This is a genomic window from Roseococcus pinisoli (assembly GCF_018413645.1).
GTDB classification, from domain to species: domain Bacteria; phylum Pseudomonadota; class Alphaproteobacteria; order Acetobacterales; family Acetobacteraceae; genus Roseococcus; species Roseococcus pinisoli.
In genome coordinates this window covers 1,661,558-1,716,669 of record NZ_JAHCDA010000001.1, presented here as the reverse complement: position 1 = coordinate 1,716,669, position 55,112 = coordinate 1,661,558, and the positions used below count along the sequence as shown (strand labels likewise).

The 55,112-nt window shown below is 70.5% G+C and carries 56 protein-coding genes and 1 pseudogene (2 of these 57 running past the window's edge); 21 read left to right on the top strand and 36 right to left on the bottom strand.

The annotated features are described in order from the left end of the window. The 5 genes in view from KHU32_RS08405 to KHU32_RS08385 are tightly spaced (at most 46 nt apart) and all read right to left on the bottom strand, a layout consistent with a single transcriptional unit that may run on beyond the window. Positions 1–74: the 5' portion of a heterodisulfide reductase-related iron-sulfur binding cluster gene (locus KHU32_RS08405; RefSeq protein ID WP_213669538.1), read on the bottom strand. Its footprint begins 757 nt before the window's first position; 74 of the gene's 831 nt are visible here — the first part of the coding sequence; the start codon lies at positions 72–74; the stop codon falls past the left edge of the window. After that, positions 71–484 (bottom strand): 4Fe-4S dicluster domain-containing protein, encoded by a 414-nt coding sequence (locus KHU32_RS08400; protein WP_213669537.1) that lies wholly within the window; start codon positions 482–484, stop codon positions 71–73. The genes KHU32_RS08405 and KHU32_RS08400 overlap by 4 nt, the downstream gene beginning before the upstream one ends. Beyond that, entirely contained in the window at positions 481–1,572 is a 1,092-nt protein-coding gene (locus KHU32_RS08395) for an alanine racemase (protein ID WP_213669536.1), read from the bottom strand. The genes KHU32_RS08400 and KHU32_RS08395 overlap by 4 nt, the downstream gene beginning before the upstream one ends. After that, positions 1,569–3,068 (bottom strand): M81 family metallopeptidase, encoded by a 1,500-nt coding sequence (locus tag KHU32_RS08390; RefSeq protein WP_249680628.1) that lies wholly within the window; start codon positions 3,066–3,068, stop codon positions 1,569–1,571. The genes KHU32_RS08395 and KHU32_RS08390 overlap by 4 nt, the downstream gene beginning before the upstream one ends. Positions 3,069–3,114: 46 nt before the next feature. Continuing rightward, positions 3,115–4,269: a threonine synthase gene (locus tag KHU32_RS08385; protein WP_249680619.1), complete on the bottom strand. Its 1,155-nt coding sequence runs from the start codon at positions 4,267–4,269 to the stop codon at positions 3,115–3,117. Positions 4,270–4,281: 12 nt separating this feature from the next. On the opposite strand from KHU32_RS08385, the gene KHU32_RS08380 reads away from it, so the two are divergent. The 3 genes from KHU32_RS08380 to KHU32_RS08370 all read left to right on the top strand — a co-directional run bounded on the left by KHU32_RS08380 (position 4,282) and on the right by KHU32_RS08370 (position 8,383). Next, positions 4,282–5,361, top strand: coding sequence for a M20/M25/M40 family metallo-hydrolase (locus KHU32_RS08380; protein ID WP_213669534.1), 1,080 nt, complete (start codon positions 4,282–4,284; stop codon positions 5,359–5,361). Positions 5,362–5,438: 77 nt separating this feature from the next. Further along, positions 5,439–7,532, top strand: coding sequence for an acetate--CoA ligase family protein (locus KHU32_RS08375; RefSeq protein WP_213669533.1), 2,094 nt, complete (start codon positions 5,439–5,441; stop codon positions 7,530–7,532). Next, on the top strand, positions 7,529–8,383 hold the full coding sequence (locus KHU32_RS08370) for a MaoC family dehydratase (protein ID WP_213669532.1): 855 nt from the start codon (positions 7,529–7,531) through the stop codon (positions 8,381–8,383). Before KHU32_RS08375 ends, KHU32_RS08370 begins: the two co-directional genes overlap by 4 nt. A gap of 189 nt (positions 8,384–8,572) precedes the next feature. On the opposite strand, the gene KHU32_RS08365 is transcribed toward KHU32_RS08370, so the two are convergent. Together KHU32_RS08365 and KHU32_RS08360 are read right to left on the bottom strand one after the other, a co-directional pair. Continuing rightward, complete coding sequence (locus KHU32_RS08365; RefSeq protein ID WP_213669531.1) at positions 8,573–9,922, bottom strand: amidohydrolase family protein; 1,350 nt, start codon at positions 9,920–9,922, stop codon at positions 8,573–8,575. Continuing rightward, the gene (locus tag KHU32_RS08360; protein ID WP_213669530.1) at positions 9,919–11,496 is read right to left on the bottom strand and encodes an ABC transporter substrate-binding protein; all 1,578 of its coding nucleotides are present in this window, start codon (positions 11,494–11,496) and stop codon (positions 9,919–9,921) included. The genes KHU32_RS08365 and KHU32_RS08360 overlap by 4 nt, the downstream gene beginning before the upstream one ends. A gap of 235 nt (positions 11,497–11,731) precedes the next feature. On the opposite strand from KHU32_RS08360, the gene KHU32_RS08355 reads away from it, so the two are divergent. After that, the gene (locus KHU32_RS08355) at positions 11,732–12,430 is read left to right on the top strand and encodes an IclR family transcriptional regulator (protein ID WP_213669529.1); all 699 of its coding nucleotides are present in this window, start codon (positions 11,732–11,734) and stop codon (positions 12,428–12,430) included. A gap of 30 nt (positions 12,431–12,460) precedes the next feature. Further along, positions 12,461–12,597 (top strand): annotated as a pseudogene (locus KHU32_RS23045) (IS5/IS1182 family transposase); the annotation flags it as partial. A gap of 49 nt (positions 12,598–12,646) precedes the next feature. Here the strand turns inward: KHU32_RS23045 and KHU32_RS08350 are convergent. The 3 genes from KHU32_RS08350 to KHU32_RS08340 are packed head-to-tail and all read right to left on the bottom strand — an operon-like array spanning position 12,647 to position 14,948. Then, a complete protein-coding gene (locus tag KHU32_RS08350; protein ID WP_213669528.1) occupies positions 12,647–13,318 on the bottom strand; it encodes an amino acid ABC transporter permease in 672 nt (223 codons plus the stop codon). A gap of 39 nt (positions 13,319–13,357) precedes the next feature. Next, complete coding sequence (locus tag KHU32_RS08345; protein ID WP_213669527.1) at positions 13,358–14,038, bottom strand: amino acid ABC transporter permease; 681 nt, start codon at positions 14,036–14,038, stop codon at positions 13,358–13,360. 55 nt (positions 14,039–14,093) lie between these two features. Further along, entirely contained in the window at positions 14,094–14,948 is an 855-nt protein-coding gene (locus KHU32_RS08340) for a transporter substrate-binding domain-containing protein (protein ID WP_213669526.1), read from the bottom strand. Positions 14,949–15,109: 161 nt separating this feature from the next. Here KHU32_RS08340 and KHU32_RS08335 point away from each other — a divergent pair, with 161 nt between their 5' ends. Continuing rightward, a complete protein-coding gene (locus KHU32_RS08335) occupies positions 15,110–15,328 on the top strand; it encodes a hypothetical protein (protein ID WP_213669525.1) in 219 nt (72 codons plus the stop codon). A gap of 55 nt (positions 15,329–15,383) precedes the next feature. Here the strand turns inward: KHU32_RS08335 and mtnA are convergent, their stop codons facing one another. The 3 genes from mtnA to KHU32_RS08320 form a co-directional block, all read right to left on the bottom strand. After that, the gene (mtnA, locus tag KHU32_RS08330) at positions 15,384–16,463 is read right to left on the bottom strand and encodes an S-methyl-5-thioribose-1-phosphate isomerase (protein WP_213669524.1); all 1,080 of its coding nucleotides are present in this window, start codon (positions 16,461–16,463) and stop codon (positions 15,384–15,386) included. 301 nt (positions 16,464–16,764) lie between these two features. Then, positions 16,765–17,235 (bottom strand): UPF0262 family protein, encoded by a 471-nt coding sequence (locus tag KHU32_RS08325; protein WP_213669523.1) that lies wholly within the window; start codon positions 17,233–17,235, stop codon positions 16,765–16,767. 4 nt (positions 17,236–17,239) lie between these two features. Then, positions 17,240–17,659 (bottom strand): DUF983 domain-containing protein, encoded by a 420-nt coding sequence (locus KHU32_RS08320; protein WP_213669522.1) that lies wholly within the window; start codon positions 17,657–17,659, stop codon positions 17,240–17,242. Between the two features lie 69 nt (positions 17,660–17,728). On the opposite strand from KHU32_RS08320, the gene KHU32_RS08315 reads away from it, so the two are divergent. Further along, positions 17,729–18,397 (top strand): aspartate/glutamate racemase family protein, encoded by a 669-nt coding sequence (locus tag KHU32_RS08315; RefSeq protein ID WP_213669521.1) that lies wholly within the window; start codon positions 17,729–17,731, stop codon positions 18,395–18,397. Next, positions 18,394–18,804, top strand: coding sequence for a ketosteroid isomerase-related protein (locus KHU32_RS08310; protein ID WP_213669520.1), 411 nt, complete (start codon positions 18,394–18,396; stop codon positions 18,802–18,804). Before KHU32_RS08315 ends, KHU32_RS08310 begins: the two co-directional genes overlap by 4 nt. Positions 18,805–18,816: 12 nt before the next feature. Here the strand turns inward: KHU32_RS08310 and KHU32_RS08305 are convergent, their stop codons facing one another. Beyond that, a complete protein-coding gene (locus KHU32_RS08305) occupies positions 18,817–19,632 on the bottom strand; it encodes a S49 family peptidase (RefSeq protein ID WP_213669519.1) in 816 nt (271 codons plus the stop codon). Positions 19,633–19,694: 62 nt separating this feature from the next. Between KHU32_RS08305 and KHU32_RS08300 the strand changes: the two genes are divergently transcribed. The 3 genes from KHU32_RS08300 to KHU32_RS08290 all read left to right on the top strand — a co-directional run bounded on the left by KHU32_RS08300 (position 19,695) and on the right by KHU32_RS08290 (position 21,918). Beyond that, a complete protein-coding gene (locus KHU32_RS08300) occupies positions 19,695–20,105 on the top strand; it encodes a CoA-binding protein (protein ID WP_213669518.1) in 411 nt (136 codons plus the stop codon). A 107-nt stretch (positions 20,106–20,212) separates the two neighbouring features. Then, entirely contained in the window at positions 20,213–20,953 is a 741-nt protein-coding gene (locus tag KHU32_RS08295) for a DUF2076 domain-containing protein (RefSeq protein WP_213669517.1), read from the top strand. A gap of 122 nt (positions 20,954–21,075) precedes the next feature. Beyond that, positions 21,076–21,918, top strand: coding sequence for a LysR family transcriptional regulator (locus tag KHU32_RS08290; protein WP_213669516.1), 843 nt, complete (start codon positions 21,076–21,078; stop codon positions 21,916–21,918). A 1-nt stretch (position 21,919) separates the two neighbouring features. On the opposite strand, the gene KHU32_RS08285 is transcribed toward KHU32_RS08290, so the two are convergent. The 5 genes from KHU32_RS08285 to KHU32_RS08265 form a co-directional block, all read right to left on the bottom strand. Then, positions 21,920–22,756, bottom strand: coding sequence for a CheR family methyltransferase (locus KHU32_RS08285; RefSeq protein ID WP_213669515.1), 837 nt, complete (start codon positions 22,754–22,756; stop codon positions 21,920–21,922). Continuing rightward, on the bottom strand, positions 22,753–23,853 hold the full coding sequence (cheB, locus tag KHU32_RS08280; RefSeq protein WP_249680613.1) for a chemotaxis-specific protein-glutamate methyltransferase CheB: 1,101 nt from the start codon (positions 23,851–23,853) through the stop codon (positions 22,753–22,755). Before cheB ends, KHU32_RS08285 begins: the two co-directional genes overlap by 4 nt. Before the next feature lie 28 nt (positions 23,854–23,881). Beyond that, positions 23,882–24,358: a chemotaxis protein CheW gene (locus KHU32_RS08275; protein ID WP_213669514.1), complete on the bottom strand. Its 477-nt coding sequence runs from the start codon at positions 24,356–24,358 to the stop codon at positions 23,882–23,884. A gap of 15 nt (positions 24,359–24,373) precedes the next feature. Further along, positions 24,374–26,893: a hybrid sensor histidine kinase/response regulator gene (locus tag KHU32_RS08270; RefSeq protein WP_213669513.1), complete on the bottom strand. Its 2,520-nt coding sequence runs from the start codon at positions 26,891–26,893 to the stop codon at positions 24,374–24,376. Positions 26,894–27,001: 108 nt separating this feature from the next. Beyond that, on the bottom strand, positions 27,002–27,598 hold the full coding sequence (locus tag KHU32_RS08265) for a histidine phosphotransferase family protein (RefSeq protein ID WP_213669512.1): 597 nt from the start codon (positions 27,596–27,598) through the stop codon (positions 27,002–27,004). A gap of 174 nt (positions 27,599–27,772) precedes the next feature. Between KHU32_RS08265 and KHU32_RS08260 the strand changes: the two genes are divergently transcribed. From KHU32_RS08260 to modC, 4 genes are read left to right on the top strand one after another with little or no spacing between them, the layout of a single operon-like run. Next, positions 27,773–27,940 carry a DUF3553 domain-containing protein gene (locus KHU32_RS08260; protein WP_456315935.1) on the top strand — a complete coding sequence of 56 codons (168 nt, stop codon included), beginning with the start codon at positions 27,773–27,775 and terminating at the stop codon, positions 27,938–27,940. Beyond that, a complete protein-coding gene (locus tag KHU32_RS08255; protein WP_249680611.1) occupies positions 27,937–28,692 on the top strand; it encodes a sulfite exporter TauE/SafE family protein in 756 nt (251 codons plus the stop codon). The genes KHU32_RS08260 and KHU32_RS08255 overlap by 4 nt, the downstream gene beginning before the upstream one ends. Before the next feature lie 43 nt (positions 28,693–28,735). Next, complete coding sequence (modB, locus tag KHU32_RS08250; RefSeq protein WP_213669511.1) at positions 28,736–29,431, top strand: molybdate ABC transporter permease subunit; 696 nt, start codon at positions 28,736–28,738, stop codon at positions 29,429–29,431. After that, complete coding sequence (modC, locus tag KHU32_RS08245) at positions 29,431–30,516, top strand: molybdenum ABC transporter ATP-binding protein (protein ID WP_213669510.1); 1,086 nt, start codon at positions 29,431–29,433, stop codon at positions 30,514–30,516. Before modB ends, modC begins: the two co-directional genes overlap by 1 nt. 124 nt (positions 30,517–30,640) lie before the next feature. Here modC and KHU32_RS08240 read toward each other — a convergent pair whose 3' ends face one another. Then, the gene (locus tag KHU32_RS08240) at positions 30,641–31,978 is read right to left on the bottom strand and encodes an MmgE/PrpD family protein (protein WP_213669509.1); all 1,338 of its coding nucleotides are present in this window, start codon (positions 31,976–31,978) and stop codon (positions 30,641–30,643) included. 169 nt (positions 31,979–32,147) lie between these two features. Here KHU32_RS08240 and KHU32_RS08235 point away from each other — a divergent pair, with 169 nt between their 5' ends. From KHU32_RS08235 to KHU32_RS08220, 4 genes are all read left to right on the top strand, one after another. After that, positions 32,148–33,107 (top strand): Bug family tripartite tricarboxylate transporter substrate binding protein, encoded by a 960-nt coding sequence (locus tag KHU32_RS08235; RefSeq protein WP_213669508.1) that lies wholly within the window; start codon positions 32,148–32,150, stop codon positions 33,105–33,107. A 4-nt stretch (positions 33,108–33,111) separates the two neighbouring features. Further along, positions 33,112–33,876 (top strand): SDR family oxidoreductase, encoded by a 765-nt coding sequence (locus KHU32_RS08230; RefSeq protein ID WP_213669507.1) that lies wholly within the window; start codon positions 33,112–33,114, stop codon positions 33,874–33,876. Positions 33,877–33,955: 79 nt separating this feature from the next. Beyond that, a complete protein-coding gene (locus KHU32_RS08225) occupies positions 33,956–35,194 on the top strand; it encodes an Hsp70 family protein (RefSeq protein ID WP_213669506.1) in 1,239 nt (412 codons plus the stop codon). A 106-nt stretch (positions 35,195–35,300) separates the two neighbouring features. Continuing rightward, positions 35,301–36,014: a response regulator gene (locus KHU32_RS08220; protein ID WP_213669505.1), complete on the top strand. Its 714-nt coding sequence runs from the start codon at positions 35,301–35,303 to the stop codon at positions 36,012–36,014. 3 nt (positions 36,015–36,017) lie between these two features. Here KHU32_RS08220 and KHU32_RS08215 read toward each other — a convergent pair whose 3' ends face one another. After that, the gene (locus KHU32_RS08215) at positions 36,018–39,422 is read right to left on the bottom strand and encodes a PAS-domain containing protein (protein WP_213669504.1); all 3,405 of its coding nucleotides are present in this window, start codon (positions 39,420–39,422) and stop codon (positions 36,018–36,020) included. A gap of 163 nt (positions 39,423–39,585) precedes the next feature. Here KHU32_RS08215 and KHU32_RS08210 point away from each other — a divergent pair, with 163 nt between their 5' ends. Next, positions 39,586–40,818: a CaiB/BaiF CoA transferase family protein gene (locus KHU32_RS08210; protein ID WP_213669713.1), complete on the top strand. Its 1,233-nt coding sequence runs from the start codon at positions 39,586–39,588 to the stop codon at positions 40,816–40,818. A 37-nt stretch (positions 40,819–40,855) separates the two neighbouring features. Here KHU32_RS08210 and folP read toward each other — a convergent pair whose 3' ends face one another. The 14 genes from folP to KHU32_RS08140 all read right to left on the bottom strand — a co-directional run bounded on the left by folP (position 40,856) and on the right by KHU32_RS08140 (position 53,989). Next, on the bottom strand, positions 40,856–41,887 hold the full coding sequence (folP, locus tag KHU32_RS08205) for a dihydropteroate synthase (protein ID WP_213669503.1): 1,032 nt from the start codon (positions 41,885–41,887) through the stop codon (positions 40,856–40,858). Beyond that, entirely contained in the window at positions 41,884–43,806 is a 1,923-nt protein-coding gene (gene ftsH, locus KHU32_RS08200) for an ATP-dependent zinc metalloprotease FtsH (RefSeq protein WP_314075299.1), read from the bottom strand. The genes folP and ftsH overlap by 4 nt, the downstream gene beginning before the upstream one ends. Before the next feature lie 91 nt (positions 43,807–43,897). Then, positions 43,898–45,085 (bottom strand): tRNA lysidine(34) synthetase TilS, encoded by a 1,188-nt coding sequence (gene tilS / locus KHU32_RS08195; RefSeq protein ID WP_213669501.1) that lies wholly within the window; start codon positions 45,083–45,085, stop codon positions 43,898–43,900. Between the two features lie 15 nt (positions 45,086–45,100). Further along, on the bottom strand, positions 45,101–45,889 hold the full coding sequence (locus KHU32_RS08190) for a tetratricopeptide repeat protein (RefSeq protein WP_249680609.1): 789 nt from the start codon (positions 45,887–45,889) through the stop codon (positions 45,101–45,103). 72 nt (positions 45,890–45,961) lie between these two features. Next, positions 45,962–46,447: a peptidoglycan-associated lipoprotein Pal gene (gene pal, locus KHU32_RS08185; RefSeq protein WP_213669499.1), complete on the bottom strand. Its 486-nt coding sequence runs from the start codon at positions 46,445–46,447 to the stop codon at positions 45,962–45,964. A 227-nt stretch (positions 46,448–46,674) separates the two neighbouring features. Further along, positions 46,675–47,976 carry a Tol-Pal system beta propeller repeat protein TolB gene (gene tolB / locus KHU32_RS08180; protein ID WP_213669712.1) on the bottom strand — a complete coding sequence of 434 codons (1,302 nt, stop codon included), beginning with the start codon at positions 47,974–47,976 and terminating at the stop codon, positions 46,675–46,677. A gap of 130 nt (positions 47,977–48,106) precedes the next feature. Beyond that, positions 48,107–49,117: a hypothetical protein gene (locus KHU32_RS08175; RefSeq protein WP_213669498.1), complete on the bottom strand. Its 1,011-nt coding sequence runs from the start codon at positions 49,115–49,117 to the stop codon at positions 48,107–48,109. 3 nt (positions 49,118–49,120) lie between these two features. Beyond that, positions 49,121–49,651: a protein TolR gene (gene tolR / locus KHU32_RS08170; RefSeq protein WP_213669497.1), complete on the bottom strand. Its 531-nt coding sequence runs from the start codon at positions 49,649–49,651 to the stop codon at positions 49,121–49,123. A gap of 4 nt (positions 49,652–49,655) precedes the next feature. Then, positions 49,656–50,408: a protein TolQ gene (tolQ, locus tag KHU32_RS08165; RefSeq protein ID WP_408887831.1), complete on the bottom strand. Its 753-nt coding sequence runs from the start codon at positions 50,406–50,408 to the stop codon at positions 49,656–49,658. Continuing rightward, positions 50,405–50,848, bottom strand: a complete 444-nt coding sequence (locus KHU32_RS08160; protein WP_213669496.1) for a YbgC/FadM family acyl-CoA thioesterase — start codon at positions 50,846–50,848, stop codon at positions 50,405–50,407. The genes tolQ and KHU32_RS08160 overlap by 4 nt, the downstream gene beginning before the upstream one ends. Before the next feature lie 20 nt (positions 50,849–50,868). Next, complete coding sequence (gene ruvB, locus KHU32_RS08155; RefSeq protein WP_213669495.1) at positions 50,869–51,918, bottom strand: Holliday junction branch migration DNA helicase RuvB; 1,050 nt, start codon at positions 51,916–51,918, stop codon at positions 50,869–50,871. Beyond that, positions 51,915–52,532, bottom strand: a complete 618-nt coding sequence (gene ruvA / locus KHU32_RS08150; RefSeq protein WP_213669494.1) for a Holliday junction branch migration protein RuvA — start codon at positions 52,530–52,532, stop codon at positions 51,915–51,917. Before ruvA ends, ruvB begins: the two co-directional genes overlap by 4 nt. Further along, the gene (gene ruvC, locus KHU32_RS08145) at positions 52,529–53,056 is read right to left on the bottom strand and encodes a crossover junction endodeoxyribonuclease RuvC (RefSeq protein WP_314074398.1); all 528 of its coding nucleotides are present in this window, start codon (positions 53,054–53,056) and stop codon (positions 52,529–52,531) included. The genes ruvA and ruvC overlap by 4 nt, the downstream gene beginning before the upstream one ends. A 189-nt stretch (positions 53,057–53,245) precedes the next feature. Beyond that, positions 53,246–53,989: a YebC/PmpR family DNA-binding transcriptional regulator gene (locus KHU32_RS08140; RefSeq protein ID WP_213669493.1), complete on the bottom strand. Its 744-nt coding sequence runs from the start codon at positions 53,987–53,989 to the stop codon at positions 53,246–53,248. A 40-nt stretch (positions 53,990–54,029) separates the two neighbouring features. Here KHU32_RS08140 and KHU32_RS08135 point away from each other — a divergent pair, with 40 nt between their 5' ends. Further along, entirely contained in the window at positions 54,030–54,692 is a 663-nt protein-coding gene (locus KHU32_RS08135) for an MSMEG_1061 family FMN-dependent PPOX-type flavoprotein (protein ID WP_249680608.1), read from the top strand. 25 nt (positions 54,693–54,717) lie between these two features. Here KHU32_RS08135 and KHU32_RS08130 read toward each other — a convergent pair whose 3' ends face one another. Continuing rightward, positions 54,718–55,112 carry the 3' end of an MFS transporter gene (locus tag KHU32_RS08130; protein WP_213669492.1) on the bottom strand. Its footprint extends 781 nt past the window's final position, so the window shows 395 of its 1,176 coding nt (coding positions 782–1,176); the start codon falls outside the window, past its right edge; it ends in the stop codon at positions 54,718–54,720.

Genomic DNA, 55,112 nt, shown 5'->3' with positions numbered 1-55,112 from the left:
ATGCGCTCGCTCAGGCGGATGATCTCGCTGTGGCGCGTCATGTTGCAGCCGTACCAGAAGACGCTCTTGGTCATAGCCAGTCCCTCTGCTCGTCTTCGGAGAAGAGCAGCCGCGCGAAGACCTTCACGCGCGACATCGCCTCCATCGCATCCCGCTTGGGCAGCATGCCGGTCTCGTTGGCCCGGTACTTGGCCAGGCGCAGCATGAACATGGGATCGACGGCCTCGGGGCAGGCGTCGTTGCAGCTGCCGCTGCGGGTGCAGGCGGCGATCCAGCCGCGGGCCGCGGCATCGCCCTCCCCGCCCGTCAGCACGTCCAGCACGCCGCGGACGGTCTGCGCCGGGTCGGCGCCCTTGGCGTCGGGCGCGTAGGGGATCATCGGGCAGGCGTCGAAGCAGGCACCGCATTGCGTGCAGGCGGCGAGCATGCGCGCCGTCTCGCTTGCCCGCAGCGCGGCCAGGTCGGCGTGAGGCGCCGTTTTCACCAGTGGTTCACGCGGTCCCACACCCCGATCACCTCCTTGCTGCCGTCCACGACGTGGTACTGCGTATGCGCGGCGACGGTCATGCAGGTGTGGTTCGGCGCGACCCGCACCTTGTCGCCGATCCGGAAGGTCTCGCCGCCCGGCACCACCACCTCGCCGTGCTCCTGATAGGCACGGCGCATGATGGCATCGCCGAAGCTCGGTTGGCCATCGATATCCAGCATCAGGCCGAAGCCGTAATCCTTGGGCGCGGCCTCCGTGCTGCGATCCTTGCTCATGGCCATTGCGCCGGCATCGAGCAGCACCGTGCCGCGATCGGGCCGCTTGCCGATGACGCTGGCCAGCACGGTCACGGCGATGTCCTGCAGCGGATGCGTGCCGATCTGGCCCTGGAACAGGTCCCCGAACATGTAGACGCCCGCGCGCACCTCGGTGACGCCTTCCAGGCTCTTCGCGTAGAGCGCGGTGGGCGAGGAGCCCATGGAGACGATCTTCACCTTCAGCCCCGCGTCGCGCATGGCCTGGGCGGTATCGGCCACGGCCTTGCGCTCGGCCTCGGCGACCTCGGCCATCTGGGCCTCGCTGCGGCCGGCATAGGAATGCCCGCCATGGGTGAAGGTGCCGAGCATCTTCTTGCCCAGCGCCTGCGCCACAGCCATCGCCCCCTCCGGCACGATGCCGCCGCGATGCTCGCCGCTATCCACCTCGACCAGCGCCGCCAGCTGGCCGGGATGGGCGGCGATCTTCTCCGCCATCTCCACGTCGTCGGTGATGATCTTGATGCGGGCGCCCGCCGCGTTCATCGCGGCCACGCGCTCCAGTTTCTGGGGCGTGATGCCGACGGCGTAGATCTGGTCGATCCAGCCAGCCTTGGCGAAATATTCGGCCTCCGCCAGCGTCGAGACGGTGATCGGGCCGAAATCCGGCGCGGCCAGCTTCGCGACCTCGACGGACTTCGCCGTCTTCATGTGCGGCCGCAGCACCACGCCGGGATGGCGCGCCAGCGCATCCGTCATGAGCTTGAGGTTGCGCCGGAGCGCGCCGAGGTCGAGCACCAGGGCCGGGGTTTGGATGTCGTCGAGGTTCATCGGTCAGTGTCCTGGTCGATCGGCAAAACGGGCCGCGGAAGCTTCTTCCAGTCGAAGCGGGTGAGGATGGGAGAGGTCAGGCCGGGGGCATCGACCTCCACGACCTGCTCATGCCTGAAGAATTCATCGAAGCCGCCGCGGAAATGCCCGCGGGACTTCACCACCACGGCGCGGGCCTTGCCGACATCGATGCCCAGATGCTCGAGGAAGGCCGGGTCCGCGCATTGCGTGCGCTGGCTGATGACGACGACGGAGATGCCATCGATCTGGATCCAGGCCGTCTCGCCAAGCTGCATGGCCGTGCCGGCGAAGATGCCGCGGCGGCCTGTCACATGCCCGTCCGACAACGCCATTACCTTGGCCTCGGCCGCGAAGGGCCGGCGGAAGGGATCCTGCGCGGCGGAACGGTTGAAGCGCGCCTCGAAGGTCTTCCCGACACCCAGGCCATGCGCCTCGGCCGCGAGCTCCGGATCATGGATCACACCGAAGACCGCGCCCTGCACGCCGGCGCGGTGGAAGGCTTCGAGCAGCCACATGGTATTGCCGCTTCCGCCGCCGCCGGGATTGTCGGCGACATCGGCGAAGGCGAGCGGCGTGTCGCTGGTCCGCGCGCTCTCGGTCGCCTCCTCCAGGCTCGTGAGTCTGGCCACGAAACGGTCCCGCCGCGCCCAGGCGGCCTCCGCCAACTCGTCGGCCAGCCGGTCCACCGCGCCCTGATGCGTGCCGGTGACGACGGCCGTCATGCCGTTGAAGGGCGTGTCGCCATAGGCGAAGCCGGCCATGACGGAGACATTGGCGATGCGCGGATCGGCGGCCCGGCGCTCCTGGCCGAGGTTGATGACCTCGGCATAGGGGCCCTGAGCGGTGAGCAGGGACACCGTGGGCGCGACGATGGGCAGGCGGCGATGCGCGCGCACGAAGCGCTCGCCGGCGAGCAGGCGGCGCAACAGCTGCGCGCTCTCCGCGCCGCGCTCGCGCATGTCCATGTGCGGGTTGGTGAGGTAGCCGACATAGGCGTCGTTCAGCGCCACATTGGCGTCCGAGACATTGGCGTGCAGGTCGTAGCTGCAGACGAAGGGCAGCTCGCCCAGCTCGGCGCGGACCAGCGCCTGCACGGCGCCCTCCGGGTCGTCGAGCACGGTGGTGAGGCCCGCGCCGTGCATCACGCAGAAGACGCCATCCACCTGGCCGCGCAGGGCGCGCAGGCCGGCCTGCCATTCGGCCATCAGCGCCTCGAAGAAGGCGTGGTCCACCGGGCCGTTGGGCTCGGCCATGGCGAGCAGGACGGGGCGCGGCTGCCAGGGGCCGGCGGCGTCCATGTCGGTGACGAAGCCCGGCGTCTCGCCCAGCGCCTGGGGCGACGGGCTGCGGGAATCGGTCACGATCGCGTCACCGCGCAGCAGGCAGCGATAGGCAAAGTCGGCTTCCGTCGCGACGGGCGCGAAGCGGTTGCATTCGATGGAGAAGCCCAGCAGGGCGATACGCGGGTTCTTCATTTTCATACCCTCATCGCGTCGCCGGCGCGCTCGCTCATGCCCAAACTCAAATCTTCACCCCCACCATCTCGGCGTAGCGCTGCGTCGCCTTGATGCCCGTGCCGGTCAGCACCGCCACCGTCGTCTCCCGCGCCGCGATCTTGCCCGCCGCGATGAGCTTCGGCACGGCCGCCGCCGCCTGGGCCGAGGTCGGCTCCACATAGACGCCGCGCCTGGCCAGGCTCAGCGCCGCGGCCGCGATCTCCGCCTCGCTCAGCATCACCGCGCCGCCGCCGCTTTCCCGCATGGCCTGGAGGCATTCGGCGGTGCGCAGCGGCTTGGAAATGGCCGTGCCCTCCGCGATGGTCGGCTTCGCCTCGACCGGATCGAGCCCCAGCGCCGCGCGCGCGATGGGCGCGCAATTCTCGGGCTGGGCGGCGAAGATGCGCGGCAGCTTCCGGATCTGGCCCGCCCGCAGCAGCTCCGAAAAACCGATATAGGCCCCCAGCACGTTGGAGCCCGCGCCGCAGGGCACGATCACATTGTCCGGCGCCTTGAAGCCCAGGTCTTCCCAGAGCTCATAGGCCAGCGTCTTGGTGCCCTGCAGGAAGAAGGCCTGCCAGTTGTGGCTGGCATAGAAGATCTCCTTCGCCTTGGCCTCCGCGGCGTCCGCGCAGTCCTGCCGCGATCCCGGGACCAGGGTGATGGCAGCGCCCACCGCCCGGCTCTGCACCGTCTTGGCCGGGCTGGTGCTGGCCGGCACGAAGATGGTCGCCGCCATCCCGCCCGCCGCGGCATAGGCCGAGATCGCCGCGCCGCCATTGCCGGAGCTGTCCTCCAGCACGGCGTCGATGCCCTGCTCGCGCAGGAGGGAGAGCATGACCGAGGCGCCGCGATCCTTGAAGCTGCCCGTCGGCATGAACCATTCGCACTTCAGCAGCACCGTCGACCCGCCGACCTCGTGCTCCACCAGCGGCGTGCAACCTTCCCCCATGGTGATGGGTTGCGCGGGCAGGAAGGGCAGCGCGGCGGCGTAGCGCCAGATGCTGCGGATGCCGCCGGCGATCTCATCCCGCCCGATGCCGGGCAGGTCGCTCACCAGCAAGGGGGCGCCGTCATCCCCGCACCAGCGGGGGGTCTCGAGGGGGTAGGTGCGGCCGGAGCGCGGATCGATATAGGAAGGCATGGGCCGCAGGGTTGCGCGCGCGCCCGCTTCGGGCAAGCCTGCGCCTCCATGGAAAATGACCTCGTTCGTCTCGCTGTCGATCTGGTGCGGATCGACAGCCGCAGTCCCCTCTCGAACATCGCCGTCGCCGACCGGATCGAAGCCGAGCTCTCCGGTTTCGAGGTCGAGCGGCTGGACTACACCGACGCCGCCGGCGTCCAGAAGCGTTGCCTGGTGGCCCATCGCGGCGGCCCCGGCGGCTTCGCCCTCTCCGGCCACATGGACACGGTTCCCAATACGGGCTGGACGGACGATCCCTGGAGCGGCCGCGTCGCCGACGGCATCCTGCACGGCCTCGGCTCTGTGGACATGAAGGCCAATGTCGCCGCCGCGATCATGGCGGCCAAGGCCAGCCCGCGCGCCACGCTGCTCATCACGACGGACGAGGAGACGACCAAGCAGGGCGCCCGCACCATCGCCGAGCATTCCGTGCTCGCGAAGCGCGCCGAGCTGCGCGGCACCATCGTCGCCGAGCCGACCGGGCTGATCCCCGTCCGCGGCCATCGCGCGCATATCGCCTTCACGGCGACGGCCGAGGGGGTGCAGGCGCATTCCTCCACCGGCAAGGGCACGAACGCCAACTGGGCGCTGATCCCCTTCCTGGTGGAGGTGAAGGCCATGTTCGAGCGCCTGCGCAACGACGCCTCCCTGCAGGACCCGGCCTACGACCCGCCGTTCAGCGACTTCAACCTGGTCATCGACAACCATGGCACGGCCGTGAACGTGACGGCGGCCAAGGCCACGGCGCGGATCAAGTTCCGCTACAGCCATCGCATCGACCCGACGCCGGTCGTCACGGCCATGCGGGACTCGGCCCAGGCCAATGGCCTGACCCTCGAGGAGATGCGCGAGGGCCGCCCGCCCGAGCTGCCGGTGGACCATCCGCTGATCCAGCTCGCCAGCCGGATCACCGGGCAGGCGCCGCGCACCGCCCCCTACGGCACCGATGCCTCCGAGCTCCAGGCCGTCGCGCCCTGCGTGATCATGGGCCCGGGCAGCATCGAATTCGCCCATACCCCGCACGAGCAGGTGCCGGTGGCGGAGCTTGCGCGGGCCGTCACGATCTTCCAAAGCATGTTGCAAAGCTAAGACATTGGGGCGCGCCGCCCGGCGGCGATGCCCCTCCCCGGCCCGGTGGCCGGAGTTCCCGGAGGAAACGGAACAAGATGGATTTCTCTTCGCTCGATCCGCTGATCAGCCCGCGGTCCTTCGCGCTCATCGGCGCGTCCGACGACGCCACGCGCATCGGCGGCCGTCCCATCGCCTACATGAAGGAGCGCGGCTTCAAGGGCGCCATCTACCCGGTCAACCCGAAGCGCGCGACCGTGCAGGGCCTTCCGGCCTATCCGGACGTGGCGAGCCTGCCGGCCGTGCCGGACGTGGCCGTCGTCGCGGTGCCGGGCGAAGCCGCCATCGAGGCCATCGACGCACTCGGCCAGAAGGGCTGCAAGGCGGCCATCGTCTTCACCGCCGGCTTTGCCGAGGTCGATGAGGCCGGCGCCGCCGCGCAGGACCGCCTGGTGGCCACGGCGAAGAAGCACGGCATGCGCCTGCTCGGGCCGAACTGCCTCGGCCTCTTCAACGATTCCATCGGCTTCTACCCGACCTTCACCGCCTCCTTCGACAGCGGCTGGCCCGTGCCCGGCGGGCGCATCGGCATCGCCAGCCAGTCGGGCGCCTATGGCACGCACCTCTTCTCGCTGGCGCGTGACCGCGGGATCGGCGCGAACATCGTCGTCACCACCGGCAACGAAGGCGAGGTCGCGCTCGGCGACGTGCTGGGCTGGATGGCTCAGTCCCCGGACATCGACGTGATCTGCGCCTATGCCGAGGGCATCCGCGAGAGCGAGAAGTTCCTGGCCGCGCTGCGGCTGGCCCGCGCCAACCGCAAGCCGATCGTGATGATGAAGGTGGGCCGCAGCGAGCTCGGCGGCGCGGCCGCGCAGTCACACACCGCCTCCATCGCCGGCGACGACGCCATCACCGACGCCGTGCTGCAGGAATTCGGCGTCGTCCGCGCCCGCAACACGGAGGAGCTGCTGGACATCGCCTATGCGGCGACCAAGTGCATCTACCCGGCCGAGAACACGCTGGGCGTCATGACCGTCTCGGGCGGCGCCGGCGTGCTGATCTCCGACGCGGCCGATGCGGTGGGCTTCCCCATGCCGGCCATGCCCCAGGCAGCGCAGGACAAGCTACGCAGCCTCATCTCCTTCTGCGCGCCGCGGAACCCCGTGGACTGCACCGCCCAGGCCATCAACCAGATCGAGATGGTCGGCGAGTTCACGCGCAGCATGGCGGTGGATGGCGGCTATTCCTCCTGCCTCATCTTCTTCTCGCAGGTCGGCGGCTCGCGCAGCGTGGCGCCGAAGATCCGCGGGCAGCTCAAGGCCGTGATGGAGGAGCATCCCGACCGGCTCTGGGCGCTGTCCATCATCGCGCCGCCGGACATGGTGCGCGAATACGAGGCCGACGGCTTCCTGGTCTTCGAGGACCCGACCCGCGCGGTGACGGCGCTGCACGCGCTCGGCCGCTTCGGCCAGTCCTTCGCCAAGGCCGAGGCGGTCGCCGGGCTGCTGCCGAAGGTGACGCTGCCCGCCCAGACGCCCACCGAGGCCGAGGGCAAGCGCCTCCTCGCCGCGGCCGGCGTCCCCGCCGTGCCGGAGCGCGGCTGCGCCGAGGTCGAGGCCGCGGTGGCTGCCGCGAAGGAATTCGGCTTCCCGGTCGTGCTGAAGATCCTGAGCCCGGACATCCTGCACAAGAGCGAGATCGGCGGCGTCCTGCTGGACATCGACAGCGAGGCCGCCGTGCGCGAGGGCTTCGCCACCCTGCTGGCCCGCGCCGCTGAGCGTGCGCCTGGCGCGCGGATCGAGGGCGTGCTGGTCGCCAAGCAGATCAAGGGCGCGGTCGAGATGGCGCTCGGCATGGTGCGCGATCCAGTTTTCGGGCCGGTCGCCATGGTGGGGCTGGGCGGCATCTTCATCGAAGTGCTGAAGGACGTGACTTTCCGCCGCTGCCCCTTCGACGCCGCCGCGGCCGAGGAGATGATCCGCAGCCTCAAGGGCTTTCCTCTGCTGGACGGCGTGCGTGGGCGCAAGAAGGCCGACGTGAAGGCGCTGGCTGAGGCGCTGGCCAACCTCTCCACCTTCGCGGCGGCGGCGGGCCCGCAGCTCGTCTCCATCGACATCAACCCGCTGCTGGTGCTGCCCGAGGGCGAGGGCGCCTATGCGGCGGATGCCGTGCTGGAGATCGGCGCGTGATCGTCGAGGAAAAGCTCCTCGCCTATCCGGTCCCGGAGATCCGGACGGAAGTCCGCTGGCAGGATGTGGCGCTCTACAACCTGTCCATCGGCCTGGGCCAGGATCCGCTGGACCGCCGGCAGCTGCCCTTCACCTATGAGCCCGAGATCCGCGCCATGCCCTCGATGGCGGTGGTGCTGGGCTATCCCGGCTTCTGGGTGAAGGCGCCCGAGACCGGGGTGGACTGGGTGAAGGTGGTGCATGGCGAGCAGTCGCTCATCCTGCACAAGCCCCTGCCCGCCTCGGGCACGCTCGTCGGCACCACCCGCGTCACCGGCATCGTCGATCGCGGCGCCGGCAAGGGCGCGCTCATCTATTCCGAGCGCGTGGTGCGCGACGAGGCGACGGGCGAGAAGCTCGCCACCATCGAGCAGACCACCTTCGCCCGAGGCGACGGCGGCTTCGGCGGCCAGCCCGGCCCGGTGAAGGCGCCGCATCCCGAGCCCGCGGGCGCGCCCGAGGTCACGCTCGACCTGCCGACGCGGCCCGAGCAGGCGGCCTACTACCGCCTGAACGGCGACCACAACCCGCTGCACATCGACCCCGACGTGGCGGCCAAGGCCGGCTTCAAGGCGCCGATCCTGCACGGGCTCTGCACCTTCGGCGTGGTCTGCCACGCGCTGATGCGCGAGCTTTGCGACTACGATCCGGCGAAGTTCGGCCGGATGGACCTGCGCTTCTCTTCGCCCGTCTATCCCGGCGAGACCATCCGCACGGAGATCTGGCGCGAGGCGGGCGGCGCGTCCTTCCGCGCGCGCGTGGTGGAGCGCGACGTGGTGGTGGTGAGCAACGGATTGTTCCGCTTCGCGTGAGACAAAGTGAGAGGGCGCTGCCCTCTCACCCCGTTCCCTGGCCTCTGACTTTTCGGGGCGGCAAGAACCTGAGGTTCTTGCCGGGGTGCTTGAGGGCCTGGCGCTTCCTCTGCGAACAAGATCGATAGGTAGCCAACACCGGTGAGCGGAACCGAACGCAGCTGCTCGGGCTATCGTGTGGTGCCGTCCCTATCGCAGGTCATCCAATCGCAAAGCGGAGCGCGACTCAGGATGTTCCCAAACCCTCCTGATCGCGGCGGCACCGGAGGCCACAATGTCGTCCTCATCCGCCGCGAGCAGCCTTCCTTCGTTCAGCAGCAAACGGCCGGCAACCATCACGCCGTCAATATTGGCCCTGTTCGCCAGTGCGACGAGCGCCCTGAGCGGATCATGCAGGGGCTGCAGATGAGGGTGCGACAGATCCACGATCGTGACGTCGGCGGCAGCACCGGCGCAAATTCGGCCGAGGTCGGGGCGGTTCAACGCCGCCGCGGCGTCGCGTGTCACCGCCCTGATGAGCTCTGGCGCTGTCGCCACGTCAGAGCGGCCAGCCAGGCATTTCGATAGCATCGCCGCGGCTCCGAGCTCCCCAAGAAGGTCCATGTCGTAGCCATCGGTGGCCACGACCGTCCTCACCCCTCGCGAAGCGAACCGCGCGTAGGGGGCCGGCACCCCCGCACGCGCCAGGGTTCGTGGGCAATTCAGGACGGTGACGTCGCGCCGGGCCATCAGATCCAGATCGTCATCGGTGCATCGCACGCAATGAGCCGCGAGGAGATCAGGGCCCAGAACGCCCAGCCAATCGAGGTACTCGGCCGGCGTGCGGCCGGAGGCCCTTTCGGCAATGGCCGCGACCTCCTGCGCGCTCTGGGCCAGGTGCAGGGTGATGGGCGTCCCCAGCTCGCGCGCGCGTCCGACAGCCAGGCGCAGCAGGTCCTGGCCACAGGTATCCGTGGCATGGGGACTCATGGCGACGCGGATGCGGCCTTCATCCTCGCCGTCCCAGCGCGCGTGGAGCGCATTCCAGCGGTCGTAGCTGTCGCTCGAGGATTCATGGGGGTCCGAATAGACATAGGGCGCGCCGTAGAAGCGCAGCCCCATCTCGGAAGCGGCGTCGAACATCTCGGGGATGCCGTCGCGGAACGGCTCCATGACGGTGGCCGATCCCCCCTTGATGAGTTGCAGGATGCCCAGGCGGGCGACCGCCAGCCGCTCCCCGGCGGACAGCATCTCGATCCCCCGAAGCGAGAGCGGCATCAGGACGCGGTAGATCAGATCGTCCAGGCTCTGCTCTGAATCGTCCGTGTGTGTGCGCGCGATGCCTTCGCTGTAGCAATGATTGTGCAGGTTGAGCAGGCCGGGCAGCACGATACGCCCGGGCCTGTCCAGCACCAGCCCGGCACGGGGCCGGCCGCGGCCGACCGCCGCGATCCGCGATCCCTCGATGGTGACCCAGTGGTCGCGGAGAACGACGGGGGTGCCGTCCTCCTCCGCCAGGACGTAGCTGCCGAAAACGGCGGTGGTCGCTGAGTCGCTCATGCCGGGCGCACGCTCCAGAAAGTGGGCGTGCCGCGGTTCACGTTCGTCACGGACTTCCGATAGAGCGTTGGCTGCCGGTAGACGCCCAGGGGATAGAAAGGCACTTCCTCGAAGGCCAGGCTCTGCATCTCCTGGCTGACCCTTTGCTGGTCCGCGAGGGTGGGCGCGCTGAACCAACGTTCCCGCAACGCCTCCATGCGCGGGCTGGTGAACCATCCGGGAAAGGCGCCGTCGCCGCGCAGGGTCGCGTGGATGGCGGGGTTCATCCAGTCCAGGGCCTGCCAATTGATGACGAAGAGGCTCCAGCCGCCCTCCTCGACCGGCGTCCGGCGGTTGCGCCGCTGCAGGACCGATCCGAAGTCGAGGGCGGTGTACTCGACGTTCATGCCCGCCTCTCGCAGCAGCCCGGCTGCGACGTCCCCCAAAGCCTTCTGCGAGAAGGAATCGGCGGGGACGAGGAGCACGACCTTCTCGCCCTTGTAGCCGGCGGCCGCGAGATCGCGCCTGACCCGGTCATAGTCGCGCGGGGCGCTCAGCGCGCCCACGCCGGCATCGCTGGCCAGGGGAGTACCCGGAGGGAAGAAGCCCAGCGGCGTCAGCTGGAAGGCGGGGTCGCTGCCGGCGATCGCCGTGACGAAGGCCGCCTGATCGATCGCGCCCATGACCGCGCGGCGGATGGCGGGATTGTCGAACGGGGGCTGCAGGCAGTTCATCCGCATCTGGCAGGTGAAGCCGCGGGGGTCGAGCACGTCGATCGTCAGGTTGCGGTTTCGCCGGAGGGTTGGAACCAGGTCGTGCAGGGTGGCTTCCTGCCAGTCCTGCTCGCCCGCCTGGACCGCGGCCGTGCCGGTCGCCGCATCCGGCATCGTGCTCCAGACGACGCGGTCGTAGTGAACGACCTTCGGGCCCGCGACCCAGTCGCTGACGCCGTCGGCGCGCGGCCGATAGCCCTCGAAGCGATCGTAGACGCTGCGGACGCCCGCCACCCGCTCGTCGGCCCTGAAGCGGAAGGGCCCGCTGCCCACCATCTCCGGCACCTGCTGGAAGGCATCGGTGTTCGCGAGGCGCTCCGGCATCATGAAGCAGCAGGTGACGGAGACCTTGCCCAGCGCCGTCGGCAGCAGCGGGAAGGGATATTTGAGGCGGAAGCGGATGGTCCGGTCATCGGAGGCCGAGAGCTCGTCGGTCGCGGCCAGCAGCGCCTCGCCGAAGGCATCCCGTTTTGCCCAGCGTCGGATGCTGGCGACGCAGTCCCGCGCCAGCACCTTCGTCCCGTCGTGCCAGAGGAGGCCTTCGCGGAGCGTGAGGTCCCAGCGCTTGTCGTCATCCGAGACGACATGCCCCTCCACCATCTGGGGGGAGATGCCGAGGTTGCTGTCCATCCCGTAGAGGGTGTCGAAGACCATGTAGCCGTGATTGCGGGTGACATAGGCACCGGTGACGATCGGATCGAGAAATGCCAGGTCGACCACAGGGACGAAGCGCAGGGTGGTCGCTGTGGCAGAGCGGAGCTGGGCCGGCATGGCCAAAGCGGGCGCCGCGGCCATGCCGCGGATCAGGGAACGACGTAGCATCTAGGGGTCCTCATCCTGAAGGTGGGCCCTGCTCGCGTTCGACCGAATGAAGCTCTTTGTCGCCTCTACCGATCTTACCTCCTGGTGGAAAGCATTTCCATTTTTGAAGAATCTGTCAATTCCCTGCGGGCTGCGGGCTGCGGGCCGCGGGCCGCGGGCCGCGGGCCGAGTTGAGGGCACCCCAGGGGTCAGCCAGGATGGAGACGCCGTTTGGGCAAGTGCGCGGGGAGACGGGATGAAGAAGCCACCAACATTCACCGACAAGGCCGAGCTTCAGGGGCCGGGCCTGGTCCGGGCGGTGGGACGCGCCTTCCAGATACTGTCAGCCTTCCAGGCGGAACAGCAGACGCTCACTCTCAGTGAGGCGGCACGCGCCATCAATCTTCCGGTTTCGACGGCATCGCGACTGCTGGCGACGCTGGAAGCTCAAAACCTGGTACGTCGCCTACCGGACGGTCGCTACACGCTGGGCGGGGCCATGCTGAGGATCGGCGCCGTCGCGTTGCACGGGGTCGACCTTTACGATCTTTCGCAAACCCATCTCGAGCGCCTCGCCGAGGCGACGGGCGAAACAGCCAATTTGGGCCTTCCCCATGGGGATGACGAAGTCCTCTATGTGAGACAGGTGCTCAGCCGTCACAGCGTCCGCCATGCGGCCTGGATCGGCCGATCTGTTCCCGTGGGACGGACCGCCATAGGCGCGGCAGTCAAGGGTCGGGTGGGGCCGCAGGGTTACTGCCTGACCCGGACGACCCTGGAGCCGGATGTCACGGCCCTCGCGGCACCCATCTTCAATGCCGATGGCCATATCGTCGGCGCGTTGAGTGTGACGGGTCCGAGCTATCGCATGGACGATGCCGCGGTCGACACGGCAGCGTCGACGCTGTTGCACGAGGCGGCTGCGATGTCGCTGCATCTCGGAGCGACAAGGTAAAAGCGAGCCTGCGCCGCGGGAGCCGGGCGATGTGATGAGGAGATGCTGCTGGTCCATTTTGGGCCTTGGCCGACGGTTTACTTGTGGTTCCGGCGCCTCGTGCGGCGCCTGCTGTTTCGCACTATTGGTAACCCGCCCTGATGGCGAGCCGAGAGAGTGCCGGCCGCGACGTGCAATGAAATGAAGGCGCGAGGGGCAGTGCCCCTCAACTCCCCCTCACCCCCGGGCGATCTTCCTGTTCTCGAGCGTCGAGAGCAACCGCACCAGCGGCCACAGCAGGATGAAGTAGGCAATCGCAGCCGCCACGATCGGCGTTGCGTTGTAGGTCACGCTCTGCGCCTGCCTCGCCTGGAACAGCAGCTCCGGCAAGGCAACCACCGCCGCGATGGAGGTGAGTTTCACCACCTCCAGCGTGTTGGAGATCAGGTCCGGCAGCACGTTGCGGAAGGCCTGCGGCAGCACCACCAGCCGCATCGCCTTGGCACGCGAGAGGCCGAGCGAGCGCGCCGCCTCCATCTGGCCGGCGGGCACGCTCTCGATCCCCGCCCGCATCACCTCGCCGTAATAGGCGCCGGTGTTGAGGAAGAAGCCGATCGCCACGGCCGTGAAGGCCGAGACCTCGAAGCCCGCGAAGGGCAGCCCCGCATAGATGAAGATCAGCAGCACCAGCGGCGGCAGGGCGCGGAAGGTGTCCACCCAGGCCATCAGCGGCCAGCGGATCCATCGCGTCTTGGCGGTGGAGAGCAGCGCCAGGATCAGCCCGCCGATCAAGCCCAGAGGAACGACGAGGGCCGAGAGCAGAAGCGTCTGCAGCAGGCCCGCGAGCAGGATGGGCCAGGCCTCGGCCAGGATCTCGACGTTGAAGAAGGCGTCCAGGAAACCCTGCATCAGTGCCCTCCCTTGCGATTCACGCTGTGTCGCATGGCGCTACCTCTTCCACGCGAAGCGCGTCTCGACCCAGCGGCCGAAGATCACGACCGGCAGGAAGAGCAGCAGATAGGCAATGGCCCCCAGCGTGAGCGGGGTCGGGTTGAAGGAGAAGGAAACCCCCGCCTGCGCGGCGCCCAGGATCTCCGGCACCGCGACCACGGAGGCCAGCGCCGTGCCCTTGGTGATGGCGATGGTGCGGTTCACCAGCGGCGGGATCACCATGCGTATCGCCTGGGGCAGGATGACCAGCACGAAGGTTACCAGAAAGGGCACGCCCAGGCTGCGCGAGGCCTCCCATTGGCCGCGCGGCACGGCCGAGATGCCCGCCCAGAAGATCTCCTCGGCGAAGGCCATCAGCACCAGCGAGAGCGCGAGCCAAGCCGCGGCGAAGCCCGAGAGCGAGAGGCCCGCCGCCGGCAGCCCGAAGAAGAGCAGCACGATGATGACCAGGGGCGGCAGCGCGCGGAACAGGTCCACCACGAAGATGATGAGCCAGTTCAGCGGTCGCACGCCCATCGCGCGGATGACGGCCAGCACCAGCCCGGCCACCAGACCGGCGGCGATGATGCACGCCGCCAACACGATGGTGAGGCCAAGGCCCTCCAGGATCTTCGGCGCGTATTCCATCGCGACGCGCGCATTGAAGAAACTGTCGGCGAACTTTTCCCAGCCCGTCATGCCGACCGACGCCCCGATGCCGCCCTCATGCGCCCGGGGCCGTTACCACCTGCCATCAGCTGCAGGTGGGGTTCTGCGGGGTCGGATCGAAGCCCGGCATCTCAGGCGCGCCGTAGCCCGGGAACTCCATCACCTCCGCCTGGTCGGGACCCGGACGGTTGCCGAACCAGCGCTCGCTGAGCCGGGCGACCGTGCCGTCCCGCTTCATGCAGGTCAGCACGTCCTCGACCTGGTTGCGCAGGGCGCCGGAGTCGCGGCGGAACGGCGTGCCCCAATGCAGGCGCGTGCCCGGCAGCGCGAAATCGGCAACGAATTGCGGCGTCCGACTCGCGCTGTACCGCACGACCGTATTGCCCGAGAGGTTGGCATAGGCGCGGCCCTGGATCACCGCCTGCACCGCGTCCGGCTGGGTGTCGAAGGCCATGAGCGTCAGGTTCAGGCGCTCGGCATTGTTGCGGACCCACTGCTCATAGGGCGTGCCCTTGTTCACGCTGATGGTCTTGCCACGCAGATCCTCCTCGGACCGGATGGGCGTCGTGCCGCGGCGGATGCCGAATTGCAGCTCGGTCCAGAGGTAGCCTTCCGTGAAGAGCAGGCTCTCCGCGCGCTCGCGCGTCACCGTCGTGGGGGCGCAGAGGAAATCGTAACGACCGGCATTGAGCGCCGGGATCAGCCCCGCGAAGCTTGCGCTCTCGATCAACAGCTCACGGCCCATACGGCGCGCGACCTCCCGGAAGAGGTCCACCTGGAAGCCCTGGACGCCCCCTTGCAGAGAGGGAAAGGCATGCGGCGCGAAGGTGCCGTCGAGGCCGCAGCGCAACGGCGGCTGGGATTGGGGCGCCTGGGTTTGCGCAAAGGCGGAGGCTGACATCGTACCGGCAAGTGCCGCGGCGAGGAGGAAACGTCGCATGCTGGTCACCTTCTTTTCTGGACTTCCGGGCGGAGCTTCCACGCCTTCACGGCGAGACGCAACTTGCCCGCCCACCGGGCACGTCTGCCTCAAAAATGCCCTGCTTCTTCCGTCTTGCCGCCTGGACGCTCGGGCAAAACGCTGCTCAGGAGATCAACACCATGCAGCGCTTCGGTTTCAGCCTCGTTCTTTTCGGCCTTGCCCTCGTCCTGGGCGTCGTCGGCATGTTGCTGACCGACGGGATGGCGCCGGGGCGCGTCGCCCCCGGCTTCGCCGCCTTCGCCGCCGCGGGTGGCGGCCTTCTCATCGTGCTCGGCCTGCGCTTCCTCGAGCGCGGTCGGACGGAAATCCCGACGGATATCCACCACCAGCTCGGCTGAGCCCCGTCTCGGAGCCCAGCATCGGAGCCGGCGCTGAGGCCCGGCCTTTCCCGGGTCAGGCCTTCTCGGGATAGAGCTCCAGCAGCCCCTGCTCGGTCGCGGCACTGCGGCCGCGCTCGGTGATGAGGCCCGTCACCAGCCGGGCCGGCGTCACGTCGAAGGCCGGGTTCGCGGCCTGGCTGCCCGCCGACACCACCCGCACCGTCTCGATCCGCCCATCGGCCGTGCGGCCCGTCATATCCGTCACCTCGGCGCCGCTGCGCTCCTCGATCGGGATTTCCGCGATGCCGTCGCGCACCCGCATGTCGAGGGTCGAATGCGGCAGCGCGACCCAGAAGGGCACGCCATTGTCCTGGGCGGCCAGCGCCTTGAGGTAGGTGCCGATCTTGTTGGCGACATCGCCCGTCCGGGTCACGCGGTCCGTGCCCACGATCACGATGTCGACCTCGCCGTGCTGCATGTAGTGGCCGCCGGCATTGTCGGCGATCACCGTGTGCTTCACCCCATGCGCGCCGAGCTCGAAGGCCGTCAGCGCCGCGCCCTGGTTGCGCGGGCGCGTCTCGTCCACCCAGACCTTCACGTCGAGGCCGGTATCATGCGCCATGTAGATGGGCGCCAGCGCCGTGCCCCAGTCGACCGTCGCGAGCCAGCCGGCGTTGCAATGGGTGAGCACGTTCACCCGACCCTTCTTCTCCGCGATCTCGCGCAGCAGGGGCAGGCCGTTCTCGCCGATGCGGCGGCAGGTCTCGGCATCGTCATCGGCGATGGCGGCGGCCTCGGCATAGGCGGCGGCGGCCCGCGCCTCGACCGGCAGGTTGTGCAGCGCGGCCTTCTGGCGATCCAGCGCCCAGCGGAGGTTGATCGCGGTCGGCCGCGTCTCGTTCAGCGTCTCCAGCACCTCGTCGAGCCGACCCGGCTCGGCCCGCATGGCCAGCGCCACGCCATAGGCGGCGACGGCGCCGATCAGCGGTGCGCCGCGGACCTGCATGGAGCGGATGGCATGTGCGGCCTGCTCCCAGGTTGTGAGGCGAAGGACCTCGACCTGCCAGGGCAGCTTGGTCTGGTCGAAGATGTTCACCGACCAGCCATCGGAATCCAGCCAGACGCTGCGGTAGGAAACGCCGTCGATTTTCATGTCTTTGCCCTCAAGCGCCGGGCGCCGCCTCCGGCGGCTTGGCTACGCCGCACCGCGGGTGCGCCCGGCTGGAAAGTGGATCGGGCGGCGCCGGCCGCCCTCGCGGCCGGATCCTGCGTCGGTGCGCTGCCCGGGAAAAGGTAGGCCATCAAACCCTCAAGCGCCGGGCGCCGCCTCCGGCGGCTTGGCTACGCCGCACCGCGGGCGCGCCCGGCTGGAAAGTGGAACGGGCGGCGCCGGCCGCCTTCGCGGCCGGATATTGCGTCGGCTCGCTGCCCGGGAAAAGGTTCGTCACCAAAGCTTAAACCCGCTGGTGCAGCGCCGCGATCAGGGTGAAGAGGCGCCGCGCGGTCTCGAAATCCACCGCGATGCGGCCTTCCAGCCGCAGGGTCAGCAGTTCCGCCGCCTCGTTGTGGAGGCCACGCCGGCCCATGTCGATGGCCTGCACGCGGGCATCCATGGCGCCCGTGGTCACCGCCTCCTCATGCGTCGCGACCACCATCAGGTAGTCCTTGATGAGGCGGCGGAAGGGGCCGAGCACGAGGATGATGGCCCGCAGCGGGTGATCCTCCGCGTCACGCACGTCGAGGATGAGGCGCCCCTCGCGTACCATGAGGTGCAGCACGAAGGGGCCCTCGCCCATGCCGGAGGGATCGAAGCTGTTGCCGCGCAGCAGGTCCTCGATGGCCTGGCGGCGATCGGCCTCCGCATAGGCCGAAGGCGGCGCCGGTGCGTCGGGCAGCTCAATGCGGATCAGGCGGCGGTCGCCCACTTTGTCAGGCTTGAGGCTGGGTGAAACCAAAACGGCTCATCAGGCCGACGGTGGCGCCTTTGACCGGCCGCAGCAGCAGCGTCGTGGCGATGGCGAAGAGCGGCACCCAGACGGACATCTGGATCCACATCGGCGGCGAATAGATGCGCTCGATCCAGAGGACCGGCGGGATGAAGAGGTGGCCGGCGATGAAGATCGTGAAGTAGGGCGGCGCGTCATCCGCGCGCAGCTTGCCCAGCGGCGCGTCGCAATGCTCGCAATTGTCCACCACGCGGAGGAAACCCTTGAACACCTTGCCCTGATCGCAGAACGGGCAGCGGTTCCGCAGGCCCCGCCACATCGCCGTCTTCAGAGGCGGCGCAACGTAGGGCGAGGCCGGCGCCGGGCGATTGCGTTCCCAGGTCGTGGCAGCGATATCCGTCATGACGAGCCGCACATATGCTGTTGCCAGCCTAACATAGTAAAAATCGGCCGTTCCTGCCATGCTCTCCGAATGCATGGCCGCATCCTGATCATCAATCCGAACTCGTCGCGCTCCTGCACCGACGGCATTGCCGAGGCGGTGGCGCCCTTCGCCGCTCCCGGCCTTCCGCGCTTCGACGTGACGCGCCTCACCGACGGTCCGCCCGCCATTGTCACCTGGCGCGACTGGTTCAGCGTGGCCGAGCCGCTCTGCCGCGAAGTGGAGCGCGAGGAGGCCGATGCCTATGTCATCGGCTGCGTGAGCGATCCCGGGCTGGAGGCCGTGCGCACGGTGACCGACCGGCCGGTGCTGGGCATGTTCCGCTGCGCGGTGACCGCCGCCATGGCCCGGGCCGAGCGCTTCGGCATCATCGGCTTCACCCAGAAATCCCTGCCGCGGCAGCGCCGGGCGCTGCAATCCCTCGGCGTCGAGGACCGGATGGCGGCCTGGATCCCGCTGGACCTGCCGATGGAGGTGCTGACCGACCCGGTCGCGCCGCAGGGCCGCATCGCCGCCGCCGCGCGCGAATTGAAAGAACGTGGCGCCGAGGTGGTGATCCTGGGCTGCGCCGGCATGGCCGGGCATGTCGCCGTCGCCGCCGAGGCGAGCGGCCTTCCCGTGATCGAGCCCTGCCAGGCCGCCGCCGCCGCCGCGCTCCTGGCTGTGCTCGGCGCCCGCATCCCCTCGGTGGCGATATGAGCGAGACGCTGATCCGCCGCTACTACGCGGCCTTCAATGCGGGCGACTGGGCCGGCATGCTGGACTGCCTCACGGACGACGTCGCGCACGACGTCAACCAGGGCCCGCGCGAGACGGGCCGCGACGCCTTCCGCGCCTTCCTGGGCCGCATGGAGGCGAGCTACCGCGAGCAGGTCGAGGACCTGGTCGTGATGGCGACGCCGGACGGCCGGCGCGCCGCCGCCGAATTCACCATCCACGGCACCTATCTCGCCGCCGATGCGGGCCTCCCGCCGGCGCAGGGCCAGAGCTACGTGCTGCCGGTCGGCGCCTTCTTCGCGATCCGCGATGGCCGGATCGCCCGCGTCACCAACTACTACAACCTCGAGAACTGGCTGGCGCAGGTGCGTATCCCGCAAGGGGAATAGCCAGGAGGGCGATCAGAGGCCGAGCCGGCCCCAGGCCGCGCGCTCCTCCGCAATCTGAGCGATGCCCGAGGCCATCGCCGCGCTGGCGCCACCCAGGAGGCCGAGCGGAAAGCGGCGGCGCTTCGGCCCGATGGTGACGACGCGCACCTTATCGCCGAAGCGGCGGCGGGCCTCGCCCCGCGCATCGCCAAGGCGATCGCAGAGGCCGAGCTCCAGTGCCCTGCGGCCGGTCCAGAAGCGCCCCGTGAAAAGCTGCTCCTCCGGCGCCTTCAGCTTTGCGCCCCGGCGGGAGCGCACCCAGTCCTTGAATTCCGTGTGCAACTCCGTGAGTAGCTCCTCCAGCCGCGCCTCCTCTTGTGGCGCCTGCGGGCGGAACGGATCGTTCAGCGATTTCTCGCTTCCCGCGGTGCGGAGGCGGCGCTCGATGCCGAGGCGGCCCATCGCCTCCTGGAAGCCGAAGCCGGCAGAGATGACGCCGATGGAGCCCAGGACCGAGGCGGGGTCGGCCACGATCTCGTCCGCGGCGCAGGCCAGCCAATAGCCGCCCGAAGCCGCCGCATCCTCCGCCACCGCCACCACGGGGACGTTCTTCTCCTCCGCCAGCTGCCGGATGCGCCGCGCGATCAGCGAGGACTGCACCGGCGACCCGCCCGGCGAGTTGATGGCGAGGAACACCGCCTGCAGGCGCTTCAGGCCGAAGGCGCGCTCGAGCACCGGGTTGACGCCCGCGAGGTTCAGCCCCCCGAATGGCCCGCTGCGCGCCGCGATCAGCCCTTCCAGCCTGACGAGTGCGACAAGGGGTGGGCGAGGCCGGAACGGATACCACATACCGTCAGACTTGCCGGCCCGCCGCGCGGGAACAACCCCCGCCTGCCCGACTGGAGGATCCCATGGACATCCAAGACCTGCTGCTCTCCACCCGGCGCATCGCGCTGGTCGGCGCCTCCGACCGGCCCGACCGCGCCTCCAACGAGGTGATGCGCTTCCTGCTCGACCGCGGCTACGACGTGACGCCGGTGAACCCGGTGCTGGCCGGCAAGGAGATCCACGGCCGCAAGGTCGTGGCCAGCCTCGCCGAGGCTGGTCCGCTCGATCTGGTGGATGTGTTCCGGCGCAGCGCGGAAGCGGGCGACGTGGTCGACGAGGCGGTGAGCCTCGGCGCCCGGGCGGTCTGGCTGCAGCTCGGTGTGGTGAATGAGCCGGCGGCCGAGCGCGCCCGCGCGCAGAAGGTGGAAATCGTCATGGACCGCTGCCCGGTCATCGAGTGGCGGCGGCTCGGGCTTCCGCCCCGGATCGGATAAGCTGGACGTTTGATTACTGTTTGTACAGTTCTTGAATTCGAGCCGCGATCGGGCCACGTCTGCGCGCGGAAGGGCAGCCCGAATCGCCCTTCGGAGGGAAGGATCCCATGACTGAAGACGAACGCCGGATCATTTCGGACTACGTGACGCGGGTTGCCGGATATTCGCGACCGGCGCCGGCTTCCAGCAGCAGCCCCTGGGGCAGCCGCATCCCCTCCACCGGTCCGCAGCAGGCGCCCCTGCCGCCCGTGGAGCCCGCGGCCGACGCGCTCATCGCCGACCTCTTCAGCCGCTACCCCGAGGCGCGCTTCCGCATCACGCAGACTGCCTTCGTGCAGGAGCACGCGCTGATCGAGGCGCAGAACCGCATCCAGCAGCTGGAGTGGGAGCTGGAGAACGCGACGCGCCAGGCCCAGGCCTCGCAGAGCCGCGGCCTCTTCGGCCTCGGCAGCTCGCGCCCGGCGCCGATGCCCCCGCCGCCCCAGCCGCAATATCCGCCGAACTACAACCCGCAGGCCATCCAGGGCGCGCGGGGCGGTTCGGGCTTCCTGGGCACGGCGCTCACCACCGCGGCCGGCGTGGCCGGCGGCCTCGTGGTCGGCAACATGCTGATGAACGCCTTCAGTGGCGGTGGCGGCGCGGCCCAGGCCGCCTCGAGCGCCGGCGCGGGCAGCTTCGGCAATGAGGCGGTGCCGGCCTCCTCCGCCTGGACCGATCCCGGCGCGGCCGCTTCCAACTCCGGTTGGGGCCAGCAGGATGCGACGGGCGCCGGCTACGACGATGGCGGCGGCTACGACAACGACGCTTCCGGCGGCTACGACGACGGCGGCGGTTACGACGACGTGTGAGGCGAAAGGGCGGCTCCGGCCGCCCTTTTTCGTGAAGGGCCTTCTGCGCCGGGCCTGCACCTCTCCCGGCCCGGCGCGGGCCGCTCTAGCCCTCCCGGCCCCCTTGGGCCGATAAGGACGGGATGCGCGTCCCGGATCTAGACCTCGACCTGCTGCGCGGCTTCGTCACCGTGGCCGAGCGCGGGGGCTTCACCCTCGCGGGGCAGGCCCTCGGCCTCACGCAGTCGGCCATCAGCCTGAAGGTGAAGCGGCTCGAGGAGCTGCTGGGCAAGCCCGTCTTCACCCGTGGCGCGAAGCAGGTAACGCTGACGCGCGAGGGCGAATCCCTGCTGGCCTATGCCCGCCGCATGCTGGCCCTCAACGAGGAGGCAGTGCGGCAATTCGTGGCCCCGCCCGTCTCGGGCCGGCTGAGGCTCGGCGTGGCCGACCATTTCGTGCCGCGGCACCTCGCCCCCACCCTGGCGCGCTTCGCCCGCACCTGGCCCGAGGTCCGCATCGAGGTCGAGGTCGGCCGCAGCCACGAGCTGCGCGCGGCCCTGGCCCGGGAGGAGCTGGACCTCGTGCTCGGCAAGCGCCGCGACGGCGAGACCGAGGGGCGCGTCATCTTCACCGAAGCCGTGGTCTGGGTGGCCAGCCGCGATTTCGTGATCCCGCACGAACGTCCCCTGCCGCTGGCCATGCTGCCGCAGGGCTGCATGTTCCGCGACCGTGCGCTGACGGCGCTCTCGCGCGCCGGGATCGCCCTCGACGTGGTCTATACCTCGCCGAGCCTGATGGGCATTGCCGCCGCTGCGCAGGCCGGCTTCGCGGCAACCGTGATGGGGCGCACCGGCCTGCCGGACGGGCTCGTGGAGCTGGAAGGCCTGCCCCCGCTCGGCACCGCGGAAATGTGCCTCTTCGGCGATGCCGCGGGGCAGTCGCCCCTGGTCGAGCCGCTGCTGAACGACCTGCGCGCGGTCAGCTGAATCAGGCCGGAAGGCGCTGCGGCGCGGCGAGACCGTAGACGCCGCGCTCCGTGGCGTGCGGGACGAGAGCGTCGGTAAGGCCGATCGCCGTTTCCGCCGCCCCCAGATAGAGCGCGCCATCCGCCACCAGCTGCTGCGCCAGCCCCCGCAGGACGCGCGCCTTGGTCGGCACGTCGAAATAGATCAGCACGTTGCGGCAGAAGATCACGTCGAAGCGGCCGAAGCCGCGCAGGTCGGCGAGAAGATTGGCGCGCTCGAAACGGCAGCAGGCCGCGACCTCGGGCTTCACGCGCCACTGCGCGCCTTCCTCCTGGAAGCGCCGCGTCAGCGTGGCGGCGGGCAGTCCCCGCTGCACCTCGAAGGGCGTGAAGACGCCCGCGCGGGCGCGCCCGATGACGCGGGCGGAGATATCCGTCCCCAGGATCTCCACGCGCCGTCCCCGAAACCCCGGATCGCCTTCGGCCAGCTCGGCCAGGATGATCGCCATCGAATAGGCCTCCTGCCCGGTGGAGCAGGCGGCCGACCAGAGGCGCAGCGGCTGCCCCGCCGGCCGCGCCGCATGCAGGCCGCGCAGCAGGGGGCGGAGATGATCGAAGGGGCGGCCGTCGCGAAAGAAGCTGCTTTCGTTCGTCGTGAGAAGCTCGGCCATCTCCTGCGCCAGAGCCTCGCCCTGCGGCGCTCTCAGGCGGGCGGGCAGGGCGTCGAGGTCGCGCAGCGCCTCGCGCTTCAGCAGCGGCGCAAGGCGCGTTTCCAGCATGTAGCGCTGGTCCGCGCCGATCACGCCGCCGGTGCGGTCCTTCACGACCGCCGCCAGGAAATCGAAGGTCGAGGCGATCAAGCGCGTCTCCCGCAGAGCTTGGCCAGGGCATCGCCGAGGCTTTCCGGCGTCCCCTGCTCGGCCGCCAGGCCGGCGCGCGCCACGGCGCCCGGCATGCCCCAGACGACGGAGGAGGCCTCGTCCTGCGCCCAGACCTGGCCTTCCGCCCGCGCGACGAGCTGGCAGCCGGCCAGCCCGTCCTGCCCCATGCCGGTGAGGATCACGGCCTGGACGGAATGCCCGAAGGTCGCGACGAGGCTGCGCAGCGTGGGATCCACCGCCGGGCGGCAGAAATTCTCCGGCGGCGCTTCCGAAAGGCGCAGCAGCACCTGCTCGCCCTCGGCCCGCGTCAGGAGGTGCCGGTCCCCCGGTGCCACGAAGATGCGACCCGCTTCCAGCACATCGCCCTCCCGCGCCTCGCTGACAGGAGGGCCGCCGAGCGTGTCGAGATGCTGCGCGAGCATCGCGGTAAATCCCCGCGGCATGTGCTGCACGACCAGCATCGGCACTGCCGGCTGCCGCGGCAGGCGCCGGATCAGCGCGGCCAGCGCCTGCGGGCCGCCGGTGGAGCTGCCGATGCAGACGACCGTCGGCACGACGGCGCGCAGGCCCGTCCGCACGCGAGGGACGGAAGGCCGGGCGGCCGGGGCGGGCATCACCGCGGGACGCGCGGCCGGCTTCTGCCCGAGCCGCGCCCAGCCCTTTACCTTGGCCAGCAGCTCGCCGCGAAAATGCGGATCGGCCAGCGCGCCTGCGGAGGCGCCGGGCTTCGGGATGTAATCGGAGGCGCCGGCGCGCAGCGCCGCCATGGTGGCGCCGGCCCCGCGCTGGGTCAGCGCGCTCGCGACGATGACGACGGGCCGCGGCTCCCGCTGCAGGATCAGCGGCAGCGCGGTCATGCCGTCCATCACCGGCATCTCGAGGTCGAGCAGCACGACCTGCGCGCGGTCGGGCGGCGCAGCCCGGTCCAGCGCCGCCAGCGCCTGCGCGCCGTCGCCGACGCGCGCCACGATGCGGATGCCCGGATCGGTTTCGAGCAGGCGCGCCAGGGCCGAGCGCACCGTGGAACTGTCGTCGCAGAGCATGACGCGCAGGGGCGGCGGCTGGATGATGCTCATGCGAAGCGGAACTCAGCGCACGACCGACTCACGCGCTCAACTCCAGCAGCCGCTCGACGTCCAGCAGCACGAGCAGCTGGTCGCCCAGCCGATGCACGCCGAGCGAGAAGCCGCACCAGGCCGCATCCAGCGTCGGCGGATTGGGCGCGCGCTCCTCGGCATTGAGCGTCAGCACCTCGCCCACCTGATCCGCCAGCAGGCTGTAGAGCTCCCCACCGACCTCCACCACGACGGACATGGCCCCCTTGCCGTCGTCGCGCGCCGGCAGGCCGAGCCGGCTGCGCAAATCGACGGCGGTCACAATGCGGCCGCGTAGGTTAAGGCTCCCCGCCACCTCGCGCGGCGCCAGCGGGATGCGCGTGATCACCTGCACGCCCAGCACGTCGCGGACCGAGAGCACGGGCACGCCGCAAAGCTGCTCGGCCACGGTCAGCGTCAGCATCATGCCAGCGGCCTCGGCACCGGGCGGGCGCGCCCCTGAAAGCGGCGAGGAAGCGGTCTGCATGGTCATCCTTCCGGATCAGCGCGCGAGGGCGGGGTGGAGGCATTGCTGCAGGCTCGTCAGCAGCGCCTCGCGATCGAACTTGGCGATGTAGTCGCTGAAGCCCGCCGCGCGGCCGCGCTCCACGTCGCGCGGGTCGGAGCGGCTGCTGAGCGCGATCATCGGTACCTCGGCCCAGATCCCGCCTTCGCGCACAGCCCGTGCCAGGCCCAACCCGTCCAGCTCCGGCATGTTGATGTCCGAGACGATGACGTCGAACCGCTCGCCCGCCTCGCGCAGGCGCAGGGCCTCGCGGCCGTTCGGGACGGTGGTGACGTCGTAGCCCGCGGCCATCACCGCGGGCACGATGAGGTTGCGGAAGAAGTCGCTGTCCTCGACGACCAGGAGGCTGGGGCGGGCGCCCGTGGCGGCCAGGGGCTCGAACCAGTCGGGCTGGCCCTGCTTCAGCCAGAAACCCGTGTCGAGGATCTCGGTCACCCGGCCGGCCACCACGCAGCTGCCCAGGAAGCCCGGCCGCACCCCGGCCGCATCCATGTCGAGCGCGGCATCCACGACGTCGAGAATCTCGTCGACCATCAGCCCCATCGCGCGGTCGCCGTCGCCGAAGACCAGCACGGCCTGATGGCCCGCCTCCGGTGGCGACATGAAGCTGTGCAGCGGCACCAGCGGCATGAGGTTCCCGCGATACTGCGTGACGAGGCTGTCGCCCGCGCGCTCGATGCTTCCGGCCTTCAGGTTCTCGAGGCGTGCGACGAGCGAAAGCGGCACGGCCTTCGGCGCGCCCTCTCCGGCGCGGAAGAGCAGCAGCGAAGTCTGGCGCGCCAGCATGCCACCGCGAGGTTCTTCCTTCCTGACGGCATGGTCGGAAGCCGCTTCGCTGCCGAGGCCGGTCGCGCGCGCGATTCCGTTGGGGTCGAGGATCATGATCACGCTGCCATCGCCGAGGATGGTGTTGCCCGAGAACATGGTGATGTGCCGCAAGATGGGCGCGACGGGCTTCACCACGATTTCCTCCGTGTCGAAGACGCGGTCGACGACGATGCCGAAGAGCTGCGCGCCCACCTGCGTCACCACGACGAAGCCCTCCGCATCGCTTTGGCCGGGCTCGGCCTCCAGACGCAGCAGGCTCTTCAGCGGGATGAGCGGCAGAAGCTGGTCGCGCAGGCGCATCACGCGCGCCTCCTTGATCTTCTCCACCTTCGGCCCCTTGCCCGGGCCCACGCGCACCAGCTCCAGCACGCCGGCCTGGGGAATGGCGAAGCGCTCCCCGCCAGCCTCGACGATCAGCGCGGCGGCGATCGCGAGGGTGAGGGGGATCTTGATCGTGAAGGTGGTGCCGCGATGCTCGCGCGAGCGCAGGTCCACGATGCCGCCGATGCGCTCGATATTGGTCTTCACCACATCCATGCCGACGCCCCGGCCCGAGACAGAGGTGACCTCGGCCGCCGTCGAGAAGCCCGCGCGGAAGATGAAGCGATGAACGTCCCGGTCGTTCATCGCAGCGAGCTCCGTCTCGGTCGCGAGGCCCTGGGACAGAGCCTTGGCCTTGATGCGGTCGGTGTTCAGCCCCCTTCCGTCATCGCCGATCTCCAGCACGATGTGCCCACCCTCGTGGAAGGCGTTGAGCAGGATGCGCCCCGTCTCGCCCTTGCCGGCCGCGCGGCGCTGCTCGGGCGTTTCCAGGCCGTGATCCGCGCTGTTGCGGACCATATGCGTCAGCGGATCCTTGATGAGCTCCAGCACCTGGCGGTCCAGCTCCGTCTCGGCGCCGCGCATGTCGAGCTCGATGCGCTTGCCGAGATCGCGCGAGAGGTCGCGCACCAGACGCGGCAGCTTGGACCAGGCATGGCCGATGGGCTGCATGCGCGTCTTCATCACGCCGTCCTGCAAGTCCGAGGTGATCTGCGAGAGGCGCTGCAGCGGCACGGCGAAGGCGGCGTTGGATTCCGAGCGGGCGAGCTGCAGCAGCTGGTTGCGCGTCAGCACCAGCTCGCTGACCAGGACCATGAGATCCTCCAGCACCTCCACCGCGACGCGGATCGTCTGCGGCGCCTGACCGCCCGCACCAGCGCCCTCCGGCGAGGCCGCGAGGGGCGCATCCGCGGGCGGCGCCTCCTCCTCGGCGAGGATCGGCTCATGATCGCCTTCTTCCGGCAGCGCTTCGCCCAAGGCGGCCGCATCCAGCGCGGCCTTCAGCGGCGTGTCGTCGCCGGCCGGCTCCTGCCCCGTCGCCTCGAGCCCGGCCACGATCTGCTTGATGCGATCGGCGGCCGAGAGGATGAGCGTCACGCCCTCCTGCGTGACGGCGAGCGTGCCTTCCCGCCAGAGGCCCAGCACATTCTCCGCGGCATGAGCCACGCCCTCGAGCCGCGGCAGCCCGAGGAAGCCGCAGGTCCCCTTGATGGTGTGGACGGTGCGGAAGATCTCCGACAGGACCCCGCGGCTGGAGGGCTCCTTCTCCAGCTGCAGCAGCGCCTCATCCAGCCGCGCGAGCCCCTCATTCGTCTCGGTCAGGAAATCCGCGAGCAGGTCGTCCATCCTCGGCCCCTTCGAAAGCGCCGCCCTTTCAGGCCGCGCGTCCAGGATGAGCCGGGGGTTCCGAAGAAAACGTAAAGACGCCGCCGGGTCGATCGCGGCGCAGGGGGATCAGGCGCCGATCATCAGAGGCGGCATGCCGGTCCCCGCCGGCAGCGCCAGGCCGAGCTCCGCGCCCGCCGCCGCAGCCTGCACCACGATCCAGGGCGCCAGCGCGCGCCTCGGCCCTTCCGCCAGCGCCTCGTCCAGGCTGCCCCCGGCGAGGAGCTGCACCAGCGTGGGCGACCAGCCGGCGTCCCGGCCTTCCGGCAGCAGCGCCACGCTGCCCGAGGCCTCGCGCGAGAGGTGGACACTCCCGCCCCGGGGCAGCGCTTCCGCCGCGACCAGTGCGGCGGAAAGGACCAGCCGCACCCAGCCGGGCGACAGCTGCGCGGAGGCGCCCGTCACCACGAAGCGCACGCGATGGGCCATGGGCGCGCCCCGCAGCAGCGCCGGCAGGTCGTTCCAGGCCATCTCGTCGCTGCAGCCGAAGGCCGCGGCGAAAAGCCTCATCCGCGCGCCGAGCTCCATCGAGGCCTCGGTCAGGATCCCATGCGCCGCGGGGTCCGCCGCCTGGGGCAGCAGGGCCGTCACGCTGCCCAGGGGGGAGCCGAGGTCGTGGCAGATCCGCGAGGCGAGCAGCTCCGCGAGGCGCGCGTCGATCGACATGAACGGTCTTGTTCCTCTCACAGGCCCCTTTGCGGGCCCGACGGGCTCTAGCCAGCCGAGGATTGCCGGATTCTTTACCCGGAAGGAGATTTATCCGCCGACCCTCCCGGCCGCCCCCTTCCCACCCTCCGGCGATTGCAGTTCAACGGAATCGGGAACGGAGGAAATGCCAGGGTGAGCGAGATCGAGCCGGGGATGCGCGTGCGCCAGCCCGATCGTCCGGATTGGGGCCTCGGCCAGGTGCAGTCCGTCATCGGGGACCGGGTCACGGTCAATTTCGAGAATGCCGGCAAGCTGCTGCTGAACCTCGCCGTCGTCACCTTGGAGCAGGTCGAGGATTGAGCCAGTTCCTTGACGCCTTCTTTGCGCTGCCGGGCACCTGGCAGCTCTGGGCCGCCCTCTTCGCCACCGCCATCGCCGGGCTGATGCGCGGCTATGCCGGCTTCGGCACCGCCATCATCCTCGCCCCCGTCTATTCCGCGCTGTGGGAGCCGCGCGCCGGCGTGCCGGTGCTGCTGATCCTGGAGCTCGTGATCTCGCTGCAGCTGTTGCCCCGCGCCTTCAAGGATGCCGACCGGCGGGTGATCCTGCCCCTGGGCGGCGCGGCCTGCCTCGCGACGCCCATCGGCACCTTCGTCCTGCTCTCGGCCGATCCGGAGCTGCTGCGCCGTTTCATCGGCGGCTTTGTCCTGGTCTTCGGCTTCCTGCTGATGTCGGGCTGGCGCTATCACGGCAGCCGTCCCCTGCCGCTGAACCTCGCCATCGGCACCTCGGCCGGCCTGCTGAAGGGCGCCACGGGCATGAGTGGGCCGCCGGTGATCCTCTACCTCCTCTCCGGCCCCGAGGAGGCGCGGCAGCACCGCGCGAACCTGATCCTCTTCTTCGGCCTCATCGCCATCGTCTCCGTCCTGGGGCCGACCCTGGGCGGGCTCATGACGCTGGACGTGCTGGCGAAGGTGCTCTGGATCCTGCCGCTGCAGATCCTCTGCGTGCGGATCGGCGCCAGCCTGTTCCACGTCATCCCGGTGCGGCTCTACAAGCCCTTCGCCCTGGCCGTGCTGGTCGCGAGCGGGAGTTTCGCCCTGCTGATCTGAGCGGCGCTTGCCCGCGATATTCTCGCCTGACTATAACGGTCCCATGATGCAGCTCAGTGCGGAGGAGTGGCAGGCGGTCCGCCTCAGCCTCGATGTCGCTTCCCGCTCGGTGCTGGTTTCCCTGCTTCCCGCCATCGGCATCGCCTGGCTTCTCACCCGCGGGCGCTTCCCGGGGCGCTTCCTGCTCGACGCCTTCGTGCATCTGCCGCTGGTCGTGCCGCCCGTCGTCGTGGGCTGGGCACTGCTGATGCTCTTCGGCGTGCGCGGGCCGATCGGCGCGCCGCTGATGGAATGGTTCGGCATCCGCCTCGTCTTCTCGACGGACGGCGCCGCGCTGGCCACGGCCGTGATGTCCTTCCCGCTGATCGTGCGCGCGGTGCGCCTCGGCCTGGAGCAGGTGGATCCCGGGCTGGAGGCCGCCGCCAGCACGCTGGGCGCCGGGCCGATCGACCGCTTCCTGACCGTCACGCTGCCGCTGATGTCGCCCGGCATCCTGGCCGGCGCCGTCACCGCCTTCGCCGCGGGGCTGGGCGAGTTCGGCGCGGTCATCACCTTCGCCTCCAACATCCCGGGCGAGACGCAGACCCTGCCGCTCGCCATCTACGCCGCCACCCAGACGCCGGGCGGCGAGGCGACGGCGGGGCGGCTCGCGCTCATCTCCTTCGGCCTGGCCATGTGCGGCCTGATCCTGGCCGAGATGATCGGCCGGCACATGCACCGCCTGCTGGGCCGCTTCTGATGCTGGAGGTCTCGCTGCGGCACGGCTTCGGCGGCTTCTCGCTCGACGCCGCCTTCACCGCCGCGCCCGAGGGCGTGACCGCGCTCTTCGGCCCCTCCGGCTGCGGCAAGAGCACGATCCTCAAGGCCGTGGCCGGCCTGCTCCGCCCCGACGAGGGGCGCATCGCGCTGGACGGCGAGGTGCTGCTCGACACCGCGCAGCGCGTCATGCTGCCGCCGGAGCGGCGGCATTTCGGCCTGGTCTTCCAGGAGGCGCGGCTCTTTCCGCACATGAACGTGGCCACCAACCTGCGCTACGGCCTGCGCCGCGCGACCTCGGGCGCGACCGGCCCGAGCTTCGACGAGGTGCTGGCGCTGCTGGGCATCGAGCCCCTGCTGGATCGCCGCCCGGCCCGCCTCTCGGGCGGTGAGCGCCAGCGCGTGGCGCTCGGCCGCGCGCTGCTCATGCGGCCGCGCCTGCTGCTGATGGACGAGCCGCTGGCGGCACTGGATGCCGCGCGCCGGGCCGAGATCCTGCCCTTCCTGGCCCGGCTGCGCGACGTCGCGCGGCTGCCCATCCTCTACGTGACCCACGCGCTGGACGAGGTGGATGCCCTGGCCGACCGGCTGGTGCTGATGGAGGCGGGAAAGGTCCTGGCCGCCGGCACCGTCGAGGAGCTGACCGCCCGCACCGACCTGCCTCTGGCCACGCGGCGCGACGCCGGCGTCGTGATCCCCTGCATCATCGCGTCGCACGAGCCCGAGCGTGGGCTGACGCGCTTCCGCTTCGCGGGCGGCGAGCTGCTGGCGCCGCTACAGACGGAACCGCCGGGCACGCGCCTGCGCCTGCGCCTGCGCGCCCGCGACGTCTCCATCGCGCTGGCGCCGCCCGGGGACATCTCGGTGCAGAACGTGCTGCCGGCGAAGCTGGCCGCCATCGCGCCGACCGGCTCGCCGCACGAGGTCTTCCTGCACCTCGCTTTGGGCGAGACCACCATGCTCGCCCGCATCACACGCGACGCGCTGGACCGGCTCGGCCTCGTCCCCGGTGCAGAGGTCTGGGCGATGATCAAGTCGGTCACCTTCGATCACGCGCGCGGCGGGTGAGACAGAATAGAGGGACGCTGTCTCTCAAGACATCCCGCCAAGAAACTCAGTTTCTTGGCTCTTCAATCAGTCAGGGTCCAGGGCCAAAAGCCCTGGCGGGAGAGTTTGAGAGGGCAGCGCCCTCTCAAGCGAGCGCCCTCATCAACCCGCTGACATCCGGCGCCTCGCCCAGCCCCCAGACCCCGGCAATGCCCGCCTCCGACCGATCCGCGAAGCCGCCGATCGCCGCATTGTCTCTGAACTTTTGCTCCAATTCCGCATCGCTCATCGGCCGCTCGAAACTGCCGCGGGGATAAACCACCGTGCGCTGGATGTCGCGGCCGTCGGCCAGGCGCAGCGTCACCGTCGCGGCGCCGCGCGGCAGTGATTCGTCCAGCACCGCCCTCACCTTCGCGCGGAAGGATGCGAGCATCGGATCGGTCACCGCCGGCATCTCGAAATCCGCAACGCCGGCCCGGCCGCGCACCAAGCCCAGCGCCGCGCTGTGATGGATGCTCACCCTGGCATCGCGCTCGTTGTTCACCGCGCGGTCGCCGCGCGCGAGCAGCAGCGCATCGCCGGCCACGGTGACGGAGGCGATGACCTCGGGCGCCGCACCGACCTCCTCGCGCAAGGCGAGGCAGGCATCGATGACCGCATGGAAGACGATGCCTGCCGGATAGGGCTTGTAGGTATTCCGCGCGATCTCCCACTGCGTGCCGAGACCTTCGGTGATTTGCGCGAGGTCCAGCGTGTCGCCGGTGGCGTGCGCGAAGCCAAGCGGGCCTTCGATCGCGGCCGGCGCGGCCTTGTAGCCCTGCTCGGCCAGCAGTGCCGCCAGCATGCCGTTGCGCGGCGCATTGCCGACGCCGACATTCTTCGCGGCTGTCGGCAGGTTCTCCACGAGGCCCGCCGCCTGCGAGGCCGCAATGCCGAGGGCATGCCAGGTCTGCTCCGCAGAAAGCCCCAGCAGCTTCGCGCAGCCCGCCGCCGCGCCGAAGGTCCCGCAGGTGGAGGTGATGTGCCAGCCGCGCGCGTAATGCCCGGGCGAGACGGCATTGCCGATGCGGCATTCCACCTCGCCGCCCAGCAGGAAGGCATGCAGCACGGCGGCGCCGGAGAAGCCACGCTGCTCGGCCAGGGCCAGCAGCGCGGGCGCGACGGGCGCGGTGGGATGGATCACCGTGGCCAGGTGCGTGTCGTCATAGTCCAACAGGTTGCAGGCGATGGCGTTCACGAAAGCCGCCGCCATGGGATCGAGCTTCACGCGCTGGCCGATCACGGTGGCGACCGGTGCGCCGGAAAAATTCCGCATCACCGCCAGCGCCGACGTCACCGCCGGATCCTTCGCCACGCCGAGCCCGCAGCCGAGATTGTTCAGGAGGGAGCGCTTCGCCTCGTGCCGCAACGCGGAGGGCATGTCCTCCCAGCAGGATTCCGCGACGAAGCGGCCGAGCACCTCGCCGGCAAAGCCTTCACCCATGCGCCGTTCCTCCTCGTTCAGGTGATCAAAGCCCCGCACGGGCCTTGTGACCAGCACCCCTCCATTTCCATGGAGGCCGGCCAGCCGACCGGGTAGCGTGGCTTTGAACGCCGCAAGAAAGACCGGCGCCCGACCGGGCGCCCAACAAACGGAACGGAGAAACGCCCCCATGATGCGACGGGAGATGATCGCCGGCGGCCTGGTGTCGCTGGCCGCGCCCGCCCTCGGCCTTGCACAGGGCTTCCCCTCGCGCCCCATCCGGCTGGTCGTGACCTTTCCGCCCGGCGGCACGACCGACATCCTGGCGCGCCAGCTCCAGCCGAAGATGTCCGAGGTCTTCGGCCAGCCCGTCGTGGTCGAGAACCGCAGCGGCGCCTCGGGTGCGATCGGCACGCTGGAGATCGTGCGGGCGGCGCCGGACGGCCATACCTTCGGCATGGTCATCAGCACCGTCATCTCCTCGACGCTGATCTCCCGCCAGCCCTACGACGCGATCCGCGACCTCACGCCCATCCAGCTCCTGGCGCGCGTGGCGGATATCCTGGTCGTTCCCGTGTCCTCTCCCCTGCGGACCGTGAGCGACCTCATTGAGCATGCGAAGCGCAATCCCGGCCTCACCTACGGCTCGCCGGGCATCGGCACCTCCGTCCATATCGCCGGGGCGATGTTCGCCCTCGCGGCGGGGGTGGAGATGGTGCACGTGCCCTATCGCGGCGGCGGGCCGGCGCTGACCGACCTCATCAGCGGCCATCTGCAGCTCATGTTCGGCAATGCGAGCTCCACCCTGCCCTATGTGCGCGACGGCGCGCTGCGACCCATTGCCGTCACCTCCGCGCAGCGCGCGCCCTACCTGCCCGACGTGCCCACCATCGCCGAGGCAGGGCTGCCCGGCGTCGTGATCGACGAGTGGTACGCCTTCGTCGGCCCCGCCGGCATTCCACAGCCGATCGTCGAGCGGCTGAATGCGGGACTCAACGGCATCGTCACCCAGCCGGCTGAGCGCGCCAGGTTGCTCGACATGGGCGCCGAGGTCGTGGCAGGCAATGCAGAGGAGTTCGGGCGGTTCATGCGCGACGAAGTCGAAAAGATCGGTCGCGTCGTGCGCGCAGCCGACATCAGGATGGAATGATCCAATGGCATTAACGGGAAAGGTCGCGCTGGTCAGCGGGGCGAGCCGCGGCATCGGACTGGCGATCGCGAAACGGCTGGCCGCCTCCGGGGCACAGGTGGCGCTGGTCGCGCGCTCGGCCGAGGCGCTGGAGGAGGAAGCGGCGAAGCTGCGCGGCGCCATCGCGATCGCGGCCGACCTCCGCGACGCGGCCTCCTGCGCGAAGGCCGTGGGGGAGACGGTGGCGCGCCTCGGCAAGCTCGACATCTTCGTGCACAGCGCGGGCGCGACCCAGCGTGGCGACTTCCTCGCGCTCGGCGACGAGGCCTGGGAGGACGGCTATGCCCTGAAGTTCTTCGGCGCCGTGCGCCTGCTGCGCGCGGCCTGGCCGCATCTCGTGGCGGCGCAAGGCAATGCCGTGCTCGTTGCGGGCGTCGGTGGGCGCGTCACCAGCGCGGACTTCACCATCGGCGGCTCCGTCAACGCCGCGCTGATGAACTTCACGAAGGCCATGGCCGACCGCGGCGTGAAGGACGGCGTGCGCGTGAACTGCGTGAACCCCGGCAGCATCCGCACCGACCGGCTCACGGGCCGCATCGCCACCGTGATGAAGGAGCGCGACCTGGATGCCGAGGCGGCGGCGGCCGCACTGGCGGCCGATACCGGCGTCGCGCGCTTCGGCGAGCCGGAGGAGATCGCCGAGGCCGTGGCGTTCCTGGTCGGTCCCGGCGCCGGCTATGTCCAGGGCGCGATCCTCGACGTGGATGGCGGCTGGGTCCGCGCCGTCTGACCGCGACGGAGGGGGCAAGGCTTGCCAAACGGGCGCGCCCGGGCTTCAAGGCGCGCCCCCTTCCCAACGGTTTCCAGAAATGTCCTCCGTCATCGGCATCGATTTCGGCACCACGAACAGCGTGGTCACCTCGCTGCGCCCCGACGGCAGCGTCGCCGTCCTGCGGCACGACACCGCCGAGGTGTTCCGCACCGTCCTCTGCTTCTGGCTCGACGGCGAAGGCCGCCCGCGCCACGCGGCCGGTCCGCGCGCCATCGACGCCTATCTCGACGATCCCTTCGACTCGCGCCTCATCATGTCGATGAAGAGCTACCTGGCGCAGCGCAGCTTCTCCGAGACGCGCATCCTCGGCCGCTCCTGGAACCTCGAGGGCCTGGTCTCGGCCTTCCTGGGGCATCTCCTCGCGCCCTTCCGGGACGAGGTCGCCGGGGCGCGGGTCGTCGTCGGCCGCCCGGTGCGGTTCGTGGGCGAGACCGCGGACGACGCCTATGGCCAGGAGCGCCTGGTGGCCGGCTTCGCCGCGACGGGCTTGCCCGGCGTCCAGGTGGCCTATGAGCCGGCCGCTGCCGGCCATCGCTTCGCGCAGACCCTCGACCGCCCGGCCAATGTGCTGGTGGCGGATTTCGGCGGCGGCACCAGCGACTTCTCGATCCTGCGCTTCGATCCAGGTCCGCCCCGCCGCGTCACGCCGCTCGGCCATTCGGGCGTCGGCGTCGCGGGCGATGCCTTCGACTACCGCATCATGGACAACGTGGTCTCGCCGCTGCTCGGCAAGGGCGGCACCTACCGCCCCTGGGGCAACGACCTGCCCATCCCGCCCGGCTGGTACGTCAACTTCGCGCGCTGGCACCTGCTCTCGCTGATGCGGGCGCCCAAGACCCTGCGCGACATCGCCGACGTCGCCCGCAACGCCGCCGAGCCGGAGCGGCTGGCCCATCTGGTCAGCCTCATCGAGGACGAGGCGGGCTATGCCCTCTACCGCGCCGTCTCCGGCGCCAAGGCCGCGCTCTCGGGCGCCGAGCACGCGCCGCTCACCTTCCGGCACGGCGCCTTCGAGGTGAATGCCGAGATCGCCCGCACGGATTTCGAGCGCTGGATCACGCCCGAGCTACAGGCCATCGGCAGCGCGGTGGACGCCGCCCTCACCGATGCCGGCATGGCGCCTGCCCAGGTGGACCGGGTCTTCCTCACGGGCGGCTCCTCGCTCGTGCCGGCGGTGCGCCGGCTCTTCGAGGATCGCTTCGGGGCGGAGCGGGTGGTCGCGGGCGGCGAGTTCGTCTCGGTGGCCGAGGGGCTGGCCCTGATGGGCCAGGAATGACGCCGGGATTTCTCACGCAAATGCTTGCAATCCGGCCGGCGCCCGTCATCCTGCGCCCCATGTCGATGGGACGAGTCGCTGGCCGCAGGAACGAGGGAGCGCGCGCATGAGCGGGCCGCTTCGCCTTGCCCTGGTCGAGGACGACCCCCTCCAGCGCCGGATCGTCTCCGAATACCTCGCCCAGCACGGGTTGCGCCCGCAATCCTTCGCCTCGGGCGAGGAGTTCAAGCGCGCCCATGCGCAGACCCTGCCCGACCTCGCGCTGTTCGACGTCCATCTGAACGAGGTGGAGGACGGCTTCGCCCTGGCCCGCTGGGCGCGCTCCCGCTCCAGCCGCATCGGCATCATCATGCTGACCGCGGCAGGCGACACGGTGGACCGCGTCGTGGGCCTCGAATCCGGCGCCGACGACTATGTGACCAAGCCCTTCGAGCCGCGCGAGCTCCTGGCCCGCATCAAGGCCCTGCTGCGCCGCTCCTCCGAGGCCCCGCCGCCGCCGCCGCGCCTCACCGAGATGCGCGTGGGTGTCGCGCTGCTGAACCTGGAGCGGCGCATCCTCATCATGCCGGACGGCCGCGAGGACCAGCTTTCCGCCAGCGAATTCGACCTGCTGCAGCTTTTCGTGCGGCACCCGAACCGGCCGCTCACCCGGGAATGGCTGCTGGAGACGGCGGCCCATCGCGAGGCTGAGGTCTTCGACCGCGCGATCGACAACCGCATCATGCGCCTCCGCCGCAAGATCGAGGCCGACCCCTCCAAGCCCGAGGCCATCCGCTCGGTGCGGGGCGTCGGCTACATCTTCGTCCCGCCGACTGATTAAGGGTCACCCCGGATCAAGGGTCACCGGAGGGGCGGCGCCGAGCACGGGCCGCGCCACCCGCATCGTCTCCTCGAACAGGCCGGGCAGCCGGGCCGCCGCCTGCCGGGCCTCGTCCAGCCCGCCGGCCCGGGCGGCCTCCTCCACCAGCTGCGCCTGCTCGGCCAGCAGGCGCGCGCCCACCATCTGCGACGCGCCCTTCAGCCGATGGGCGGCTTCCAGCAGCTGAGCGGCGTCCCGGGCCTCCTGCAGCGCCCCTAGATCGCCCGCCGCGGCCTCGGAGAAGTTTTCGAGGATCGCACCCAGGCGCTCGGGGTCCTGCCCGAAGAGGGCGCGCAGGGCCTCCGGGTCGAAGAGGTTGCCGCCCTGGTGCTCCCCAGCCAGGCCGGGCAGCCAGCGCCCCAGCAGCCGCGTGAGACCATCGAGCGTCACCGGCTTGGCCAGGAAGCCGTCCATCCCCGCCGCGTAGCAGCGCTCGGCCTCGCCCTTCAGGGCGCTGGCGGTGACGGCGATCAGCGTGGTGCGCGGTAGGCCCCTCGCCTGCTCCTCCTGCCGGACCAGATGCGCCAGCTCGAAGCCGTCCATCCCCGGCATATGGATGTCGAGCAGCATGATGCCGTGGGCATGCTGCCGCCAGAGCGCCAGGGCCTCGGCCCCGCCTTCCGCCATGTCGGCCTGCAGGCCGATGAGCTCGAGCTGGCGGCCGATGACCTCGCGATTCACGGGGTGATCGTCGACCACCAGCACGCCGTCGCGACCGGGCGCGCCGCCGGCCTGGAGCGCCGCTGCGGGCGCTGGCAGGCGCGGACCTTCCGCCGCCACGGGCGGGGCCGCGACGCGCAGGCGCAGCGTGACGGTAAAGCGGCTGCCGCGGCCCAGCTCGCTCTCTGCCGTCACCTCGCCGCCCATCAGCTCCGCGAGCCTGCGAACGATCGAGAGGCCGAGGCCGGTGCCGCCAAAGCGCCGCGTCGTGGAGCTGTCCGCCTGGGTGAAGGGCTGGAAGAGCCGCGCCAGCGTCTCGGCATCCATGCCGATGCCGCTATCCTCCACACGGACCGTCAGCACGGCCAGGCGCCCCTCCCTGCCCTCCTCGGTCCGGGTCTCGGCCGAGACCCGGACATAGCCGCGCTCGGTGAATTTCAGCGCATTGCCGATGAGGTTGAACAGGATCTGGCGGACGCGCGTGGGGTCGCCGGCCAGCCAGTCAGGCCCCTCGCCCAGCGGGTCCAGGAAGAGCGCCAGGCCGCGCGCGGCGGCATTGGGCGACAGCGTCTCCAGCATGCCCTCGATCAGGCCGCGCAGGGAGAAGGGCAGCTCCTCGATTTCCATCCGCCCCGCCTCGATCTTCGAGAAGTCGAGCAGATCATCGACGATGCGCAGCAGGCTCTCGGCGCTCTCGCGCATCACTTGCACGCTGCGCGCCTGGTCGGCCTTCAGCTCGCTGCGCGACAGGATCTCCAGCATGCCCAGCACGCCGTTCATGGGTGTGCGGATCTCGTGGCTCATCGCCGCGAGGAAGCTGGCCTTCGCCCGCGCCGCGGCCTCGGCGGCGTCGCGGGCCGAGAGGGCGGCGCGCTCCCCTTCCTTCAGGGCGGTGACGTCGCGCCCCACGGCCATGACGCGTCCGCGCGAGATCGGCGTGTAGCTGAACTCGATCCACTTGCCGGCGCTGCGGCGCGTGAAGGAGAGCGGGCCGCTCAGGATCGCGCTCACGCGGCCGGCCACAAGCTCCTCCTCGGCCAGGTCGAAGCCGTAATCGCCGCGGCGGTACATATAGGCCAGCGCATCCGCGAGCCGCGCGCCGGGCAGCACCAGTGCCTCCGGCAGGTCGAGCAGGTTCCGGCCCCAGCCGTTGGAGAGGATGATCCGCGCCTCCGGATCGAGCAGCAGCACCATTTCCTGCATGCTGTTCAGCACCTGGCGCAGCAGCGACCGCTCCGCCTCGATCTGCTCTTCCTGCTCCTTGAGGGCGGTGACGTCGTGGTAGAAGGCCAGCATGCCGCCGTTGGGGAGAGGCTGCACCCGCGCATCGAGCCAATAGCCGGTGCTCATCTTGCGGGTGTAATGCGTGCCGCCGGCCTGCCGCAGATTGGCCATGCGGGATTCCAGCGCCTCGGCGAATTCCTCCGGGTCCTCCGGCGGGGGGCCGTAGTCGCCGCGCCGCATCTGCCATTCGAAGACGTCGCGCGCGCTGGTGCCGATGCGATTCAGGCTCTCCGGCAGGTCCAGGAACCGGGCCAGCGGCGGGCTGAGCATGCGCCAGCGCATCTCCTCGTCGAAGAGCATGACGCCGTCGGACATGTTGTCCACGATGAGCCGGAGCATCTGGCGCTCGTGCTCCAGGGCGAGTTGCGCTTCCTTCAGCTCCGTCACGTCGCGGAGGCTGAGCACGGCGGAGCCATCCTCGGCGGCAACGAGATGCAGCTCGGCCCAGCGGCCGTCGGGCATCCGGCGCGTGTGCCGCGCGGGCAGGACCACATCCCCCTCTCCCGTCCCCCGGAGCGCGCGGAGGAGATCCCGGAGCGGCGCCCCCGCCTCGAAGAGCGCGGTGGGCAGGCCAAACGGCGCCTCCCGGCCATTGGAGCTCTCCAGCACGCACCCATCCGGCCCGGCCAGGATCACGAGGTCGCGCGTGTTCTCCAGCAGCAGGTTCGCGCGGCGGCGGTCCTCCTCGTGCTCCGCGCGCTCGGCCTCCAGCCGGGTCGAGGTCTCGCGCAGGGCGCTGACGTCGCGCAGCGTGACCAGAAGCTCGCCATTCGGCATGGGGTGGAAGTCGTATTCGACCCAGCGCCCCTCGGGCATGCGCCGCGTGAAGGTGCATCGCCCAGCCGCAAGGATCTGCGCCCGGCGCTGCGCGACGAAGGTCTCCTCGTCCTGCTCGAAGCCGAAGTCGCCGCGCCGATGCAGGAAGCGCAGGACGTCCTGGTGCGTGCTGCCCGGCCGCGTGAGATCCTCCGGCATGCCGAGCAGGGCGGCGCTGCTGCTGGAGTTCTGCAGGATGCGCCCCTCGGCATCCATCAGGGCGGCACTGTCGCTGACATTCTCCAGCATCCACGCCATCCCGGCGCGTTCCTGGACCAACGCATCGTCGGCCGGCGCCTCGGTCCAGAGGCAGAGCCGCGCGCCGCCGGGCAGCGAACGAACGGTGACGTCCAGTGAGACCCCGCCGGAGAGATGCCAGCGGCCCGTGCCCGCACTCTCGGGAAGATCGACCGGCACGGAAAGGCGGCCAGTCGCCTCCAGCTGGCCGAGCCAATCGGCCAGGAGGCTCCCGGCGGGCGGTGTCTCGACGCCAAGCAGCTCCCCGAGCCTGCGGTTCGCCCGCAGCACCCTCCCGCTGGCATCGACCTCCAACACCCCCGAGGGCATGTGATCCAGCAGGCTGGCCAGGAATGCGGCGTCGTCGTTCACAGAGGCTCGCGGGAAAACGTGAAGGGCGGGCAGTTTCTCACAGAACGGGCGGGGGCTTCAGTCGCATTTGTCACGCCCTTCGCCGCCGCGCCGGATATCCATGCCGCATTGACCCATTCCACCCCGGCCCATAGCGTCCGGCCCATTGAGAGGGTTTGTGACCATGACTTCCAAGCTGCGCCGGCGCGAATTCGACGCGCGGGCCAAGGGGGCGCTGGACGCCCTGCGTGTAGTGGACCTTTCGCGCCTCGTCGCCGGCAATGTCCTGACCAAGGTGCTGGCCGACCATGGCGCCGAGGTCATCAAGGTGGAGCCGCCGGCCGGCGATTCGCTCCGCGCCTGGAAGACCAAGGGCGTCGAGACCTCCTGGAAGACGCTCTGCCGCAACAAGCGCAGCCTCTGCCTGGACCTGCGCCAGCCGCCGGCCATCGAGGTGGTCCGCCGCTTGGTCGCCGAGGCCGACATCTTCGTGGAGAGCTTCCGTCCTGGCGTGCTGGAGGAGATGGGCCTCGCCCCCGACGCGCTGCTGGCGCTGAATCCGGCCCTGGTGATCGTCCGCGTCTCCGGCTGGGGGCAGACGGGTCCCTTCTCCCACAAGCCCGGCTTCGGCACGCTGGTGGAGGGCTATTCCGGCTTCGCCGCCATCAACGGCTTCGGCGACCGTGAGCCCGTGCTGCCGCCCATGTTCATGGCCGACGCCTATGCGGGCCTCTACGGCTCCTCCGCCGCGATGATCGCGCTGCATCACGCGCGCGCCACGGGCGAAGGCCAGGTGCTGGACCTCTCGCTCTTCGAGCCGATCTTCGCGATGCTCGAGCCGCAGATGGCGAATTACCGCCTTTCCGGGAAAGTGAAGCCGCGCACTGGCAGCCGCAGCACCAACACCGCGCCGCGCAACGCCTATCAGACGAAGGATGGCGGCTGGGTCGGCCTTTCCAGTTCCACCCAGGGCGTGTTCGTGAAGCTCATGAAGAGCCTCGGCCGGCCGGAGCTGCTCGACGATCCGCGCTTCCGCACCAATTCGGACCGCATCCGCCACCTCGACGAGATCGACGGCATCGTCCGCGACTATATCGCCGGCATCACCCTGGCGCAGGCGCTGGAGCAGTTCGATCGCGACGGCGTGACGATCGGCCCGATCATGGACGTCGCGGGCCTGGATGACGATCACTACATCGCCGAGCGCGAGGCGCTGATCGAGGTACCGGACGAGGAGATGCCGGACGGCTGGCTGCCGATGCATGGCGAAATCCCGCGCATGTCCAGGACCCCGGGCATCCTGCGCAACCCCGCGCCCCGGCTGGGCCAGGACAATGACGCGCTGCTCCTGCCCCTGATCGGTGCCGAGGAGCTGGCCCGGCTGCGCGCCGCGGGCGTCGTGCTGCACGGGGACTGAGCCGGCCGGACCATCTCGGGGCCGGCCGGGGCGTGACCTAGGCCGGCTCCTCGAAGCCCAAGGCCAGCGCTTCGGCCATCCGCAGCGCGCGCGCCGTCTCCGCCACGTCGTGGACGCGGATGATATGCGCGCCGTTCGCGGCCCCTGCCAGGGCGATGGCCAGGCTGCCCGCCACGCGCTCGCCCGCCTGCACGACGCCGGTGACGCGACCGATGAAGGTCTTGCGCGAGGCGCCCAGCAGGATGGTGCAGCCGATATTCGCCAGCAGCGTCAGGCGCGCGACCAGCGCCAGATTGTCCTTCACGCGTTTGCCGAAGCCGATGCCCGGATCCACGGCAATGCGGCTACGCGGGATCCCCAGCCGCTCCAGCGTCTCGACCCGCGCCTCCAGGAAGCGCGCGACCTCGAGCGCCGCATCCTCGTAGTGGATGTCGCGCTGCATGGTGCGCGGATCGGTGGTGAGCGCGTGCATGATCACCACCGGGCAGCGCGCCTGGCTGACGACGCGCAGCGCCGCCGCATCGTGGCGGAGGCCGCTCACGTCGTTCACGATCTTCGCCCCCGCTTCCAGGGCGGCCACCATGGTGCGGGCATTGCGCGTGTCGACACTGACCGGCGCGACCTTCGCGAGCTCCCGGATCACGGGGAGGACGCGTGCGATCTCCTCCTCGACCGAGACCGGCGCGGAATCGGGACGGGTGCTCTCGCCGCCGATATCCAGGAGGTCGGCCCCCGCCTCCAGCATCGCCTGGCCCTGGGCGATGGCGGCCGCATGGCCCCCGCCCAGGCCGTCGCCCGAAAAGCTGTCCGGCGTGCAGTTCACGATGCCCATGACCAGGGGCCGCGCCCGGTGCCGCGCCATCCCGGCGAAATCCGGCATCGCCCGCGTCAGCCGCCCCAAAGCGGGGTGGTCCTCGGGCGGTGGCATGACGCCGCCCTCGGGGCCGCGCACCAGCGAAAACGCGATGGGCCCGCCCTGCAGCGGCAGGGCGAGCCCATCTCGGATGGCGGCGAAAGCCGCCGGGCCGTTCAGCAGGCCCAGCGGCTCAAGCCATTCCTCGCCGGTCACCCGGCAGGCTGGGGATTGAGGCCACCGCCGGTGTCGGGGCGCGGCGTGCGCCCCGCGCTCGGCACGCTGCCACGGCCCGAGGAAGCGGGCTCGTCGGGGCGGTTGCGCACCACCGGCTCACCGCGCAGCACCGTGCGGATCTCGTCGCCGGAGAGCGTCTCGTATTCGAGCAGCCCCTTGGCCAGACGCTCCAGCTCCTCGCGGTTCTCGGTGAGGAGCTGCGTGGCGCGGGCATAGGCGCGGTCGATGATGCCGCGGATCTCGCTGTCGATGATCCGCGCCGTCTCCTCGGAGAGGTTCTTCGACTGCGTGACGGAATGGCCGAGGAAGACCTCCTGGCTGTTCTCGCCATAGGCGACCATGCCGATCTTGTCGCTCATGCCCCATTCGGTGACCATCATGCGGGCCATGTTGGTGGCCATCTTGATGTCGCCCGAGGCACCGTTGCTCACCTTGTCGCGCCCGAAGACGACCTCCTCGGCGACGCGGCCGCCCATCGCCATGGCGAGCTCGGCCTCCATCTTGGACTTGTGCTTCGAGTAGCGGTCGCCCGCCGGCAGGCTCATCACGAGGCCGAGGGCGCGGCCGCGGGGGATGATCGTCGCCTTGTGAACCGGGTCGCATTCCGGCTCGTGCATGGCAACCAGGGCATGGCCCGCCTCATGATAGGCGGTCATCTTCTTCTCGTCGTCGGACATGACGAGGCTGCGCCGCTCGGCGCCCATCATCACCTTGTCCTTCGCGGCCTCGAACTCGGCCATGCCGACGGTGCGGCGGCCCGTGCGCGCGGCCAGCAGCGCGGCCTCGTTCACGAGGTTGGCGAGGTCGGCGCCCGAGAAGCCCGGCGTGCCGCGCGCGATCGTCTTCGGATCGACGTCCGACGCCAGCGGCACCTTGCGCATGTGCACGCGCAGGATCTTCTCGCGGCCGTTCACGTCGGGGTTCGGCACCACGACCTGGCGGTCGAAGCGGCCCGGACGCAGCAGCGCGGGGTCCAGCACGTCCGGCCGGTTGGTGGCCGCGATGATGATGACGCCCTCGTTGGACTCGAAGCCGTCCATCTCGACGAGCATCTGGTTCAGCGTCTGCTCGCGCTCGTCGTTGCCGCCGCCGAGGCCCGCGCCACGATGGCGACCGACGGCGTCGATCTCGTCGATGAAGATCAGGCAGGGGGCGTTCTTCTTGCCCTGCTCGAACATGTCGCGCACGCGGCTGGCGCCGACGCCCACGAACATCTCGACGAAGTCGGAGCCCGAGATGGTGAAGAAGGGCACGTTCGCCTCGCCCGCGATGGAGCGCGCGAGCAGCGTCTTACCCGTGCCGGGAGGGCCGACGAGCAGCACGCCCTTGGGGATCTTGCCGCCCAGCTTCTGGAACTTGCCCGGATCGCGGAGGAAGTCGACGATCTCCTCGAGCTCGGCCTTGGCCTCGTCGATGCCCGCCACGTCCTCGAAGGTCACGCGGCCGTGCTTCTCGGTCAGCAACTTGGCCTTCGACTTGCCGAAGCCCATGGCACGCCCGCCGCCGCCCTGCATCTGGCGCATGAAGAAGATCCACACGCCGATCAGCAGCAGCATCGGGAACCAGGAGATGAGGATCTGGAAGAGCGGGTTGACCTCGCTCTCCTCCGGCCGCGCGACGACGCGCACGCCCTTCTCCGTCAGGCGCGAGACGAGCTGCGGATCCTCGGGCGTGTAGGTGCTGAAGGAGCGCCCGTCCGTCAGCTGGCCGGACACGGTACGGCCCTGGATGACGACATCCCGCACGTGACCCGCGGTCACCTCGTTGATGAAGTCGCTGTAGGCCACCTGGGTCTGGGCCCGGCTGGTCGAATTCGAGGGCTGGAACAGGTTGAACAACGCCACGAGGAGCAGCGCCACAATCACCCATAAGGCCAGGTTCCGGCCGAAATTGCTCACGTCACGCGATCCCCTTCGCCGGCCGTTGGACCGGCATGTGGTGAACATAGTGTGTCCGCCGCCCCAGAAAATCCCGGCCTGCCCAGAGAATTCATTCCGCGAAGTGACTTTCGGTCACGGGGCCGCCCGGGGGAGCGAAGACGGTCGTTAATCTTACCGACATTTCACGATCAAGATAAGCCAGATGCGGGACCAGGGCCAGCTTCCCGTTCCCGGGCTCGCGGAAGGCGGGCAGGCCGGCCAGCACGGCAGCCGGAAGATGCCGCGCCCGGCCGCGCAGGGAGGCCGCGTCAGCGCCCAGCGACCCAAGGACGTAGCCCGCCGGGACCTTACCTCGGAAGCGCGCTGTGGCCGCGCCCGGCTCGGGTACGAGCCAGCGCCCATCGCGCGTCCAAAGGGCGCCGCCGAGCGATCCGGAGCCCCGGGCCAGCAAGTCGGCGACGGCGGCCTCGGCCGGCCCGTGCTCCCTCCCCCCGACAGCGCGGATCAGGGCGCCCATCAGCCGGCGGGCTACGGCGTCCTGGCCCAGCCTCAGCGGCGCGACCTCCGCGCAGCCCTCGGGCAGGAGGCGCACCGCCGCAGCCAGCCGGTCGGCCACCGCCGCCGCCAACCGGTTACGGCGCCGGCCGAAAGCCCCCCCCGCGGCCAGGACGCCGGAGGTGTCGCCGGCAGCGCGCAGGCGTGCGCGGGCAAAGCGCGGATCGGCGTTGGAAGGATCCTGGAAAGGACGGATCGGCCAGCCCTCGAGGCTGGCGGTGAGGCGGTCCTTCGGGATGGACAGCAGGGGCCGCAGGATGAGGGCCTCGGCCGCCACGGTCGAAACCGACATCGCGGCCAGGCCGGCCTCGCCACTGCCCCTCAGCGCCCGGAAGAGGACCGTCTCGGCCTGGTCGCCGGCATGATGCCCGAGCAGGAGATGCAAGGCGCCGGCCTCGGCGCAGGCGGCCAGCAGCGCGGCGCGTCGGGCCCGGCGGGCCCGCTCCTGCAGCCCCGGGCCCGCCGGCAGGCCGAGCGGGAGGATGCGTGTCGCGATGCCCTGGGCCGTCAGCGCGGCCGCCAGCGAGGCGGCCTCCGCCGCGCTTTCCGCGCGCAACCCATGCTCCACGATCAGGGCCAGCACCGAGGCCCCGCGCCCGCGCGCCCAGGCGTCCGCGAGCCGGGTCAGGGCCAGGGAATCCGGGCCGCCGGAGCATCCGACGGCGATGAGATCGGAAAAGGGGCCCAGGGGGCCCATCAGCGCAGCGAATTCAGCGCTCGTGACCGGCTTGGCGCCGGCCACGTCAGAAGGTCCGCGTCAGCGGCATTGCGCCCGCTGGCGCGCCGTCGTCGCCTGGGCCGCAAGGGGCGGACGCAGGTTGGGGAACTGGCTGCGCAGGTCGTTCAGCGTGTCGCAGGCCTCGCGACGGTTGCCGAGGCTCTGGAAGGAATTGGCCAGGCCGAGCAGCGCCTCGGGCGCGCGCGGGCCGGTGCGGGCCCGGGTATAGGCCTCGTTATAGGCAATGGCGGCGTTGCCGAAGTCGCGCTTGCCGCTCAGGGCGCCTGCCAGGAGCATCTGTGCGGCAACGGCATGGGCACCGGAACGGCTGGCCAGGGCCTCGCGCGCCGCGGCCTCGGCGGCCGGGAAATCGTTACGCCCCAGCGCGGCATTGCCTTCGGCGATGGCGCGGTCCGGCGTGCGCGGCGGGGGCGCGCCGGTGCTGGTCGTGGGTGCGGCGATCGGCGGTGCGACCGGGGCCGCAGGGCGGGACGGGGCCGGGGCGGCACCGCTACCGGCACTTCCGCCGCCACCACCCTGGCCGAGCCGGAATTCCATATCGCCCTGATACTTCTCGAAATCCTCGCGCAGGCGACGATTCTGATTCTCAAGCACGTCGACGCGGCCGCGCAGGCGGCTGACCTCGTCCTGCAGGGTGTTCACCCGCTCGAGCAGCGGGCCGACCAGCTCGCTGCCGCCGCCGGAGGAGCCGCCGCGCGAGACGGTGGGCGGCGGCAGGCTGCCCCCGCCGCCGCGGCGCAGCTGCTCCATCTCCTGCCGCAATTGCAGGATCTGGTTTTGCAGCGCGATGCCCTCGCGACTGTCCATCTGCGCCATTGCCGGCGTCGCCAGCAAGGTCAGACCAAGGAGGAGGGCCGCGCGCCGCATCCGACCGGCCGCTTAGCGGACCACCGTGACGGCGCGGCGGTTGCGCGCCCAGGCGTCCTCGTTGGAGCCCAGCGCGTCCGGACGATCCTTGCCGTAGCTGATCGTCTGGATGCGCGAGCCGGCCACGCCGCTCGCCACCAGCACGTCACGCGCCGAATTGGCGCGGCGCTGGCCGAGGGCGAGGTTGTACTCGCGCGTGCCGCGCTCGTCGGCATGGCCTTCGACGGTGACCTGGTTCTGCGGGTACTGCGCGAGCCAGGCGGCCTGGCGCTGCAGCACCGGGCGCTGGTCGGGGCGGACGCCGTTCAGGGCGGTGTCGAAGAAGACGCGATCGCCGACATTGGCGACCAGATCTTCCTGGCTGCCCGGACGGACGGAACCGCTGCCGCTGCCCGCGCCCGCGCCGGCCGTGCTGGCGGAGGTGTCGGGGTCGGAGGAGCAGGCAACAAGCAAGCCCGCGGCCGCGACGGCGGCGAGGAAGGTCTTCGTGGCGGCCATAATGTTCTCCTACTGCCTCTGCTTAAGAGTGCTTATTCCAACAAGCATTTCTGCAGCCAGCCACCGCCCGCCTTCGCGGCTGCAGCATCGCGCAGCATAGGACTAACCCTGCCATATGGCGCGATCAAGGCGAAGCGTCCCACGCCACAGGCGGAACAAATATTCGCTACAATCGACCTCGCCACACGGTGGAACGGGCGTCATCGAAGCCCGTTCCGGTTCCCGCCTCAGCTGATCAACGGCGACCAGCTCGGATCGGAGGCATCGGTCGGCGTCACGATCTGTCGCTCGTTGAAGCCCGCGATGTCGATCGAGGAGAGCCGCGCCGAATAGCCGGAGCCGCGATTATCGCGCGAGGCCGACTCCCGATAGAACATCAGCACACGGCCGTTGGGCGCGAAGGTCGGGCCTTCCATGCCCCAGCCCTCGGACAGGATGCGCTCGCCGGAGCCGTCGGGCCGCATGACGCCAATGGCGAACTGGCCGCGGGCGATGCGGGTGAAGGCGATCAGGTCGCCGCGCGGGGACCAGACCGGCGTCGCATAGCGCCCATTGCCGAAGCTGATGCGCCGCGCGCCGCCGCCGCCCGCATCCATGACGTAGATCTGCTGGTCGCCGCCGCGGTCCGAGTTGAAGACGATCTGCGTGCCGTCCGGCGAGAAGCAGGGCGAGACGTCCAGGCCGCCGCCGCTGGTGAGCTGCCGCTCGCGCCGCGAGGCCATGTCCACCACGAAGATATTGGCGTCGCCGCCGCGCACGGCCGAAAGCACCACCGAGCGACCGTCCGGCGAGAAGCGGGGCGACAGCGTCATGCCGCCGAAATTGCCCAGGACCTCCTGCCGGCCGCTCTCCAGGTTGAAGAGGTACACGCGCGGCTCGTTGCGCTGGTAGGACATGAAGGCGATGCGCGTCGCATCCGGGTGGAAGCGAGGCGTCAGCGCCTGGAACTGGCCGTCGGTCAGGAAGCGGTTGTTCTCGCCGTCCTGGTCCATGATGGCGAGGCGGCGGACGCGGCGGTCACGCGGGCCGGTCTCGGCGATATAGGCGATGCGCGTGTTGAAGTAGCCGGTCTCGCCGAGCATCCGCTTGTAGATGTCGTCCGAGATGATGTGCGCGATCTGCCGCCAGTTGCTGCCGGTCGCGTTGTAGGCCGTTCCCAGCGCCTGCTGCTCGGGCAGGATGTCCCAGAGGCGGAACTCCACGCGCAGGCGGTCTCCCGTGCCGTCCACCCGGCCGGTGACCAGAGCCACGGCGCCGATGACGCGCCAGTCCTGGAAGCGCGGCGTCGCGGCGGCGGATTCCGTCGTCTGGATGAAGGCCTGGCGGTCCACCGGGCGGAACAGGCCGGAATTGCGCAGGTTGTTGGTGATGACGCGCGAGATCTGCGCGCCGAGCGGCGATCCCGCCATGTCCGGGATCGCGATCGGGATCGGCTCGGTCCGGGCGCGGGTGATGTCGACGATGGTCGGCTGGCCGCCGCTCTGCGCCGCGGCGGGCAGCGGGGTGGTCCAGATGCCCGGCGCCACCATCGCAGCGGCCCCTGCGGTCAGGAGCGAGCGTCGATTCACGTTGAGTGTCACGGTACGGATTCTCCGGTTGTCGGGGCCCCTTCGGGGGGCGCACCTTGGCCTTTGAGCGGGCCGGGTCAAGGGTGGAACCTTACCGCAGGCCCAGCTCACGCGGGTTGAATCGGAAGACGGTGTTGCGCAGTGCCTCCAGCCTATCGCGCTGGAGGGGGAGCGGGTTGCATCGCGGATCGAGCAGGGCGCGGCGCGCGGCCTCGTAGACCATGCGGGCGCGCGCCTCGGTCGGCGGCGTGCCGCCATTGGGTGTCACCTGCCGCACCACGCCGCCGGCATCCACCTGGACCCGGAGCTCGACGACGATGCTCTGGATATTGGGTGCCCCCGCATCAACGGCCCAGCATTCACCGATCTTCTCGGCGAGGCCGGAGCGCTCGGCCGCGGTCAGGTTCGCGACGCCGGCCGGCGTGCCGCCGGTCCGGTCGGGCGCGCTGGCCGGGCGCGGATTGGCGCGCGCCGTGGGCGGCGTCTGCTGCTGCTGCGTCTGGCGCAGGCGCTCCAGCGTATTGAGCACCGACTGGCTGCGCTCCTGCGGGCGGGCGACGGGCGGCGTCGAGCCGGTGCCGGGCGCCTGCGAGGGCTCGGGCGGCGGCGGCACCGGGGGCGGCGGCAGCGGCAGCGGCGGCGTGGGCCGCGGCGGGGCGGGCGTGGGCGCGGCCGGGGTCGGCGGCGTCGGCGCCTGGGCCTGCTGCTGCGGGCGCGGGGGCACGGGCACCGGCGAGGGCGCGGGCTCCGGCGGCGGCGCGGCGGCGGTGGGGCGCGGCGGCTGCGGGGTCGGCGGTGCCGGCGCGGCGGCGGGCGCCGGCGGCGGCGGAGGGGGCGGCGGCGGCGGCGCGGGCGGCTCAGGCCGCGCGGGCTCGGTCTCCGGCGGCTCGGGTGTCGGCGGCGCGGGCACGCTCACCGGCGCGCGGGGCGCCGGCGTCTCGCCCTGCGCGGTCTCGGAAGGCGCGATGAACTCGACCTCCATGGCCTGCTCGCGCGGCTCCTCGATCCGTCGCCGGTCGAAGTCGAGCAGGAGCATCCCCAGCAGCAGCACGTGCGCGGCGAGGGAGGCACCGACCCAGAGGCGGAAACGCCTGTCTTCCATGGCTCAGCGCTGCGCCGGGCCTCGCGACGGGGGGTTCGCGGCGGGCGCGGGGGCGCGGGGGGGCGCGCCGGCGGCGGGAGCGGCGGGGCGGGCCGCCCCGGTACTGGCCTGCTCGGCCAGGAGGGCCACGCGGGTGAAGCCACCGGCGCTGATGGTGCCCATCACCTCCATGACGCGGCCATAGGAGATGCCGCGGTCGCCGCGCACGAAGATGCGGCGCTCGGGCTGGCCGGGCTGCTGGGTCTGGGCGATGGCCTGGAGCTGCTGGACGAGGCCCTCAAGCTGGACCTCCGTCTCCTGCAGGAAGATGCGGCCCTCGGGATTCACGCTGATGGTGATCGGCTCCTGCTCCTGATTCAGCGGCTGGGCCGTGGTCTTGGGCAGGTCGACCGGCACGCCGGAGGTCATCATCGGCGCGGCGACCATGAAGATGATGAGCAGCACCAGCATGACGTCCACCATCGGCGTCACGTTGATCTCAGCCATGGGGCGGTAGCGGGCACCCGCCCCGCGCTTCATGATCGGCCCGGCCATGGCGTTACTCCGCCGCCGTCGGCGCGGCAGCCGAGAGGCGCGCCTGGGCGGCGGCCTCGGTCTGCCGCGCGAGGATGGCACCGAACTCGGAGGAGAAGCCCTCGAGCCGCCCGGCGAACTTGGCGAACTTCGACGAGAGCATGTTGTAGATCAGCACCGCCGGGATGGCGGCCACCAGGCCCATGGCCGTCGCGAAAAGGGCCTCGGCGATGCCGGGCGCCACCACGGCGAGGTTGGTGTTCTGCATGCCGGCAATGGCGGTGAAGCTGTTCATGATGCCCCAGACCGTGCCGAAGAGGCCGACGAAGGGCGCCGCCGAGCCGGTGGAGGCCAGGAAGGTCATGCGCTTCTCCATCCGCTCCATCTCGCGCTGGATCGTGACGGCCATGGCGCGCTCCACCCGCTCACGCGTGCCGGCGACCATGAAGGCGCCGGCGCCCGAGGCCGTGCTGGCGTGCCACTCGCGCATGCCGATGACGAAGACGGCGGCCATGGGGTGGGAGGGGTGCTCGCCCTGGGCGCGATACAGCTCGTCCAGGCTGCCGCCGCGCCAGAAGCGATCCTCGAAATCGTCCGCTTCCTTGCGGGCGCGGGCGAGGCTGGTGAACTTCTCGAAGGCGATCGCCCAGACGTAAACGCTGGCCAGGATCAGCAGGACCATCACCAGCTTCACCACCCAGTCGGCCTGCATGAACAGGCCGAACAGGGACAGGTCGTGGGCGGCGGCGGCGAGCGGCGCGGTGGTCACGGAGTTCAAGGGGCCAGGCCTCCTAAAGTCGTTTCGGGCAGGACAGTGCGGGCGCGCAGCGCGCCCAGCCAGGGTTCAGGCAAGCGGCGCGGGGCAAGGCTCACCGCATCCACGCAGGCGAGCGTCACATCGAGCCATGCCAGCCTTTCCTCCCCCTTCCAGACCTCCTGCAGCAGCAGCAGGCTGGCGGAAGCGCGGCGGATCCGCGTGACCACCGTCACCTCGTCGTCGAGTCGCGCGGGGCGTGCATACTCCACAGCGACGCGCCGCACCACCATGAAGCAGCCATGTAACCGCTGCATGTCGGAATGTGGCAGGCCCATGTCGCGGAGCGATTCCGTGCGCGCACGCTCGGCCCAGCGCAAGTAGGTGGCGTGATAGGCCACGCCGCCCGCATCCGTGTCTTCGTAATACACGCGGATGTTCAGCCGATGCGCGAAATCATCCATAATTCATCGCCGATTCAGGCTCATGGGCCATTCGCGCCTCCCGCCTGGTCCAGCAGGTCGGGCTGCAGCTGCACGCCGGCCGGAGGCGTCATCCCCAGGTGTCGCCAGCCCGGCTCGCCAAGCATGCGGCCGCGGGGCGTGCGCAGCACAAGCCCTTCCTGGATCAGGAACGGCTCCACCACATCCTCGAGCGTGTCGCGGCTTTCAGAGAGGGCCGCCGCCAGCGTCTCCACGCCCACCGGCCCGCCATTGTGATGCTCGGCGATGCGGCGGAGGTAGCGGCGGTCCATGGCGTCCAGGCCCTTGGCGTCCACCTCGAGCCGGGCAAGCGAGGCATCGGCCATGGCGCGATCGGCCACCTTGCCCTCGACCACGCAGAAGTCGCGCACGCGGCGCAGCAGGCGACCGGCGATGCGGGGCGTCCCGCGGCTGCGATTCGCGATCTCGCGCGCGCCGTCATCGGCCAGGGCGAAGCCCAGCTTCTCCGCGCCCCGCCGCACGATGCGGAACAGCTCCTCGGCCGTGTAGAGGTTGAGGCGCAGCGGAATGCCGAAGCGGTCGCGCAGCGGCGTGGAAAGCAGGCCCGAGCGCGTCGTGGCGCCCACCAGCGTGAAGGGCGGCAGGTCGATGCGCACGGTGCGCGCCGCCGGCCCTTCGCCAATGATGAGGTCGAGCTGGAAATCCTCCATCGCCGGATAGAGCGTCTCCTCTATGGCAGGCTGAAGGCGGTGGATCTCGTCGACGAAGAGCACGTCGCGCGGCTGCAGGTTGGTGAGGATCGCGGCGAGGTCGCCCGCGCGCTGCAGCACCGGGCCGGAGGTGGCGCGGAAGCCCACGCCCATCTCCCGCGCGACGATCTGCGCCAGCGTCGTCTTGCCGAGGCCCGGGGGGCCGTGAAGCAAAACGTGATCGAGCGCCTCGCCCCGCGCCGCGGCGGACTGGATGAAGACCGAGAGATTCTCGCGCAGCAGCTTCTGGCCGGTGAATTCGGACAGCATCTGCGGGCGCAGCGAGGCCTCGCCGCCATCCTCTTCCTGCCGCGCGCCGCTGGTGAGGCGATCGTCGCTCATCGGGCCGACTCCCGCAGCGCCGCGGTGATCAGCGCGTTCAGCCCGGCGCCCTCAGCCAGATTGGCCTTGGCCTTGGCCACCGCGCGCTCGGCTTCCGGCCGCTTCAGGCCGAGGTTGAGCAGCGCGCTGACGGCATCCGCCTCGGGCGTTTCCGGCAGCGGCGTCGGCGCGGTCGCCCCGTTGCCATCGGCTTCCGGTGTCGCGCGGCCCACGGCCCATTTCTGCATCGCCGGCTCGTCGATGATGCGGTTGGCGGTGGCCGCACCCAGGCCCTTCACCTCCGACAGGCGCTTGCGCTCCTTGGCGGCGATGGCGGTGGCGAGCTGGTCCGGCGCCAGGCCGGACAGCACCAGCAGCGCCTTCTGCGGCCCCACCGTCTTCACCTCGATGAGGGCGCGGAAGGCCTCGCGCTCGGTGGCGTCGAGGAAGCCGTAGAGGGTGATGGCGTCCTGGCTGACGCGCGTCTCCACCAGCAGCTTCTGCACGCCGTCCTTCGCCGTCAGGCGGTCCAGCGTCTTGCGCGAGCAGGAGACCAGGTAGCCGACGCCGTTCACGTCGAGCACGCAGGCGCCGTCCTGCGTCGATTCCACGAATCCTTTGAGGCTTCCGATCACGCCTGCATCAGCCTTGCCAGGACGCTGCGGGTGCCGCGGTGATGGGCGTGGCAGATGGCGATGGCCAGCGCATCCGCCGCATCCGCGCGCTTCAGGACGGCCCCGGGCAGCAGGCGCTTCACCATGTCCTGCACCTGGATCTTGTCGGCGTGGCCCGTGCCGACGACGGCGCGCTTCACTTCCATCGCCTGGTATTCCGCGACCGGCAGCCCAGCCAGCGCCGGTACCAGCAGCGCCACGCCGCGCGCCTGGCCCAGCTTCAGCGCGGCGGCCGGGTTCTTGTTCACATAGGTGTGCTCGATGGCCGCCTCGTCCGGCGTCCATTCGCCGATGATATGCGAGAGCGCGTTGTGGATCTGCACCAGCCGGTGGGCGAGCTCGTCGCCGGCCGAGGTGCTGACGGCGCCGGCCGCGATGTAGCGCAGGTGCGAGCCCGCGCTCTCGATCAGCCCCCAGCCCGTATGGGTGAGGCCGGGGTCGATCCCCAGAACACGGACAGGGGCCTGCCCGACCGGCCGAATCACGCGCCACTCCCCGGCGCTACGCGCCCGCGGGGCTCTGCGATCGGACCCATATCCGGCCGATTCACGCGCCGCTCCTCGGCGCTAGGCGCCTGCGGGGCCCTGCGATCGGACCCATATCCCGGCCGATTCACGCGCCGCTCCTCGGCGCTACGCGCCTGCGGGGCTCTGCGATCGGACGGTGTGCCAAGGTCAGCCCGAAAGCTTCGCCAGGACGGCGTCGCTCACCTCGAAATTGGCGTAGACCTGCTGCACGTCGTCATGGTCGTCGAGCAGGTCGATGAACTTCAGCACCGCGGCCGCGCCCTCCTCGTCGAGATCGACGGTGAGGTTGGGCTTCCACTCCAGCCGCGCCGCCTGGGCGTCGCCGAAGCGGGCCTCCAGCGCGTCGCGCACGGTGTTGAGGTCCTCCGGCGCGGTCAGGACCTCGTGCCCCTCCCCGCTGCTGGCGACATCCTGGGCGCCGGCCTCAATGGCCGCCTCCAGCATGGTGTCCGCATCGGCGACCTCGGCCCCGAAGCGCACGGCGCCGACGCGGTCGAACTGGAAGGCCACCGTCTCGCCCATCGCGCCGCCATGCTTGCTGAACATGGAGCGCAGGTCGCTCGCGGTGCGGTTGCGGTTGTCGGTCAGCGCTTCGACGATGACGGCGACGCCGGCGGGGCCGCGCCCCTCGTAGCGGACCTCGACGTAATCCTCGCCCGAGCCGGCGCCCGAGGCCTTCTTGATGGCCCGGTCCACCGCATCCTTGGTCATGTTGGCGAGCCTGGCGGCCACCAGCGCGGCCCGCAGGCGGGGATTATGGGCGGGATCGGGGAGGCCGGCCTTCGCCGCCACCGTGATCTCGCGGCCGATCCGGGCGAAGGCGCGGGCGCGCTTGGCGTCCTGCCCGCCCTTGCGGTGCATGATGTTCTTGAACTGCGAATGCCCAGCCATGGCTTCTTCAGAATTTGGTTGAGGAAAACGCATATAGCCTTTGGCCGCGAGTTTCGCCACCATGCGGGACATGGATACCCATGCCATCACAACCGATCCCCACGCCGTCACCAGCGTCGAGGCGCTGGAGGCCATCTATGGCCGCCCTTCCGAGCTCGCGGCCAATAAATCGACCGACCGGCTCGACGCGGTGACCCTGGCCTTCATCTCGGCCAGCCCCTTCTGCCTGCTGGGCACCCAGGGCCGGAAGGGCAACCACATCACCCCGCGCGGCGATGCGCCGGGCTTCGTGGTCGCACTGGACGACAAGCACCTGATGATCCCCGACCGGAAGGGCAACAACCGCCTCGACGGCTATCGCGACATCATCGAGGACAACCGGGTCTCGCTGCTCTTCCTGGTGCCCGGCATGGGCGAGACGATGCGCGTGCACGGCACGGCCGTCATCTCCGCCGACCCGGAGCTGCGCGAGCGCTGCATCGCCCAGGAGAAGGTGCCCTCCACCGTGCTGATCGTGGAGGTCCGGGAGATCTTCATGCAATGCGCCAAGGCCATCATGCGCTCCGACCTCTGGGACGGGCGGAAGAAGGCCCCGGGCGTGCCGACGATGGGCGCCCTGCTGGCGGCCCATAAGAAGAACGGCCTGGATTCCGCGGCCTATGACGCCGCGGCCGAGGCCCGCCTCCGGGCCAACATGTACTGATCCAGCTGGCGGGGCTTCCCGGGCGTCAGGCGGCGGGCCTGCCCCGGGGCAGCCAGCGGTAGCCCGCGAGCCCGATCGCGAGGGACAGGCCCAGCAGCACGAAGCCCACCCGGTATCCCGTCTCGCCGACGCCGACCAGCGCCACGGCGGCGCCCACCGCGGCCGGCAGCAGCGCCGAGCCCAGCACCTGCCCCAGATTCACCGTGGTGATGCCGCGCCCGACCATGTGCTCGGGGAAGAGCGCCCGCCCCTGCGCGACCAGGATGATCGGCGAGGCGGAGAAGAAGCAGCAGGTCATCAGCAGCAGCGTCGCCGCCCAGAGCGGCACGCCGGTCCAGGTCGCCAGGGTGGCCATGCAGGCGATCACCACCAGGGCATAGGCGGTGACGGTGCGCTCGCGCCCCAGCTGGCGCTCGAAGA

Coding starts and splice junctions, on each gene's coding strand:
- KHU32_RS08395 (WP_213669536.1), bottom strand. CDS start 1,572: ATGAACCTCGACGACATCCAAACCCCGGCCCTGGTGCTCGACCTCGGC.
- KHU32_RS08390 (WP_249680628.1), bottom strand. CDS start 3,068: ATGAAGAACCCGCGTATCGCCCTGCTGGGCTTCTCCATCGAATGCAAC.
- KHU32_RS08380 (WP_213669534.1), top strand. CDS start 4,282: ATGGAAAATGACCTCGTTCGTCTCGCTGTCGATCTGGTGCGGATCGAC.
- KHU32_RS08375 (WP_213669533.1), top strand. CDS start 5,439: ATGGATTTCTCTTCGCTCGATCCGCTGATCAGCCCGCGGTCCTTCGCG.
- KHU32_RS08365 (WP_213669531.1), bottom strand. CDS start 9,922: ATGAGCGACTCAGCGACCACCGCCGTTTTCGGCAGCTACGTCCTGGCG.
- KHU32_RS08360 (WP_213669530.1), bottom strand. CDS start 11,496: ATGCTACGTCGTTCCCTGATCCGCGGCATGGCCGCGGCGCCCGCTTTG.
- KHU32_RS08355 (WP_213669529.1), top strand. CDS start 11,732: ATGAAGAAGCCACCAACATTCACCGACAAGGCCGAGCTTCAGGGGCCG.
- KHU32_RS08350 (WP_213669528.1), bottom strand. CDS start 13,318: ATGCAGGGTTTCCTGGACGCCTTCTTCAACGTCGAGATCCTGGCCGAG.
- KHU32_RS08345 (WP_213669527.1), bottom strand. CDS start 14,038: ATGACGGGCTGGGAAAAGTTCGCCGACAGTTTCTTCAATGCGCGCGTC.
- KHU32_RS08340 (WP_213669526.1), bottom strand. CDS start 14,948: ATGCGACGTTTCCTCCTCGCCGCGGCACTTGCCGGTACGATGTCAGCC.
- KHU32_RS08335 (WP_213669525.1), top strand. CDS start 15,110: ATGCAGCGCTTCGGTTTCAGCCTCGTTCTTTTCGGCCTTGCCCTCGTC.
- mtnA (WP_213669524.1), bottom strand. CDS start 16,463: ATGAAAATCGACGGCGTTTCCTACCGCAGCGTCTGGCTGGATTCCGAT.
- KHU32_RS08320 (WP_213669522.1), bottom strand. CDS start 17,659: ATGACGGATATCGCTGCCACGACCTGGGAACGCAATCGCCCGGCGCCG.
- KHU32_RS08315 (WP_213669521.1), top strand. CDS start 17,729: ATGCATGGCCGCATCCTGATCATCAATCCGAACTCGTCGCGCTCCTGC.
- KHU32_RS08310 (WP_213669520.1), top strand. CDS start 18,394: ATGAGCGAGACGCTGATCCGCCGCTACTACGCGGCCTTCAATGCGGGC.
- KHU32_RS08305 (WP_213669519.1), bottom strand. CDS start 19,632: ATGTGGTATCCGTTCCGGCCTCGCCCACCCCTTGTCGCACTCGTCAGG.
- KHU32_RS08300 (WP_213669518.1), top strand. CDS start 19,695: ATGGACATCCAAGACCTGCTGCTCTCCACCCGGCGCATCGCGCTGGTC.
- KHU32_RS08295 (WP_213669517.1), top strand. CDS start 20,213: ATGACTGAAGACGAACGCCGGATCATTTCGGACTACGTGACGCGGGTT.
- KHU32_RS08290 (WP_213669516.1), top strand. CDS start 21,076: ATGCGCGTCCCGGATCTAGACCTCGACCTGCTGCGCGGCTTCGTCACC.
- cheB (WP_249680613.1), bottom strand. CDS start 23,853: ATGAGCATCATCCAGCCGCCGCCCCTGCGCGTCATGCTCTGCGACGAC.
- KHU32_RS08275 (WP_213669514.1), bottom strand. CDS start 24,358: ATGCAGACCGCTTCCTCGCCGCTTTCAGGGGCGCGCCCGCCCGGTGCC.
- KHU32_RS08270 (WP_213669513.1), bottom strand. CDS start 26,893: ATGGACGACCTGCTCGCGGATTTCCTGACCGAGACGAATGAGGGGCTC.
- KHU32_RS08265 (WP_213669512.1), bottom strand. CDS start 27,598: ATGTCGATCGACGCGCGCCTCGCGGAGCTGCTCGCCTCGCGGATCTGC.
- modB (WP_213669511.1), top strand. CDS start 28,736: ATGATGCAGCTCAGTGCGGAGGAGTGGCAGGCGGTCCGCCTCAGCCTC.
- modC (WP_213669510.1), top strand. CDS start 29,431: ATGCTGGAGGTCTCGCTGCGGCACGGCTTCGGCGGCTTCTCGCTCGAC.
- KHU32_RS08240 (WP_213669509.1), bottom strand. CDS start 31,978: ATGGGTGAAGGCTTTGCCGGCGAGGTGCTCGGCCGCTTCGTCGCGGAA.
- KHU32_RS08235 (WP_213669508.1), top strand. CDS start 32,148: ATGATGCGACGGGAGATGATCGCCGGCGGCCTGGTGTCGCTGGCCGCG.
- KHU32_RS08230 (WP_213669507.1), top strand. CDS start 33,112: ATGGCATTAACGGGAAAGGTCGCGCTGGTCAGCGGGGCGAGCCGCGGC.
- KHU32_RS08225 (WP_213669506.1), top strand. CDS start 33,956: ATGTCCTCCGTCATCGGCATCGATTTCGGCACCACGAACAGCGTGGTC.
- KHU32_RS08220 (WP_213669505.1), top strand. CDS start 35,301: ATGAGCGGGCCGCTTCGCCTTGCCCTGGTCGAGGACGACCCCCTCCAG.
- KHU32_RS08210 (WP_213669713.1), top strand. CDS start 39,586: ATGACTTCCAAGCTGCGCCGGCGCGAATTCGACGCGCGGGCCAAGGGG.
- KHU32_RS08190 (WP_249680609.1), bottom strand. CDS start 45,889: ATGGACAGTCGCGAGGGCATCGCGCTGCAAAACCAGATCCTGCAATTG.
- pal (WP_213669499.1), bottom strand. CDS start 46,447: ATGGCCGCCACGAAGACCTTCCTCGCCGCCGTCGCGGCCGCGGGCTTG.
- tolB (WP_213669712.1), bottom strand. CDS start 47,976: ATGGTGGCGCCGGGCATCTGGACCACCCCGCTGCCCGCCGCGGCGCAG.
- KHU32_RS08175 (WP_213669498.1), bottom strand. CDS start 49,117: ATGGAAGACAGGCGTTTCCGCCTCTGGGTCGGTGCCTCCCTCGCCGCG.
- tolR (WP_213669497.1), bottom strand. CDS start 49,651: ATGGCCGGGCCGATCATGAAGCGCGGGGCGGGTGCCCGCTACCGCCCC.
- KHU32_RS08160 (WP_213669496.1), bottom strand. CDS start 50,848: ATGGATGATTTCGCGCATCGGCTGAACATCCGCGTGTATTACGAAGAC.
- ruvB (WP_213669495.1), bottom strand. CDS start 51,918: ATGAGCGACGATCGCCTCACCAGCGGCGCGCGGCAGGAAGAGGATGGC.
- KHU32_RS08140 (WP_213669493.1), bottom strand. CDS start 53,989: ATGGCTGGGCATTCGCAGTTCAAGAACATCATGCACCGCAAGGGCGGG.